General features: G+C 71.6%; 47 protein-coding genes and 1 other RNA gene (2 of these 48 only partly in view). 27 read left to right on the forward strand and 21 right to left on the reverse strand.

Going from position 1 to position 57,501, the window contains the following annotated elements:
* The 3 genes in view from ACY3FI_RS07250 to ACY3FI_RS07260 are tightly spaced (at most 59 nt apart) and all read left to right on the forward strand, a layout consistent with a single transcriptional unit that may run on beyond the window.
* On the forward strand, window positions 1-161 hold the final stretch of the coding sequence (locus ACY3FI_RS07250; RefSeq protein WP_462550112.1) for a hypothetical protein. The gene continues 970 nt to the left of window position 1, outside the view; the window shows 161 of its 1,131 coding nt (coding positions 971-1,131); its start codon lies off the left edge, out of view; it ends in the stop codon at window positions 159-161.
* A 59-nt stretch (window positions 162-220) separates the two neighbouring features.
* The gene (locus ACY3FI_RS07255) at window positions 221-1,072 is read left to right on the forward strand and encodes a Nif3-like dinuclear metal center hexameric protein (RefSeq protein WP_462550113.1); all 852 of its coding nucleotides are present in this window, start codon (window positions 221-223) and stop codon (window positions 1,070-1,072) included.
* Complete coding sequence (locus ACY3FI_RS07260) at window positions 1,069-1,803, forward strand: zinc ribbon domain-containing protein (RefSeq protein WP_462550114.1); 735 nt, start codon at window positions 1,069-1,071, stop codon at window positions 1,801-1,803. The genes ACY3FI_RS07255 and ACY3FI_RS07260 overlap by 4 nt, the downstream gene beginning before the upstream one ends.
* Before the next feature lie 234 nt (window positions 1,804-2,037).
* Here the strand turns inward: ACY3FI_RS07260 and rnpB are convergent.
* From rnpB to map, 3 genes are all read right to left on the reverse strand, one after another.
* An RNA gene (rnpB, locus tag ACY3FI_RS07265) (RNase P RNA component class A) lies at window positions 2,038-2,392 on the reverse strand.
* A 179-nt stretch (window positions 2,393-2,571) separates the two neighbouring features.
* On the reverse strand, window positions 2,572-3,321 hold the full coding sequence (ppgK, locus tag ACY3FI_RS07270) for a polyphosphate--glucose phosphotransferase (RefSeq protein WP_462550115.1): 750 nt from the start codon (window positions 3,319-3,321) through the stop codon (window positions 2,572-2,574).
* A 16-nt stretch (window positions 3,322-3,337) separates the two neighbouring features.
* Complete coding sequence (gene map, locus ACY3FI_RS07275; protein ID WP_462550116.1) at window positions 3,338-4,201, reverse strand: type I methionyl aminopeptidase; 864 nt, start codon at window positions 4,199-4,201, stop codon at window positions 3,338-3,340.
* A gap of 151 nt (window positions 4,202-4,352) precedes the next feature.
* Between map and ACY3FI_RS07280 the strand changes: the two genes are divergently transcribed.
* Entirely contained in the window at window positions 4,353-4,532 is a 180-nt protein-coding gene (locus ACY3FI_RS07280) for an SPOR domain-containing protein (RefSeq protein WP_462550117.1), read from the forward strand.
* Between the two features lie 9 nt (window positions 4,533-4,541).
* On the opposite strand, the gene ACY3FI_RS07285 is transcribed toward ACY3FI_RS07280, so the two are convergent.
* Together ACY3FI_RS07285 and ACY3FI_RS07290 are read right to left on the reverse strand one after the other, a co-directional pair.
* Window positions 4,542-4,829: a CDGSH iron-sulfur domain-containing protein gene (locus ACY3FI_RS07285; RefSeq protein WP_462550118.1), complete on the reverse strand. Its 288-nt coding sequence runs from the start codon at window positions 4,827-4,829 to the stop codon at window positions 4,542-4,544.
* Complete coding sequence (locus ACY3FI_RS07290; protein WP_462550119.1) at window positions 4,826-5,893, reverse strand: iron-containing redox enzyme family protein; 1,068 nt, start codon at window positions 5,891-5,893, stop codon at window positions 4,826-4,828. Before ACY3FI_RS07290 ends, ACY3FI_RS07285 begins: the two co-directional genes overlap by 4 nt.
* Window positions 5,894-6,096: 203 nt before the next feature.
* Between ACY3FI_RS07290 and glnA (ACY3FI_RS07295) the strand changes: the two genes are divergently transcribed.
* From glnA (ACY3FI_RS07295) to ACY3FI_RS07315, 5 genes are all read left to right on the forward strand, one after another.
* Window positions 6,097-7,434, forward strand: a complete 1,338-nt coding sequence (gene glnA, locus ACY3FI_RS07295; protein WP_462550120.1) for a type I glutamate--ammonia ligase — start codon at window positions 6,097-6,099, stop codon at window positions 7,432-7,434.
* Window positions 7,435-7,456: 22 nt separating this feature from the next.
* Complete coding sequence (locus ACY3FI_RS07300) at window positions 7,457-10,429, forward strand: bifunctional [glutamine synthetase] adenylyltransferase/[glutamine synthetase]-adenylyl-L-tyrosine phosphorylase (RefSeq protein WP_462550121.1); 2,973 nt, start codon at window positions 7,457-7,459, stop codon at window positions 10,427-10,429.
* Between the two features lie 548 nt (window positions 10,430-10,977).
* Complete coding sequence (locus ACY3FI_RS07305; protein ID WP_462550122.1) at window positions 10,978-12,591, forward strand: glycosyltransferase family 2 protein; 1,614 nt, start codon at window positions 10,978-10,980, stop codon at window positions 12,589-12,591.
* Entirely contained in the window at window positions 12,584-14,107 is a 1,524-nt protein-coding gene (locus ACY3FI_RS07310) for a glycoside hydrolase family 26 protein (RefSeq protein WP_462550123.1), read from the forward strand. Before ACY3FI_RS07305 ends, ACY3FI_RS07310 begins: the two co-directional genes overlap by 8 nt.
* Window positions 14,104-15,528: a UDP-glucose dehydrogenase family protein gene (locus ACY3FI_RS07315; RefSeq protein ID WP_462550124.1), complete on the forward strand. Its 1,425-nt coding sequence runs from the start codon at window positions 14,104-14,106 to the stop codon at window positions 15,526-15,528. Before ACY3FI_RS07310 ends, ACY3FI_RS07315 begins: the two co-directional genes overlap by 4 nt.
* Window positions 15,529-15,866: 338 nt before the next feature.
* Here ACY3FI_RS07315 and glnA (ACY3FI_RS07320) read toward each other — a convergent pair whose 3' ends face one another.
* Window positions 15,867-17,291, reverse strand: coding sequence for a type I glutamate--ammonia ligase (glnA, locus tag ACY3FI_RS07320; RefSeq protein WP_462550125.1), 1,425 nt, complete (start codon window positions 17,289-17,291; stop codon window positions 15,867-15,869).
* Window positions 17,292-17,436: 145 nt separating this feature from the next.
* Between glnA (ACY3FI_RS07320) and ACY3FI_RS07325 the strand changes: the two genes are divergently transcribed.
* On the forward strand, window positions 17,437-17,892 hold the full coding sequence (locus ACY3FI_RS07325) for an RDD family protein (protein ID WP_462550126.1): 456 nt from the start codon (window positions 17,437-17,439) through the stop codon (window positions 17,890-17,892).
* 290 nt (window positions 17,893-18,182) lie between these two features.
* On the opposite strand, the gene ACY3FI_RS07330 is transcribed toward ACY3FI_RS07325, so the two are convergent.
* Window positions 18,183-18,911: a DUF4191 family protein gene (locus tag ACY3FI_RS07330; protein ID WP_462550127.1), complete on the reverse strand. Its 729-nt coding sequence runs from the start codon at window positions 18,909-18,911 to the stop codon at window positions 18,183-18,185.
* A 127-nt stretch (window positions 18,912-19,038) separates the two neighbouring features.
* Between ACY3FI_RS07330 and ACY3FI_RS07335 the strand changes: the two genes are divergently transcribed.
* Complete coding sequence (locus tag ACY3FI_RS07335; RefSeq protein ID WP_462550128.1) at window positions 19,039-19,935, forward strand: hypothetical protein; 897 nt, start codon at window positions 19,039-19,041, stop codon at window positions 19,933-19,935.
* A gap of 86 nt (window positions 19,936-20,021) precedes the next feature.
* Here ACY3FI_RS07335 and sucB read toward each other — a convergent pair whose 3' ends face one another.
* From sucB to ACY3FI_RS07350, 3 genes are all read right to left on the reverse strand, one after another.
* Window positions 20,022-21,533, reverse strand: coding sequence for a 2-oxoglutarate dehydrogenase, E2 component, dihydrolipoamide succinyltransferase (gene sucB / locus ACY3FI_RS07340; RefSeq protein ID WP_462550129.1), 1,512 nt, complete (start codon window positions 21,531-21,533; stop codon window positions 20,022-20,024).
* A 64-nt stretch (window positions 21,534-21,597) separates the two neighbouring features.
* Complete coding sequence (gene lpdA / locus ACY3FI_RS07345) at window positions 21,598-22,971, reverse strand: dihydrolipoyl dehydrogenase (RefSeq protein WP_462550130.1); 1,374 nt, start codon at window positions 22,969-22,971, stop codon at window positions 21,598-21,600.
* 157 nt (window positions 22,972-23,128) lie between these two features.
* Window positions 23,129-24,610 (reverse strand): leucyl aminopeptidase, encoded by a 1,482-nt coding sequence (locus ACY3FI_RS07350; protein WP_462550131.1) that lies wholly within the window; start codon window positions 24,608-24,610, stop codon window positions 23,129-23,131.
* 76 nt (window positions 24,611-24,686) lie between these two features.
* On the opposite strand from ACY3FI_RS07350, the gene ACY3FI_RS07355 reads away from it, so the two are divergent.
* The 5 genes from ACY3FI_RS07355 (at window position 24,687) to ACY3FI_RS07375 (ending at window position 30,637) form a co-directional block, all read left to right on the forward strand.
* Window positions 24,687-25,616 carry a proteasome assembly chaperone family protein gene (locus tag ACY3FI_RS07355; RefSeq protein WP_462550132.1) on the forward strand — a complete coding sequence of 310 codons (930 nt, stop codon included), beginning with the start codon at window positions 24,687-24,689 and terminating at the stop codon, window positions 25,614-25,616.
* A gap of 164 nt (window positions 25,617-25,780) precedes the next feature.
* On the forward strand, window positions 25,781-27,106 hold the full coding sequence (locus tag ACY3FI_RS07360; RefSeq protein ID WP_462550133.1) for an MFS transporter: 1,326 nt from the start codon (window positions 25,781-25,783) through the stop codon (window positions 27,104-27,106).
* Between the two features lie 196 nt (window positions 27,107-27,302).
* Window positions 27,303-28,601, forward strand: coding sequence for an RNA polymerase sigma factor (locus tag ACY3FI_RS07365; protein WP_462550134.1), 1,299 nt, complete (start codon window positions 27,303-27,305; stop codon window positions 28,599-28,601).
* 6 nt (window positions 28,602-28,607) lie between these two features.
* On the forward strand, window positions 28,608-29,867 hold the full coding sequence (locus ACY3FI_RS07370) for a MurT ligase domain-containing protein (protein ID WP_462550135.1): 1,260 nt from the start codon (window positions 28,608-28,610) through the stop codon (window positions 29,865-29,867).
* Window positions 29,864-30,637: a type 1 glutamine amidotransferase gene (locus tag ACY3FI_RS07375; protein ID WP_462550136.1), complete on the forward strand. Its 774-nt coding sequence runs from the start codon at window positions 29,864-29,866 to the stop codon at window positions 30,635-30,637. Before ACY3FI_RS07370 ends, ACY3FI_RS07375 begins: the two co-directional genes overlap by 4 nt.
* A 72-nt stretch (window positions 30,638-30,709) precedes the next feature.
* On the opposite strand, the gene ACY3FI_RS07380 is transcribed toward ACY3FI_RS07375, so the two are convergent.
* On the reverse strand, window positions 30,710-30,934 hold the full coding sequence (locus ACY3FI_RS07380; protein ID WP_462550137.1) for a DUF7455 domain-containing protein: 225 nt from the start codon (window positions 30,932-30,934) through the stop codon (window positions 30,710-30,712).
* A gap of 178 nt (window positions 30,935-31,112) precedes the next feature.
* On the opposite strand from ACY3FI_RS07380, the gene ACY3FI_RS07385 reads away from it, so the two are divergent.
* On the forward strand, window positions 31,113-33,230 hold the full coding sequence (locus ACY3FI_RS07385) for a DNA gyrase/topoisomerase IV subunit B (RefSeq protein WP_462550138.1): 2,118 nt from the start codon (window positions 31,113-31,115) through the stop codon (window positions 33,228-33,230).
* 120 nt (window positions 33,231-33,350) lie between these two features.
* Here the strand turns inward: ACY3FI_RS07385 and ACY3FI_RS07390 are convergent, their stop codons facing one another.
* Window positions 33,351-35,837 (reverse strand): DNA gyrase/topoisomerase IV subunit A, encoded by a 2,487-nt coding sequence (locus ACY3FI_RS07390; RefSeq protein WP_462550139.1) that lies wholly within the window; start codon window positions 35,835-35,837, stop codon window positions 33,351-33,353.
* Between the two features lie 25 nt (window positions 35,838-35,862).
* On the opposite strand from ACY3FI_RS07390, the gene ACY3FI_RS07395 reads away from it, so the two are divergent.
* On the forward strand, window positions 35,863-37,014 hold the full coding sequence (locus ACY3FI_RS07395; protein ID WP_462550140.1) for an alkaline phosphatase family protein: 1,152 nt from the start codon (window positions 35,863-35,865) through the stop codon (window positions 37,012-37,014).
* 129 nt (window positions 37,015-37,143) lie between these two features.
* On the opposite strand, the gene sepH is transcribed toward ACY3FI_RS07395, so the two are convergent.
* Complete coding sequence (gene sepH, locus ACY3FI_RS07400) at window positions 37,144-38,157, reverse strand: septation protein SepH (protein WP_462550141.1); 1,014 nt, start codon at window positions 38,155-38,157, stop codon at window positions 37,144-37,146.
* A gap of 276 nt (window positions 38,158-38,433) precedes the next feature.
* Here sepH and ACY3FI_RS07405 point away from each other — a divergent pair, with 276 nt between their 5' ends.
* Window positions 38,434-38,727, forward strand: coding sequence for a DUF4193 domain-containing protein (locus ACY3FI_RS07405; RefSeq protein ID WP_462550142.1), 294 nt, complete (start codon window positions 38,434-38,436; stop codon window positions 38,725-38,727).
* A 129-nt stretch (window positions 38,728-38,856) separates the two neighbouring features.
* On the opposite strand, the gene ACY3FI_RS07410 is transcribed toward ACY3FI_RS07405, so the two are convergent.
* On the reverse strand, window positions 38,857-39,297 hold the full coding sequence (locus ACY3FI_RS07410) for a DUF3093 domain-containing protein (protein WP_462550143.1): 441 nt from the start codon (window positions 39,295-39,297) through the stop codon (window positions 38,857-38,859).
* A 58-nt stretch (window positions 39,298-39,355) separates the two neighbouring features.
* On the opposite strand from ACY3FI_RS07410, the gene dut reads away from it, so the two are divergent.
* From dut to dxs, 5 genes are all read left to right on the forward strand, one after another.
* Window positions 39,356-39,847, forward strand: a complete 492-nt coding sequence (dut, locus tag ACY3FI_RS07415; protein WP_462550144.1) for a dUTP diphosphatase — start codon at window positions 39,356-39,358, stop codon at window positions 39,845-39,847.
* Entirely contained in the window at window positions 39,844-40,566 is a 723-nt protein-coding gene (locus tag ACY3FI_RS07420; RefSeq protein WP_462550145.1) for a DUF3710 domain-containing protein, read from the forward strand. The genes dut and ACY3FI_RS07420 overlap by 4 nt, the downstream gene beginning before the upstream one ends.
* A 44-nt stretch (window positions 40,567-40,610) precedes the next feature.
* The gene (locus ACY3FI_RS07425; protein ID WP_462550146.1) at window positions 40,611-41,411 is read left to right on the forward strand and encodes a DUF3159 domain-containing protein; all 801 of its coding nucleotides are present in this window, start codon (window positions 40,611-40,613) and stop codon (window positions 41,409-41,411) included.
* Between the two features lie 128 nt (window positions 41,412-41,539).
* Complete coding sequence (locus ACY3FI_RS07430; protein ID WP_462550147.1) at window positions 41,540-44,377, forward strand: aconitate hydratase; 2,838 nt, start codon at window positions 41,540-41,542, stop codon at window positions 44,375-44,377.
* A 131-nt stretch (window positions 44,378-44,508) separates the two neighbouring features.
* Window positions 44,509-46,443 carry a 1-deoxy-D-xylulose-5-phosphate synthase gene (dxs, locus tag ACY3FI_RS07435; protein ID WP_462550148.1) on the forward strand — a complete coding sequence of 645 codons (1,935 nt, stop codon included), beginning with the start codon at window positions 44,509-44,511 and terminating at the stop codon, window positions 46,441-46,443.
* 127 nt (window positions 46,444-46,570) lie between these two features.
* Here dxs and ACY3FI_RS07440 read toward each other — a convergent pair whose 3' ends face one another.
* The 4 genes from ACY3FI_RS07440 to ACY3FI_RS07455 all read right to left on the reverse strand — a co-directional run bounded on the left by ACY3FI_RS07440 (window position 46,571) and on the right by ACY3FI_RS07455 (window position 51,872).
* Entirely contained in the window at window positions 46,571-48,709 is a 2,139-nt protein-coding gene (locus ACY3FI_RS07440) for a 3-hydroxyacyl-CoA dehydrogenase NAD-binding domain-containing protein (protein WP_462550149.1), read from the reverse strand.
* Between the two features lie 2 nt (window positions 48,710-48,711).
* Window positions 48,712-49,953 carry a thiolase family protein gene (locus ACY3FI_RS07445; RefSeq protein ID WP_462550150.1) on the reverse strand — a complete coding sequence of 414 codons (1,242 nt, stop codon included), beginning with the start codon at window positions 49,951-49,953 and terminating at the stop codon, window positions 48,712-48,714.
* Window positions 49,954-50,059: 106 nt separating this feature from the next.
* Window positions 50,060-51,295 (reverse strand): HRDC domain-containing protein, encoded by a 1,236-nt coding sequence (locus ACY3FI_RS07450; protein WP_462550151.1) that lies wholly within the window; start codon window positions 51,293-51,295, stop codon window positions 50,060-50,062.
* Complete coding sequence (locus ACY3FI_RS07455; protein ID WP_462550152.1) at window positions 51,288-51,872, reverse strand: DUF3000 family protein; 585 nt, start codon at window positions 51,870-51,872, stop codon at window positions 51,288-51,290. Before ACY3FI_RS07455 ends, ACY3FI_RS07450 begins: the two co-directional genes overlap by 8 nt.
* 23 nt (window positions 51,873-51,895) lie before the next feature.
* Between ACY3FI_RS07455 and ACY3FI_RS07460 the strand changes: the two genes are divergently transcribed.
* Window positions 51,896-53,119 carry an alpha/beta hydrolase family protein gene (locus ACY3FI_RS07460; protein ID WP_462550153.1) on the forward strand — a complete coding sequence of 408 codons (1,224 nt, stop codon included), beginning with the start codon at window positions 51,896-51,898 and terminating at the stop codon, window positions 53,117-53,119.
* A 72-nt stretch (window positions 53,120-53,191) separates the two neighbouring features.
* On the opposite strand, the gene ACY3FI_RS07465 is transcribed toward ACY3FI_RS07460, so the two are convergent.
* Together ACY3FI_RS07465 and ACY3FI_RS07470 are read right to left on the reverse strand one after the other, a co-directional pair.
* The gene (locus ACY3FI_RS07465; RefSeq protein ID WP_462550154.1) at window positions 53,192-53,644 is read right to left on the reverse strand and encodes a SufE family protein; all 453 of its coding nucleotides are present in this window, start codon (window positions 53,642-53,644) and stop codon (window positions 53,192-53,194) included.
* The gene (locus tag ACY3FI_RS07470; RefSeq protein WP_462550155.1) at window positions 53,641-54,552 is read right to left on the reverse strand and encodes a sulfurtransferase; all 912 of its coding nucleotides are present in this window, start codon (window positions 54,550-54,552) and stop codon (window positions 53,641-53,643) included. The genes ACY3FI_RS07465 and ACY3FI_RS07470 overlap by 4 nt, the downstream gene beginning before the upstream one ends.
* A 122-nt stretch (window positions 54,553-54,674) precedes the next feature.
* On the opposite strand from ACY3FI_RS07470, the gene zapE reads away from it, so the two are divergent.
* Together zapE and ACY3FI_RS07480 are read left to right on the forward strand one after the other, a co-directional pair.
* Window positions 54,675-55,688, forward strand: a complete 1,014-nt coding sequence (gene zapE / locus ACY3FI_RS07475) for a cell division protein ZapE (protein WP_462550325.1) — start codon at window positions 54,675-54,677, stop codon at window positions 55,686-55,688.
* 189 nt (window positions 55,689-55,877) lie between these two features.
* Window positions 55,878-57,152, forward strand: a complete 1,275-nt coding sequence (locus tag ACY3FI_RS07480) for an ammonium transporter (RefSeq protein WP_462550156.1) — start codon at window positions 55,878-55,880, stop codon at window positions 57,150-57,152.
* Between the two features lie 197 nt (window positions 57,153-57,349).
* Here ACY3FI_RS07480 and ACY3FI_RS07485 read toward each other — a convergent pair whose 3' ends face one another.
* Window positions 57,350-57,501: the final stretch of an aldo/keto reductase gene (locus ACY3FI_RS07485; RefSeq protein WP_462550157.1), read on the reverse strand. The gene runs 820 nt beyond the window's last position; only the last 152 of its 972 coding nucleotides appear in the window; the start codon falls outside the window, past its right edge; it ends in the stop codon at window positions 57,350-57,352.

Consider the following 57,501-nt stretch of genomic DNA (forward strand, 5'->3'; position numbering starts at 1 on the left):
CGCACCAGGGTGCGACCGCGAGCACGCCCGTCGTGCTCCCGGATGCGCTCTCGGTGCCCACGGCGGCCCCGGCGGTCGCATCCGCGACGGACACCCCTGCCCCGGCCGGCTGGTGGACGCGGTTCGTGGAGCGCGTCCTCCGTGCGCTCGGCCGTCGCTGAGCCTCCCCGGGTGCCTGCCGCGGCCCGTGCCGGGTCGGCCGGCTCGGTAGACTGACGGGATGCCGACGCTCCGCGAACTCCAGGCCGTGATCGAGGACCTGTGGCCCGCCGCAGGAGCCGAGTCGTGGGACGCCGTCGGCTTGGTCTCCGGTGACCCGGACGCCGCCGTCGAGCACGTCCACCTCGCCGTCGACGCCGTGCCCGCCACCGCGCGGGAGGCCGTCGACCTCGGCGCCGACCTGCTCCTCACACACCACCCGCTGCTGCTCCGCGGCGTGACGACCATCGCCGAGTCGACCTACAAGGGGAGCGTGCTCGCCACCCTCGTACGCGGCGGGACCGCCCTCGTCGCGGCACACACGAACGCCGACGTCGTCACGACCGGCACCTCCGCCGTGCTCGCGGACCGGCTCGGCCTCGCCGACCAGCGCCCGCTCGAAGCAGGTGCCGACGCGGAGACCGGGATCGGACGCGTCGGCACGCTCGCACGGCCGACGACCCTCGGTGCCCTCGCACGTACCCTCGTCGACCTGCTGCCGGGCACCGCCACCGGCGTCCGTGTATCCGGCGGCTTCGAGCAGCCCGTCCGCACGGTCGCCCTGTGCGCCGGTGCCGGCGACGCGTACCTCCGGAACCCCGAGGTCCTCGCGGCCGACGTGTACGTGACGAGCGACCTCCGCCACCACCCGGCATCCGAGTTCCGCGAGCAGGCCCTCGTCGCCGACGGGCCGGCCCTGATCGACACCTCGCACTGGGCCACCGAGTGGCTCTGGCTCGACGTCGCCGCCGAGCAGCTCCGCGCCGCTGCGGGCGTCCGCGTCACCGTGAGCGACCTCCGCACCGACCCGTGGGACTTCGCGGTCCTGCCGGCGGCCGAACCCACCCCCGCTACCGAAGGAGACCGACCGTGAAGGCAGCACCCGAGGACCAGGTCGTCCTCCTCGACGTCCAGCGACTCGACAACGACGTGACCCGCATCGCGCACCGCATCACGTCGTTGCAGAAGGGCGAGAAGCTCACGGCGCTCGGCTCGCAGGCGGCCGCGCTCCGTGCGCAGCTCGCCGCTGCCACCGGTGAGGTCGAGGACGCCGAGCGCGACCTCGCCCGCCTCGAGTCGGACACCGCGACGGCGCAAGCCCGGATCGAGCGGGACACGACGCTCCTGCAGCACGTCGCGAACGCGAAGGACGCCGCCGGGCTGCAGAGCGAGCTCGACTCGCTGCAGCGGCGGATCGGCGACCTGGAGACCGCCGAGCTCGAGGTCATGGAGCAGCTCGACGTCCGCCGCGCGGCGGTCGGGGACATCGAGGCGCAGCTCGTCGACATCGAGGCCTCGCGCACGTCCCTCGTCGCGGAGCGGGACACCGAGATCGCCCGGCTCGAGGCCGACCGTGTCTCGGCCGAGCAGAGCCGCGCCGACGTGGCAGCCAAGGTCCCGGCCGACCTGCTCGCGCTCTACGACCGGCAGCGTGCACGGTACGGCTTCGGTGCGTCGCTGCTGCAGGGCGGGGTCTCGACCGCGTCGGGGGTGACGCTCACCGCGTCGGATCTGCAGACCATCCGCGCGGCGGCGCCGGACGACGTGGTGCTGTGCCCGGACAGCGACGCGATCCTCATCCGTACCGCCGAGTCGGGGCTCTAGGCGCTGCACGGCGCGGGGCGGCCCGGCCACCCGTCGGACGGGAGGCGCGGTGCGGGCCCGCCCCGCGCCTCCAGACCGACGGGTGCGCGGCACCGCACCTCGGGCGCGAGTCTCGGGGCAGGCGACCGATCTCGGGCCGCCGGCCGCGAGGAGTGTCGCCGAGCGCGAGACCCGGGCGGGGCGGCAGCCGGGCCGGCGCCGGGGGCCGGCCGTGCGCTGCGGGGGAGTGTGGTGCGAATGGGCCGGCCGTACGCCGGGTTCTGTCCCGCTCTCGCGGTGACGGCCATCTCTCTCGGACCGACGTTGCCGTCGGCCTCCAGCGGTCTACCCGAGGACTCAGCGAGCAGCCTCGACGTCCTCTGTCTGACCTTGCTCCGGGCGAGGTTCACCGAGCGGATCCGGTCACCCGGACCCCTGGTGGTCTCTTACACCACCGTTTCACCCTTACCGACGTCACCGCCGGCGGTCTGCTTTCTGTGGCACTGTCTCGCGGATTGCTCCGGGTGGGTGTTACCCACCGCCCTGCTCTGTGGAGCCCGGACGTTCCTCGGCGCTCCCGGGGGAGCGACGCGACCGTCTCACCGACCCATTCGCACGCCCGAGTCTACCGGCACCGAGGCCGCCGTCCCGCGCGCCGAGCGTGCAACATCTGTCACGCTCGGCGCCGCCGGCCGACGGGGATTGCACTCGCGCCGGCATACCCGCGGCGTGTCGTGCCCGCTCGATGACGGTGGCCCAGCCCCGAGACCGCCGCCGGCGGCACGACCCCTACTTGCTGCGGGCCGCCAGGGTCGCCGCGCCGATGATGCCCGCGTTGTTGCGGAGGGTCGCCGGGATGATCTCCGCCTGCAGGTCGAGCAGCGGCAGGAACTCCTCGTGCTGCTTCGACACGCCGCCCCCGACGACGAAGAGCTCCGGGGAGAGCAGCGCCTCGAGCGTCGAGTAGTACTTCTGCAGCCGCTTCGCCCAGTGCTTCCAGGAGAGGTCGTCGCGCTCCTTCGCGGCGAACGACGCCTTCGACTCGGCGTCGTGCCCGTCGATCTCGAGGTGCCCGAGCTCCGAGTTCACGATGAGCACGCCGTCGTTGATGAGCGCCGAGCCGATGCCGGTGCCGAGCGTGGTGACGATGACCAGGCCGTCCTTGCCCTTCGCGGCGCCGAACTGCTGCTCGGCGAACCCGGCGGCGTCGGCGTCGTTGACGAAGTGGATGCTGCGGCCGAGCTCCTTCTCGAAGAGCGCCTCGGCCTCGAAGCCGATCCACTTCTTCGACACGTTCGCGGCGGACATCGTCTTGCCGTCGCGGACGATCGCCGGGAAGCACACGCCCACCGGGACGTCCGCGGCGGGGGCCAGTTCGTCGAGGATCGACTTCGCCACGGCGACGATGTCGTGCGGCTTGCCGCCCTCGGGGGTGGCCTTCTTGATCCGGTCGGTGGTGAGCTCGCCGGTGGCGACGTCGACGATCGCGCCCTTGATGCCCGTGCCGCCGATGTCGACGCCGACTGCGAGTGAGGTCATGGGAGCTGGTGCCCTTTCAGGAGACGGTGAGGAGTTCCGCGCCGCGTTCGGTGACGACGAGGGTGTGTTCGAACTGCGCGGTCCACGACTTGTCGCGGGTGCTGACGGTCCAGTCGTCGGACCAGATGTCGGCGTCGATGCCGCCGAGCGTCAGCATGGGCTCGATGGTGAACACCATGCCCGGCTCGATGACGTCGTCGAAGCGCGGTGCGTCGTAGTGGGGGATGATCAACCCCGAGTGGAAGGCCCGTCCGACGCCGTGCCCGGTGTAGTCACGGACGACGCCGTACCCGAAGCGCTTGGCGTACGCCTCGATGGCACGACCGATGACGTTCACCTGCCGGCCCGGAGCGACGGCCTTGATGCCGCGCCGCAGCGCCTCTTCCGTGCGGGTGACGAGGTCGCGGACCTCCTGCGTGCCCTCGCCGACGATGAACGTGCGGTTCGTGTCGCCGTGCATCCCGTCCTTGTAGGCGGTGATGTCGATGTTGACGAGGTCGCCCTCCTGCAGCACGGTGTCGTCCGGGATCCCGTGGCAGATGACCTCGTTGAGGCTCGAGCAGAGCGACTTCGGGTAGCCGCGGTAGCCGAGCGTCGAGGGGTACGCGCCGTGGCCGACGACGTACTCGTGTCCGATGCGGTCGAGCTCGTCCGTGGTGACACCCGGGCGGATCGCCTCACCGACGGCGTCGATCGCCCGCGAGGCGATGCGGCCGGCGGCACGGATCCGCTCGACCTCCTCCGGCGTGTACGTGTCGCCGAGGCCGTGCTCGCGCGGTTCGGCGCGACCGACGTACTCCGGACGCTCGATGTCCTTCGGGACGCTGCGCTGCGGGGAGATCCGGCCGGCGGTCAGGTGTCCGTGTTCGTCCCGGGGCATGCCGACCACTCTAGCCGCGGCCGGGCGCGCCGAGCGCGCCGAGCGCACCCGCGGGGCGGCGCCCCGCGCTCGCGCGACCGTCTGGAGGCGCGGTGCCGGTCCGGCGGACCGGCACCGCGCCTCCAGACGGTCCGGTGGGTACGGTGGCGGCATGAGCGACGAACGCATCGAGTCCCAGTGGTGGTTCAACGAGAAGGCGCACACGGTGGAGCAGGGTCCGCAGTCCCCGCAGCGCGACCGCATCGGCCCGTTCGAGACGCGCGAGGAAGCTGAGCACGCGCTCGAGCGCATCCGGTCGAACAACGAGCGCTGGGACGACGAGGACCGCTGAGCCGTCCGGTCAGTCGGCGGACGCGTCCCGCGGGTCCGTGCCCGGCACCTCGGGCTCGGTGCGGAACCCGATGATCTTGTGCGTGCCGTCGCAGTAGGGCTTCAGCATCGACTTGCCGCAGCGGCAGAGGGCGACGGTGCGCCGACGGCGGGGGAGTTCCTGGCCGTCCGGGCCGACGATGCGGACGTCGCCCCGCAGCAGGAACGGGCCGTCCGGGTAGGCGACGAGCTCGGGCTCGTCCGCGTGGTCGTCGCCGTGTCGGGTCCCGTGGTCGTCGGTGCCGCCACGGTGCGTCACGCCGTCGCCTCCGCGGCCAGCGGCTGACGGAGCGACGTGGTGCCCGCCTGCCACGCCGACAGCACGTGGCCGCCGACCATCCCCTCGACGACCAGGCACGCCGCGGCGCCGAACATGACGTCGTCGAGCAGCGTCGGGTCTGCCTCGACCAGCCCGCCCGCGAGGTCGCGGCCGGCGATCTGCTCGTGCACGGCGTCCGCCTCGACGTGCTCGTCGAAGTACCACGTGGCGTCCTCGTCGAACCCGGCGCGCCGGAACCCGTCGCCGTAGAGCTTGCTCGGGATCGACGAGGTCATCTCGAAGGCGGCGAGGTGCCCGACGATGGCGCCGCGGAGCCGTCGGTGCAGCCCGAAGAGGCTCATGGTGTTGAGCGCGGCGAGCGTGATCGCGGGCACGAGGTCGACGTAGGCGCCGTACGAGTCGTCGAGGCCGGCGGCGCGCAGGGTGCGCGCGAAGATCGCGGAGTGGATGCGCTTCGGCCGCCCGCCGCCGTACTCGTCCGACTGGATCTCGACGAGCGCGGACTTCGCCCGGCCGGAGAGCCTCGGGATCGCCCAGCTGTGCGGGTCGGCCTCCTTGAGCGTGTACGGCGTCTTCTGCACCAGGAACTCGCGGATCTGCTCGCGGTCCGCCTTCCGGGCCACCCAGCGGGACAGGCTCGGGCCGTCGTCCGCGCCGGTCAGCGCGAACAGGGCGGCGGACACGGCCTCGGCGGTCGGCTCGGGACGGTCCGGTTGCGGCACGGCGGCGCGCACCGCGGCCTCGTGCGCGGCCTCCAGCACGGCACGGGCAGCGAGCAGCCCGGTGTCCCACTCCAGGGCGTCGTCGACGTCCCGGACGCCGCCGTAGTGGAGCTCGTACAGCACGAAGAGCGCGAGCTGGACGTCCTCGTCGGTGAGGACGTCCTCCGCGCGGTCCACGGCGGCGACGGCCTCGGCGCGGAGGCCCGCGGTGTCGCGCACGCCCGTGAGTGCGCTGGCCACGGCCGCGCTGAGCGGCCCGCGGTGCGACGGCAGGGCCATCGGGGTCTGGGTGAGGACGTCGGCGGCGTCGAGGACGGCCATGAGGACTCCGTTCGCAAGAGGGTGTCGGCCGGCTGGCAGCAACGTCGACCGTCCACGAGCCTGGACGTGCCACCTGGACGGGCACTCGGGAACCGCCCCCGGAGCGCCGCTGCACCTCGTGCGGGCGTCGCGCGCCCACGGCCCGGACCAATAGGCTGTCCGGACGGGCCGTACCGGTCACGAGCACCACGGAGAGGGCGTGCATGGACAAGCAGACGGACTTCGTGCTCCGCACCATCGAAGAGCGCGGCATCAAGTTCATCCGACTCTGGTTCACGGACGTCATCGGGACGCTGAAGTCGGTGGCGATCGCCCCGGCCGAGGTCGAGGGCGCCTTCGCCGAGGGCATCGGCTTCGACGGCTCCGCGATCGAGGGGCTGACCCGCTCGTACGAGGCCGACGTGCTCGCGCACCCGGACCCGTCGACCTTCCAGATCCTGCCCTGGCGCGGTGAGATCGACCCGACCGCGCGCATGTTCTGCGACATCACGACGCCGGACGGGCAGCCCGCCGTGGCCGACCCCCGCAACGTGCTGAAGCGCACGCTCGCCAAGGCGAGCGACCGCGGGTTCACGTTCTACACGCACCCCGAGATCGAGTTCTACCTGCTCAAGAGCCGCGACTGGAAGGACGGCGGCCCGAAGCCCGTCGACCAGGCCGGCTACTTCGACAACGTCCCCGGCGGCAGCGCGCACGACTTCCGCCGCCGCTCGGTCCGGATGCTCGAGGACCTCGGCATCTCGGTGGAGTTCTCCCACCACGAGGCAGGCCCCGGGCAGAACGAGATCGACCTCCGGTACGCCGACGCACTGACGATGGCGGACAACATCATGACGTTCCGCACGGTGGTGAAGGAGGTGGCGATCGAGCAGGGCGTGTACGCGACCTTCATGCCGAAGCCGCTCTCCGGCCAGCCCGGCTCCGGCATGCACACGCACGTGTCGCTGTTCGAGGGTGACCAGAACGCCTTCTACGAGGCCGGCGGCCAGTACCAGCTCTCGCAGACCGCGAAGCACTTCATCGCGGGCGTGCTCAAGCACGCGCCGGAGATCACGGCGGTCACGAACCAGTTCGTCAACTCCTACAAGCGGCTCTGGGGCGGCGACGAGGCCCCGTCCTTCGTCACCTGGGGCCACAACAACCGGTCCGCGCTCGTCCGCGTACCGCTGTACAAGCCGAACAAGGGCCAGTCCGCGCGCGTCGAGTACCGCGGCATCGACTCGGCGGCGAACCCGTACCTGGCGTACTCCCTGCTGCTCGCGGCCGGGTTGAAGGGCATCGACGAGGGCTACGAGCTCCCGCCCGAGGCCGAGGACAACGTGTGGAGCCTGTCCGACTCCGAGCGTCGTGCCCTGGGCTACAAGCAGCTCCCGGCGAGCCTCGACCACGCACTGGGCCTCATGGAGGACTCCGAACTCGTCGCCGAGACGCTGGGCGAGCAGGTCTTCAACTTCGTGCTGCTGAACAAGCGGCAGGAGTGGAAGGCCTACCGCGACCAGGTGACGCCGTTCGAGCTCGACACGAACCTCGGCGCCCTGTAGCCCGACCGGAGCACCGCACCCGATGACCGGCCGCACGACGACGTCGCGTTCCGAGTTGGCCCGCCTGGGCTTCGCGGAGCTGTCCGACAGCCTGGCGCGCATCGCCGACCTCGAGGAACGGTTCGGCCCCGGCCTCCCGCTCCCGCTCGGCGGCGAGCCCGGACCGTGGGGCGCGGTGGCCGACCCCGACGGCGCGCTGCGGCTGTTCGAACGGCTGCTCGAGCGGGCTCGGGACGAACTCCGTCCCGTGCTCGCCGAACCGGACGCGACGGAACGGCTCGTGCGGCTGCTCGGGGCGTCGGTCGGTCTCGGCGAGTTCCTGCACCGTCGGCCCGCCGAGATCGCGGTGCTGCTCGACCCGGTCACGGAGCCCTGGCCGCAGGAGCGCTACACGGCGTCGCTCCTCGAGGCGGTCGACGGCGCCACGGGCGAGGACGCCCGGATGCGCCTGCGGGTGCGCTACCGGCGGCACCTCGCCCAGATCGCCCTCTTCGACGTGCTGCACCCGGCGCCGACCGAGGCGTTCCCAGCCGTCGCCGCCGGCCTGGCCGACCTCGCCGGTGCCGCACTCGAGGCCGCGGTGGACGTCGCGCGGCGTGAGGTCCCGTTCCCCGCCCGCGACGTCGCGGCCACCCCGCTCGCGGTGATCGCGATGGGCAAGGCGGGTGCCCGTGAGCTCAACTACGTCAGCGACGTCGACGTCATCTTCGTCACGGAGCCGACGCGCGACGACGACGCGGACACCGGAGTCGGCACCGACCGTGCCGTGCTCATCGCGACGCGCCTGGCGATCGCCGCGACGCACGCCATCACCGACCTGGCCGCCGAGCCAGCGCTGTGGGAGGTCGACGCGAACCTCCGACCCGAGGGCAAGGACGGCGCGCTCGTCCGGACGCTCGACTCACACGTCGCGTACTACGAGCGCTGGGCCAAGGAGTGGGAGTTCCAGGCCCTCCTCAAGGCCCGGCCCATCGCCGGGTCGGCAGGCCTCGGCCGGCGGTACGCCGATGCGGTCGCCCCGTTCGTGTGGTCGTCGGCCAAGCGCCCCGGGTTCGTCGAGTCCGTGCAGCGAATGCGGCAGCGGGTCACCGAGCACATCCCGGACGCCGAGGTCGACCGGCAGCTCAAGCTCGGTCCCGGCGGCCTCCGCGACGTCGAGTTCACCGTGCAGCTCCTGCAGCTGGTGCACGGCCGCGACGACGAGTCGGTGCGGGTCCGGTCGACGCTCGAGGCGATGGACGCACTCACGGCAGCCGGGTACGTGGGTCGCCCCGAGGCCGCGCGGTTCGGCCCGGACTACGCGCTGCTCCGGCTCCTCGAACACCGCATCCAACTCCGTCGGCTGCAGCGCACGCACCTGATGCCCTCCGACGAAGAGGAACTGCGCGTCCTCGCCCGCTCGACCGGCCTCGCCGCTTCCGCCGGGGCGCTCGAGACCCGGTGGCGGGGCGTGAAGCTCGAGGTCCGCGGGCTCCACGAGCGGTTGTTCTACCGTCCGCTGCTGTCCGCGGTGGCCGCGACCGACGGCGACATCGTGCTGACGAGCGACCAGGCGGTCGACCGCCTGGGCGCGATCGGCTTCGTCGACCCGTCCGGGGCGCTGCGTCACATCCGGGCGCTCACGCAGGGCACGAGCCGTCGTGCCGCGATCCAGCGGAACCTGCTGCCCGTCCTGCTGCGTTGGATGGCGGAGGGGCCCGCGCCGGACCGCGCCCTGCTCGCCTTCCGTCGGCTGAGCGACACGCTGGGGGAGTCGAGCTGGTTCCTCCGGATGCTCCGCGACTCGTCCGGGGCGGCACACTCCCTGACGACGGTGCTGTCCGAGTCGGCGTTCCTCGCCGGCCTGCTCGAACGGTTCCCCGAGGCCGTCGCGTGGCTCGACGAGCCGGACAGCCTGCTCCGTCCGCGTCCGCTGTCGTCGCTCCTCGCGGAGATCGGCGCCGTCACGGCTCGGCACGGCGACGACGTCGGGGGAGCGGCGGCCCTCATCCGCGGTGCTCGTCGGCGTGAGACCCTGCGGCTGGGCATGGCCGCGGTGCTCGGGTACCTCGACGTCGACGCGCTCGGTCCGGCGCTCAGCGACGTCACCGAGACGACCCTGACCGGCGCCCTGGCCCTGGCACGGCGGGACGCCCCGGCCGGCCTGGAGTTCGGCGTCATCGCGATGGGTCGGTACGGAGGCCGCGAGCTGGGCTTCGGGTCCGACGCCGACGTCCTCTACGTGTACCGTGCCGCCGCGGACCTCGACACCGAGCGGGCCTCACGCGCCGCGCAGACCATCGTCCGCGAGCTCTCGCGGCTGACCGACGACGCGATCCACCCGTTCGAGCTCGACATCGACCTGCGGCCGGAGGGGAAGAACGGTCCCGTCGTCCGGACCCTGGAGTCCTACGGGGCCTACTACGCCCGGTGGTCGCTGACGTGGGAGGCGCAGGCGCTCCTGCGCGCCCGGGGCGCGGTGGGTGACGAGCGCCTGCTGCGCGACTTCGAGCGACTGGCCGACCGGACCCGCTACCCGGAGCACATCGACGACCAGCAGGTGCGCGAGGTCCGGCGGATCAAGGCGCGCGTCGAGTCCGAGCGCCTGCCGCGCGGGGCCGACCCGTCCAGGCACCTGAAGCTCGGCCGCGGGTCGCTCAGCGACGTGGAGTGGTTCGTGCAGCTCCTCCAGCTGCAGCACGCCCTCACGGTGCCCGGACTCCGCACGACCTCGACGCTCGAGGCCCTCGACGCCGCGACGGCCGCCGGGCTGATCGGTGCGGAGGACGCCGAGCGACTCGGGGCTGCGTGGCGCTTCGCGTCGCGGACCCGCAGCGCCCTGGTGCTCTGGTCCGGCCGGACGACCGACGTGCTGCCGGTGGACCGGGTGCAACTCGAGGGGATCGCACGGCTGATGGAGTACCCGCCGGGTTCCGCGTCGCAGCTCGAGGACGACTACCTCGGCGTCACCCGGCGCGCCCGCCAGGTGTTCGAGCGCGAGTTCTACGGCGCCTGACGCGGCGCCGCGGGCGCGCGACGCGCCGGGTCCGACGCGGCCCCGCGGGCGCGCGACACGCCCGGGATGACGTCCCTGCGCGAACGTGACACGATGTCGCACGTGAACAGCGTGCGTCGCGAAACCGTCCCCCGGCTCGGAGTCGTGTACCCCGTTCTCACCGACCGGTCAGGGTCGTGACCGCGCCGTGACCAACGCTGCGGAACACCGCAACCCGCCTGTCGGAGCCGACCAGACGCAGTACCCGGAACCACGCGCTGACCGGGGGTTTGTCGCCGAGACGCCGCGTGCCTCCCGGTGGTCTGAACAGCCGTGCAGGGTCCGGGTTGCCCGCCTCGCGGTCGGTAGGAGTGCTGTCAGCACTGGTGCGGACAGGCCTCGTGGGACGAGAGGGGGACCAGGACGTACCCCGTAACGCACTCGAAACGCCCTCGCTCGGGGGACGTGTTGCGCGGGGCGTCACGGTTCTGCACGATGAACCCACCCGAACCGACCACTGGTTCCTCGATGAAGCGGAATCCCCACCTCGAACGTTGAAGCAGGGATCGATGTTCACCTTCATTCTGCAGATCCGGCAGATGGTCGAAGGGCACCCCGAGTTCTACCTGTTCGCCGTGTACTCCGCGGTGATCTGGTTGCTCTGGCTGCTCAAGGTCGTCCTGTCCGCACGCTACCGCCCCTACACCGGCACCTACACCGGCACCACGAGCGTCGTCGTCCCCGTCGTGGACGAACCGCTCGACCTCTTCCGCGACGTGATCGGCCGCATGGTCGAGCAGCGTCCGGGCGAGATCATCGTCGTCATCAACGGCGCCCGCAACGAAGCGCTCGAGGAGGTCTGCGAGGAGTTCGCCCCGCTCGTGCGCTGGACCCACACGCCGATCCCCGGCAAGCGCAACGCGGTCAAGGTCGGCACCGAGATGTCGAACGGCGACATCACGATCCTCGTCGACTCCGACACCGTCTGGACGCCGGGCACGCTCGACGAGCTCCTCAAGCCGTTCGCCGACGAGTCCGTCGGCGGCGTCACCACCCGCCAGCGCATCCTCGAGCCGACCCGCTCGTGGATCACCCGCTGGGCGGACTGGCTGGAGAACTCCCGCGCGCTCTACTCGATGCCCGCGCAGAGCGTCCTCGGCCAGATCGGCTGCCTGCCGGGCCGCACGATCGCCTTCCGCCGGAACATCCTCGTGCGCGTCATGGACGCCTTCATGCACGAGAAGTTCATGGGCGTCTTCCTCGAGGTGTCCGACGACCGGACGCTGACGAACCTGACGCTCAAGGAGGGGTACCGCACCGTCTACCAGTACACGTCGCTGGTGTACACGGATGCCCCGCTGCAGGTGAAGAAGCTGTTCAAGCAGCAGCTCCGCTGGGCCCGTGGGTCGCAGTACAACACCCTCCGGATGCTGCCCTGGATGCTCGGCCACGCGCCGATCCTGGCGGTGTTCTTCCTCACCGACATCATCCTGCCGTTCATGCTCTTCGGCGTGATCGCCGGCTGGATCTACCGCGCGCTGACCGGGCAGGGCGAGAACCTGTACGAGGGCATCCTGTCCCAGTACGGCTTCTCGACCGGGTTCGTCTACGTCGCCGGCGCGATGGTCGTGTCGAGCGTCCTGAGCATGGCCATCCGGCAGATGCGGCACCTCGCCGAGAAGCCGAGCGACTTCTTCCGCCTGCCGATGTTCATCATCGTGTCCACCTTCTTCCTGATGCCGATCCGCCTCATCGGCTTCTTCCGCCTGGCGCACGCGTCCGGCTGGGGCACCCGTGCCGGCGCGTACGCCGGTGGCCCGATGGAGGAGGACCCCGCGCAGCCGCAGGCCGCCGTCACACAGACGCCGGTGAGCCCGGTGGACGCACCCGGCTTCGGCCGTGCGACCACGGGCGACGAGCAGCTCGCCGCGGACCGCGCCTTCGAGGACCTGTTCGGCACGACGCAGGCAGCGCCCGGCCTCGACGTGACCACCAACTCCACCGCGACCGTCCTGGCCACCCGCCGCTCGACGGCTGCCGCTGCGGCCGCCTCGTCGGCCACCGCCGGTTCCGCTGCCGCGCCCGCCAAGCCAGCCCGCGTCCGTCGCTACAACCCGTACGCCGCGATCCCGTACTGCATCGGCTTCGCGATCTTCGCCCTGGAGGCGTTCCTCATTGTCTGACCTCATCCGTTCCTCGGGTGCATGGTGGGCGCAGTCGAGCAAGCACGCGCGCCTGACCGCCATCGGCACCACCGCCATCGTCCTCGTCCTCGGGCTCATCACCTACACGGTGTGGGTGTCGCCCTCCGGACCCGTCTCGACCGCGGTCCACCAGGCGCTCGGGGTCACCCCGCCGAAGAAGAAGGCCGTCTCCGCCGCCGAGCTCCAGACGAAGCTCACCGCGGCGCAGCAACAGATCTGGGCGCTCGAGGGCAAGCTCGAGTCGTCGTCGGCGCAGTCCGGCTCCCGGGCCGACCAGATCGGCGACCTCAAGGCGCAGATCGCGTCGCTCCAGTCCCAGCTGGGTGCGGCGAAGAGCCGGACGGGAGGCACGTCCTCCGCCGGCGGCTCGGGTCACGACGCGCAGGCGGCCGGCTCCGGCAACGGCGGGTCCGGTTCCGGCGGGTCCGGTTCGGGTGCCTCCCACTCCGGCGGCGTCACGAAGCCGAACACCGGTCCCTCGAAGGACCCGGTCGGCCCGACGCCGATCAGCACGCCGACGAAGGCCCAGATCCTCGGGCAGCAGTCCCGCTGGTACGGCCTGTACACGGCGCAGTCGCCCTTCAGCTGGTCCGAGTACGACCAGGTCTCCACCCAGGTGGGCACCGCCACGAACATGGTCGGCTTCTTCCAGGGCTTCGACCAGGACTTCAACGCGAGTGCGATCCAGCGCTCGTGGGCGAACGGCCGCCTGCCGATGATGACGTGGGAGTCCGTCCCCGCCGCCACCGGCAACGACCAGCCGTACGTGCCCGGGTACACGAACCAGGACATCCTCAGGGGCAAGTTCGACGCCTACCTGACGAAGTACGCCCAGGCCGTCACGGCGAACGGGATGCCCCTGGTGCTCCGCTTCGACCACGAGATGAACGGCCAGTGGTACAGCTGGTCCGAGTCGAGTGCCCAGAAGAACGCCGCCGGTTCGTACCAGCAGGTCTGGCAGCACGTCTGGAAGATCTTCCAGGCGAACGGCGCGAACCAGTACACGATCTGGAACTGGTCACCGACGCGCATCGACAACCTCGGCAACCCGAAGTACCAGACGCTCGACTACATGGCGAAGTACTGGCCCGGTGCGCAGTACGTCGACTGGGTCGGCATGAGCGGCTACTACCGCAAGGCCACCGAGCAGCCGACGTTCCAGAACACCTTCGGCGCCACGCTCGCCCAGATCCGGCAGATCGCCCCCGGCAAGCCGATCATCCTCAACGAGATCGGCGCGACCGAGACCGGTGGCACGGCCTCGGACAGCCAGAAGTCGAAGTGGATCACGTCCCTGTTCGACGCCCTGGCCGACCCCGCGAACGACGACATCCGCGGCTTCGCGTACTTCAGCGAGGTGGCCACCACACTCGTCGACGGGTCCCGCACCACGAACGACTGGCGCCTCAACTCCCGCGCGGACAGCCTCGCGACCTTCTCGAAGGCGATCAAGCGCACCGACATCGACTACGACCTGCAGGAGGTCACCCCATGACCGCTCAGAAGAAGACCGACGCCGCGGACCTCCGCCCGGCACCCGTCATCAGCGTCATCGGCACCGGCTACCTCGGTGCGACGCACGCCGCGGCGATGGCCGAGATGGGCTTCGAGACCATCGGCGTGGACGTCGACCCGGCCAAGCTCGCGGCGCTGTCCGCCGGCGAGGTCCCGTTCTACGAGCCCGGGCTGCCCGAGCTCATCACGAAGCACGTCGCGAGCGGGAAGCTCCGCTTCACCGCCGACATCGCGGAAGCGGTCGCGGCCGCCGACGTCCACTTCGTCTGCGTCGGCACCCCGCAGAAGGCCGGCTCGCACGCCGCGAACCTGACCTACGTCGAGAGCGCCACCCGCGGCGTCGCCGAGCACCTGACGCACCCGGGCCTCATCGTCGGCAAGTCGACGGTCCCGGTCGGCACCGCCGAGCGGCTCCGCGGCATCGTCCGCGAGTTCTCGCCGTCGGGCATCGACGCCGAGCTGATCTGGAACCCGGAGTTCCTCCGCGAGGGCAAGGCCGTCGAGGACACCCTGCACCCGGACCGTCTGGTCTGGGGTGGTGCATCGCCCGCGGCCGACGCCGTCATCCGCGAGGTCTACGCCGCACCGATCGCCGAGGGCACCCCGGTCATCACGACGGACCTCGCCACGGCCGAGCTGGTGAAGGTCAGCGCGAACGCGTTCCTCGCCACGAAGATCTCGTTCATCAACGCGATCTCCGAGATGTGCGCCATCACCGGAGCCGACGTCTCGACGCTCGCCGACGCCCTCGGGCACGACGTCCGCATCGGTCGGAAGTTCCTCAACGCCGGTCTGGGTTTCGGCGGCGGCTGCCTGCCGAAGGACATCCGGGCGCTCATGCACCGCGCGAACGAGATCGGTGCCGGTCGCGTCGTCGGCCTCATGCAGCAGGTCGACGAGATCAACATGGGGCAGCGCGAGCGGGTCATCGACATGACGATCGAGGCGCTCGGCGGCTCGGTCCTGAACCGTCGGGTCGCCGTGATCGGGGCGGCGTTCAAGCCCCTGACCGACGACGTCCGTGACTCGCCGGCGCTCAACGTCGCCGCGGCGCTGCACCTCCGCGGCGCCCAGGTCACGCTGTGGGACCCGGAGGCGATGGAGACCGCCCGTCGCTCGTTCCCGACGCTCACGTACGCCGACTCCATGACGGGTGCGATCGAGGGAGCCGACGTCGTGCTCGTCCTCACCGAGTGGGACGACATCGTGCAGGCGTCGCCCGTGGACCTCGCCGCCGTCGTCGGGCGTCGGACGGTCATCGACGCCCGCAACTGCCTCCCGGTCACCGACTGGGTCAAGGCGGGTTGGACCGTCCGTTCCCTGGGACGTCCGACTCCGGTCACGGGTGCACCCGTGAGCGTCGCCGCGGGGACGAACGACGCGGTGGCCACCGCGCGCTAGTCACCGTTCCGCGATGCGGGGTCCGTGCCGGGGCGGTGCGGACCCCGTTCGCGTGCGCGCGGGCTCGCCGCGCGGTGGGCGCTTTCGGGCGTACCTGGTCGTTCCGGGCGTACCTGGTCGGTTCTTCCGACCAGGTACGCCCGTTCTCTCTTTCCACCGCACCCGCTCCGGGAAGGAACGTGCGGCCCTGGACGCGACCGCCTGGAGGCGCGGGGCAGGCCCGCCGGACCGGCACCGTGCCTCCAGGCGGTCACCGCTCCTGCGGAGCCGCTCACCGCGACACGCAGAAGGGCCCCGCACCGATGCGGTGCGGGGCCCTCCTGGGTGCTCAGCGAGGATCAGACGCCGAAGTAGAGCTCGTACTCGAACGGGTGCGGGCGCTGGGCCAGCGGGAGGATCTCGTTCTCGCGCTTGTAGTCGATCCAGGTCTGGATGAGGTCCTCGGTGAAGACGTTGCCCTTCGTGAGGAACTCGTGGTCCGCCTCGAGCGCCTCGAGCGCCTCGTCGAGGGAGCCCGGCACCTGCGGGATGCCCTTGGCCTCCTCCGGGGGGAGCTCGTAGAGGTCCTTGTCGACCGGCTCGTGCGGCTCGATGCGGTTCTGGATGCCGTCGAGGCCCGCCATCAGCTGCGCGGCGAAGGCGAGGTACGGGTTGCCCGAGGCGTCCGGCGCGCGGAACTCGATGCGCTTGGCCTTGGGGTTCGTGCCCGTGATCGGGATGCGGATCGCGGCGGAGCGGTTGCCGGCCGAGTAGACCAGGTTGACCGGGGCCTCGAAGCCCTTCACCAGACGGTGGTACGAGTTGATCGACGGGTTGGTGAACGCGAGCAGCGCCGGAGCGTGCTTCAGCAGACCACCGATGTACCAGCGGGCGACGTCGGACAGGCCGCCGTAGCCGTTCTCGTCGTAGAACAGCGGCTTGCCGTCGTTCCAGAGCGACTGGTGGGTGTGCATGCCCGAGCCGTTGTCACCGAAGAGCGGCTTCGGCATGAACGTGGCGACCTTGCCCCACTGGTCAGCCGTGTTCTTGACGATGTACTTGAACTTGAGGATGTCGTCCGCCGCGTGGACCATCGTGTCGAAGCGGTAGTTGATCTCCTGCTGACCGCCGGTGCCCACCTCGTGGTGCGAGCGCTCCAGCACGAAGCCAGCCTCGATCAGCTTCAGGGTGATGTCGTCGCGGAGGTCCGCCGTCTTGTCGACGGGGGACACCGGGAAGTAGCCGCCCTTGTAGGGGGTCTTGTTGGCGAGGTTGCCGCCCTCTTCCTCGCGGCCGGTGTTCCAGGCGCCCTCCTCGGAGTCGACCGAGTAGAACGACTTGTTCTGCGTGACCGAGTAGCGGACGTCGTCGAAGATGTAGAACTCGGCCTCGGGAGCGAAGAACGCGGTGTCCGCGATGCCCGTCGACGCGAGGTACTTCTCCGCCTTCTTCGCCACCTGACGCGGGTCGCGGCCGTAGATCTCGCCGTTCCGCGGGTTGTAGATGTCGAAGATCATGATCAGCGTGCGCTCGGCGCGGAACTGGTCGATGTAGGCCGTCGTCACGTCGGGGATGAGCTGCATGTCCGACTCGTGGATCGACGCGAAGCCGCGGATCGAGGAGCCGTCGAAGAGCTGTCCGACCGAGAAGAAGTCCTCGTCGACCGTCGACGCCGGGATGTTGAAGTGCTGCTGGACACCGGGCAGGTCCGTGAAGCGGATGTCGAGGAACTTGACGTCCGTGTCCTTGATGAAGGCGAGCACCTCGGAGGAATCGCTGAACATGTGTGTCGATCTCCTGGGGGGTAGGTGATGTCGGAGGTGCCGCAGGTGCACCCTCCGACGAGGCTATTGACACCGGGTTTCCCGGACGTGACTGCATTGTTTCGGGCGTGTTACGCGACGGGCGTGGTCGCTTACGCTGGACGGCATGACCCGCAGCACCACTGAGTCGTCCTCGCCCGCTGAGCACCCGGACGGGTGGCCCGGCAAGGACCTCGGGCTGCCGGAGGAGGGCCCGCGCAGCGTCGGTCGCATCGGCCGCCGGGTGATCGCGCTGCTCATCGACGGCGCGCTGGCCGACCTCGTCGCCTACGTCACGGGCGTGTGGTCGCCGGTGAACGGGTCGGGGGACCTCGCGCACTCCTGGGTGCAGATCGCAATCTTCGCGGTGTTGCAGATCGTGTTCATCTGCCTGTTGTCCGGATCGTTCGGGCACGTGTGCGTCGGACTGCGCGTCGTGCCGATGCGCGGCGGGTACGTGGGGGTGTGGCGGCCGGTGGTCCGGACGGTGCTGCTGTGCCTCGTGGTGCCGGCGTTGATCATCGACCGGGACAGCCGCGGGGCGCACGACCGGATCGCCGGGACGGTGCTGGTCCGGCGCTGACGCGCTGCCGCTGGCGCGGGTGCGGGCGGGCGGCGCGGCGGCCCCGCTCGCCGCCCGCCCGCCGCCGGCCCGTTGCTCGCGCCCGCCCGCCGCTCGCGCCGGCCCGCTGGCCGGCGCCGAGACTCGGTCTGGGCGACACTTCTCGCGCCCCCGTCCGCGAGATCGGTTGCTCACCCCGAGTCTCGGGAGCGCCACCGCCACCACCACCACCGCCCCGCACACGACGACGCCCCCGACCTGGCACGGTCGGGGGCGTCGTCGGCGTCCGGGAGCGGACGGAGGAGGGTCGGTCAGCGCGGCCGTCCGGCACGCGCCCGCATCGGGTCCATGCCCTTCGGGATCGCGGAGGCCGGGCTCTGCGTGAGGGAGTCGAGACGGTTCGCGACCGCCAGGACCTCGTTGCGGTTGAGCGCCTTCTTGTGCTTGTTCATCGCACGGGGGAGCTTGTGGAGCGTCACGGCGCCGTCCGCGTGGTCGTCCTTGTTCGCCGCGACGTGCACGATGTGCACCGGCACGTTCGGCACGATGCGCTGGACCTTGCGGCGCTCCTCGTCGACCTGGCGCTTGAGGTTGCCACGCTGGCCCTCGGTGATGAGGATCACGCCGGGCGTGCCCACCGCGCGGTAGACGGCGGCCTGCGAGCGACCGTGCACGGCGACGGGCATCTCGCTCGAGCGCCACTGCCGACGCAACGAGTTCGAGAGCACGGCACCGACGGCACCGGGCTGCCCCTCGATCTGCGAGTACGCGGCACGCTCGGCGAGGCGGCCGAGGACGATGAGGAAGAGCAGCACGCCGAGCAGGACGCCGGCGACGATCCAGAGCACGACCGCGAGCCAGTTCTGCCCCGGCAGGAGCAGCGCGAGCAGGACGCCGACCACGACCGGCCCCACGAACGCCAGGGCGAACCACCACACGGAGGTCGGATCCGCCCGACGGGTCATCGAGAAGACCTGGTACATCTGCTTGAGACGACCCGGCTCCTTCGCCGTCGTACCTTCTGGAGTGCTGCGTGCCATGCGACCAGGATACGGCCTGTCCCACCCCGGCCGGACCGCCCGGAACAGGCTGTGGGCGAAAGCGCCGCCTCCACAGGTCAGGAGCCCCGACCTGGAGGCGCACCGCCCCTGCGCGAGCATGTCCGGCATGCAGCTGGTCACCGACACCGAACGCTGGTGCGCCCTCGGCGACGGCCGCGCGCTGGCGACGTGGCTCGCCGACCGCGCTGGCGCGGTCAGCCGACACCTCCCGCCGCTCCTCGCGGTCGGCCGGACGGGCGACGGGCACCTGGCGGTCGACGTCCTCCGCCCCGCCGGTCTGCCGCTCGCGGCGGCACTCGACGTCCTCGGCATGCCGACGGCGGGCGTCGCGGTGACGCTCACGGTGCCGTTGCTCGAACTCGCCCGTGCCGGTTCCTCCGGTGCGGTCGTGCTCGGGGACGCACGGCTCGACGACGTGCTGGTGGACGACGCCGGTGCCGTGGTGCTGTGCGACCGGCCGCCCGGTGCGGTCCTGCTCCCGGCGACGCCGATGCCGCCCGGCGTGGAGCCCCGGCCGGCCACGACACCGCCAGGCGCGGCGGTGCGTCCAGCGCGACCGGAGCCCGCTGCGGACCCCGTCCGCCCGGCACCCAGGGCTGCAGACCTCCACCCAGCAGCGCGGACCCTGCTCCTCGCGACCCGCCTGGTCTGGGAACGCGTCGACCCCCGGGAGCCCGTCCGGCCGGCGGTCGACCGAGCCCTCGCCGCAGCCCTCGCCGCAGGCGCCGACACCGCCACGGTCGACGCGGCGATCGACGCCGTGCGGACCGCCGCCGCCCCGCGCCCCGTCCGCTGGGACCCGCCGCCGACCGACGTGCTCGCGTTCGCACCACCGCCTCCGCCCGGTCGCTCCGGCGGATCGATCGACGCGGTCGTGCGGGACGTCGTCGAGCACGGTCTCCCGCTGGGGGCCCGTCGGCGGGTCCCGCTCCGGCAGGCCTTCGTCGGCCTGGTGGTGGCCGCGGGCCTCGTCACCACGGCACTGCTGACCCTGCACCGGTGATCACGACGCCGGAGCGAACGGGAACGGCCCCGGTCCCGCGAAGGGGACCGGGGCCGTGCGCGACTCCGACGAGCTGATCCTGCGGATCAGTACCCGAGGTTCGGGCCGAAGTTGCCCTCCTCGAGGCGGTTCTTCACCGCGACGAGGTAGCGCGAGGCGTCGGCACCGTCGATGATCCGGTGGTCGTACGACAGCGCGAGGTAGACGAACGAACGGATCGCGATCGCTTCCTGGCCGTCGACCTTCACGACCGCCGGGCGCTTCGTGACGATGCCCGTGCCGAGGATCGCCGACTGCGGGAGGAACACCACGGGGGTGTCGAACAGCGCGCCACGCGAACCGGTGTTGGTCAGCGTGAAGGTGCCGCCCGCGAGCTCGTCCGGCTTGAGCTGGTTGTTGCGCGTGCGCTCGGCCAGGTCGGCGATGGACTGCGCGAACTCGGCGAGCGACAGGCCCGCAGCGTCCTTGATGACCGGCGTGAGCAGGCCGCGCTCGGTGTCCACCGCGATCGAGACGTTCTCGTGGTCCGGGTAGACGATCTCGTCACCCTCGACCGTCGAGTTGATCTTCGGGTGGGCCTTCAGCGCCTCGGAGGCGGCGAGGGCGAAGAAGGGCATGAAGCTGAGCTTCGAGCCGGTCTTCTCCTGGAACTCGGCCTTGTTGGCGTCGCGGAACTGCGCGACCTTCGTGACGTCGACCTCGACGACGCTGGTGAGCTGCGCGGTCGAGGTCATCGACTGCACGGCACGCTCGGCGACGACCTTGCGGAGGCGCGTCATCTTCTCGCGCGTCCCACGGAGCGGCGAGGTCTCGGCGACGAACGGACCGGACGCGGCTGCCGGAGCGGCGGAGCCACCGGCGGCCGGCGCCTTCGCAGCGGCGGCGGCGAGGACGTCCTCCTTGCGGATGCGCCCGCCGACCCCGGTGCCGGAGACGGTCGAGAGGTCGACACCCTGCTCGTTCGCGAGCTTCCGCACGAGCGGGGTGACGTAGCCCGAAGCTGCGCCGTCCTGCGTCGGGTTCGGCACGGAGGCCGAGGAGCTCGGGCCCGACGCGGCGGGTGCCGGAGCGGCGGCCGGAGCCGGGGCAGCGGCGGGTGCCGGGGCGGGCACGGCGGCCGGCGGTGCTGCGGGCGGCGGCACCGGAGCGGCCTGCGGGACCGGCGGCGCGGACGGAGCCTGCGGGGCAGCGGGCTGCGTCTGGCCACCCGGGGCGGGCTCGGCCTGCTGCGGCTCGGGCGCCTTCTGCTCCTCGGGCTGCTCGGTGCTCGGAGCGGTCTCGGGCTCGGTCGCCTCGGCGGCTGCCTCGTCCTGGTCCTCCTGCTGACCGGCGTCGGAGCCGCCCTGGTCGCCGGAGCCCGAGCCGTCGCCGATCTTCACCAGCGCGGTGCCGACCTCGACGGTCTCGTCCTCCTGGACGAGGATCTCCTCGACCACGCCGGCGATCGGCGACGGGATCTCGGTGTCGACCTTGTCGGTCGAGACCTCGAGCAGCGGCTCGTCGACCTCGACCCGGTCACCGACGTTCTTCAGCCATCGGGTGACCGTGCCCTCGGTGACGCTCTCGCCGAGCGCCGGGAGGTTGACGGATTCGCTCATCGGGTGGACTCCTGTTCGCGGGGGATTGCAGTGGTGGTTGTCATGGACACGGCGTGTGCGCAGCTCACAGCGCGTGGAGCGGCTTGCCCGCGAGCTTCAGGAAGGCCTCGCCGAGGGCCTCGTTCTGCGTGGGGTGGGCGTGGACCAGGGGCGCGATGTCCTCCGGGTAGGCCTCCCAGTTGACGGCCAGCTGCGCTTCGCCGATGAGCTCGCCGACGCGCGCGCCGATCATGCTGACACCGACGACCGGGCCGTCGACGACGCGGACGACCTTGACGGCACCCGAGGTGCCGATGATGTGGCTGCGGCCGTTGCCGGCGAGGTTGTACTCGTACGTGTCGACCTTGTCGGCGCCGTACTGCTCCTCGGCCTTGGACTGCGAGAGCCCGACGGAGGCGACCTCGGGGTCGGAGTAGGTGACCTTGGGGATGTTCGTGTCCGAGATGACGACCGGGTTCAGGCCCGCGATCTCCTCGGCGACGAAGATGCCCTGCTGGAACCCGCGGTGCGCGAGCTGCAGTCCGGGGACGATGTCGCCGACGGCGTACACGTTCGGCAGGTTGGTCGCGAGGCGCTCGTCCGTGGTGACGAACCCGCGGTCCATCGCGACGCCGACCTCGTCGAAGCCCATGTTCTGCGTGAGCGGGCCACGGCCGACGGCCACGAGCAGCACGTCGCCGTCGAAGGTCTTGCCGTCCTCGAGCGTGACGACGACGCCGTTCTCGTGCTGGTCGACGTGGTCGAAGCGCACGCCGAGCGAGAACTCGATGCCGCGCTTGCGGAACGCGCGCTCGAGCTGCTTGGACATCGACTCGTCCTCGGCGGGGATGAGGTGGGGGAGGCCCTCGACGATGGTGACCTCGGCGCCGAAGGACTTCCAGACGCTCGCGAACTCGACGCCGATGACGCCGCCGCCGAGGATGACGACCTTGTTCGGCACGTAGTCCATCTGCAGCGCGGTCTCGGACGTGATGACGCGGCCGCCGATCTCGAGGCCCGGGAGGGACTTCGAGTACGAGCCGGTGGCCAGCACGACGTTCTTGCCGGTGACGGTCTGGTCGCCGACCTGCACGGTGTTCTGCGAGGTCAGGCGTCCCCAGCCGCTCACGACGGTGATGCCGCGGGCCTTGACGAGCCCCTGCAGGCCCTTGTACTTGGAGTTGATGACGCCCTGCTGGTACTCGATGACCTTGGGCACCTCGACGCCGGCGAACTCGGCGACGACGCCGTACTTCTCGGCTTCACGGGTGGCGTCGGCGACCTCGGCCGCGTGCAGCAGCGCCTTGGTCGGGATGCAGCCGCGGTGGAGGCACGTCCCCCCGAGCTTGTCGCCCTCGATGAGCGCGACGCTCATCCCGAGCTCGGCGGCCCGGAGCGCAGCGGCGTAGCCACCGCTGCCGCCACCGAGGACCACGACGTCGTAAGTCTGTTCCGTCACCTGGTGCAACTCCCTCGTGCGTGTCGGGGCCGATCGGGCCCGCGCCTGGACACCGCGCGAGCGGCGTCCGACGGTCGGACCGCATGGTTCCGGTCCCGTCCCGTCCGTTCCGGCGAGGCGCGCGCTGAGCACGGCCGCCCCGCCGGGACCCAACCTACTACTTGGACTGGAGCTCTTCTGCGAGCGCGATGAGTGTCCGGACCATGACGCCCGTGGCGCCCTTGCCGAGCCATCCGTAGCCGCCGCCCTTGTGCTCCGACGGACCCGCGATGTCGAGGTGCGCCCACGGGATGCCCTCGCCGACGAAGCGCTCCAGGAACTTGCCCGCGAGCAGCATGCCGCCGGCCGGGTTGCCGACCGTGGCGTTGACCATGTCCGCGACGTCGCTGGCGAGCCGGGCGTCGAGCTCCTCGGGGAGGGGCATCGGCCAGATCGGCTCCGCGACGGTCCCGGCGATGCGACGGACCTGCTCGACGAGGTCGTCGCTGCCCATCAGACCGGTGGTGCGGTCGCCGAGCGCGACGACCTGGGCGCCGGTGAGCGTGGCGACGTCGACGATGGCGTCGGGCTGCTCGAGCGACGCGGCGGCCATGCCGTCGCCGAGGACGAGGCGGCCCTCGGCGTCGGTGTTCGTCACCTCGACGGTCTTGCCGTTCTTGAGCGTGAGCACGTCGCCGGGGCGGGTGGCCGAGCCGGACGGCATGTTCTCGGCGAGGCACAGCCAGGCCGTGACCTTGGTGTCGAGGCCGAGACGCGCGGCGGCGATCGTCGCGGCGAGCACGGTGGCCGCACCGGTCATGTCGGTCTTCATGCCGAGCATCGACGCGGCGGGCTTGAGCGAGAGGCCGCCCGAGTCGAACGTGATGCCCTTGCCGACGAGGGCGAGGTGCTTGCTCGCCGACTCCGGCGCGTACCGCAGCACGACGAGGCGCGGGGGCCGCTCGGACCCACGGCCGACGCCGGCGATGCCGCCGAAGCCCTGCTCCTCGAGCGCGTGCTCGTCGAGGACCTCGACGCTGATCGGCAGCCCCTCGGCCTGCGCGGCGGCGACGTCGGCCACGTCCGCGGGGCCGAGGTCGCCCGCGGCGGTGTTGACGAGGTCGCGCACGAGCGCCGCGGCGTCGGCGACGATCGCCGGGCGCACGGTGGCGTCCGCGTCGAGGTCCGCACCGGCGACGACCGTGATGCGCTGGTCGCCGCGCGCCGGGCCGGTCGTGCCGGTGCCCTTGTGCCGGGTGAAGGCGTAGGAGCCGAGCGCCGCGCCCTCGAGCGCGGCGTCGACGAGCTCGGCGGAGTCGGTCGGCAGTGCGAGGGCGACCGAGGCGGCCTGGGGGAGCTGGCGGACGGCGCTGCCCGCGGCGGAACGGACGGCGGCGGCGTCGGTGCCGGAGCCGAGTCCGATCAGCGCGATGCCGGCGGCGGCCACGCCGGTGCCGGGGATGCGGACGAGCTGGTCCTTGGCGCCGGTCGCACCGACGGAGGCCAGGTCGAGGTCGGTCAGCGCGGACAGTGCGCCCGCGGCGGACGGCGCGACGGTCGCCGCGGCACCGTCGGCACCGGGCCGGACGCCGACGACCAGCACGTCGGCGTCGATGGTTTCGGGGGAGGAAGTCGTGGTGGAGAGCGTCGGTCGGACCATGCGCCAACCCTATCCAGCAGGTGTTCGCTGTCGGCGTGGCCACCGCGTACGGGGGACCGAGGGCGCCCCGCCTAGCATGGGGACGGTGAACCACCCCGAGGAGCTCTACACCTTCGCCGAGCAGGCCCCGGTCGTCCCGCCCGGTCTGCACCTCGTCGCCGGGCTCACCGGGTTCGCGGACGCCGGCTCCGCGGTGGCGCAGGTCACCACCCGGGTCCTCGAGGACCTCGACACCGAGCTGGTCGCCGAGTTCGACCCCGACGTGCTCCTCGACTGGCGTGCGCGCCGTCCGGTCATCACCTTCGAGCACGACCACATCACGGCGGTCGAGCCGCCCCGTCTCGCGCTGCACCTGGTGCGTGACGAGCTCGGCCAGCCGTTCCTCTTCCTCTCCGGGTACGAGCCGGACTTCCAGTGGAACCGCTTCGTGGACGCCGTCACGGGGCTCGCCGACCGGTTGCAGGTCGCGGACACGACCTGGGTGCAGTCGATCCCGATGCCCGTGCCGCACACCCGTCCGATCAGCCTCACGGTCTCCGGCACGCGCGCCGACCTCGTCGAGCAGCTGAGCGTCTGGAAGCCCGAGACCCAGGCACCGGCGAACGTCCTGCACCTCGTCGAGCACCGGCTCGCGGGCACCGGCCACCAGGTCACGGGCCTCGTGCTCCTGGTGCCCCACTACCTCTCGGACACCGAGTTCCCGGACGCCGCGGTCGCGGCGCTGTCCGGCATCTCCTCCGCGACCGGGCTCATCTTCCCCTCGGACGCCCTGCGTGCGGAGGGGCGCGAGTTCCGGAACCGCGTCGACGAGCAGGTCGCCGGCAACGCGGAGCTGCAGCGGCTGGTCGGCGTGCTCGAGGAACGGCACGACACGTACATGGAGGGCAACCCGGTCGGTTCGCCGCTCACCGGCGCCGACGGCGAGGTGCCGACCGCCGACGCGATCGCCGCGGAGCTGGAGCGCTTCCTGGCCCAGCGCCGTCCGGACGGCGACAGCGCGGACTGAGGCCGACGACCGTCCCAGCCGGCCGCGGGCACCCGCGGGGTGCGTTGCGGACGCGTGTCGCGCCTCCAGACCGTCGGCCGGGAGGCGCGACCTGCGTCCGCCACCCTTCCGGCGTTCTCCACAGCCCGGTCGGGCGGCGGGGCCGCCCCCGCTAGCCTGGTCGGGTGAACTCCAGGCGTGCCTTCCTCGTGTGGGGCGTCGCCGTGCTCGCGTACGTCCTCGCGGTCGTCCAGCGGTCCTCGCTCGGCGTCTCGGGGGTGGACGCGCAGGACCGCTTCGCCGTGTCGGCGGCGGTCCTGTCGACGCTCGCCGTCGTCCAGATCGCGGTCTACGCGGGGCTGCAGATCCCGGTGGGGATCGCGCTCGACCGGGTCGGCCCCCGGCGGCTCGTGCTGCTCGGGGCCGCGCTGCTCGTGGTCGGGCAGGCGATCGTCGCGGTGTCGCCCTCGATCGGTCCGGCCATCGCGGGGCGCGTGCTCGTCGGGGCGGGCGACGCGATGACCTTCATCTCGGTGATCCGACTCGTCCCGATGTGGTTCAGCGGTCGCATCCTGCCGCAGATCTCGCAGTGGACGGGCAACCTCGGGCAGGTCGGTCAGATCCTGTCGGCGTTCCCCTTCGCCGTCCTGCTGCACTCCGCGGGCTGGACCCCGGCGTTCGGCGTCGCGGCGGCCGCCAGTGCGGTCGGGCTCGTGCTCGCGGCGGTGTTCGTGCACGCCGGGCCGGTACCCGTGCGGACGGACACGATCCCGCTCCCGTTGCCGCACTCGTGGCGTGGGGCGTTCCACACGTTCGGGCACGCGCTCCGACGACCGGGGACCCAGCTCGGGTTCTGGTCGCACTACGTGACGCAGTCCTCCGGCACGGTGTTCTCGCTGCTCTGGGGCGTGCCGATGCTGCGCGGACTCGGCTACACCCCGTCCGAAGCAGCCGGCTTCCTCACCGTCGTCGTCGTGACGGGCTTCGTGGTCGGACCGGTGCTCGGTGTGCTCTGCGCCCGGTTCCCGCTCCGCCGGTCGAACCTCGTGCTCGGCATCGTCGCCGCGCTCGGCATCGTGTGGACCGCGGTGCTGCTCTGGCCGGGCCACCCGCCGACCTGGCTCCTCGTGCTCCTCGTCGTCGCGATGGGCGTCGGCGGTCCGGGGTCCCTCATCGGCTTCGACTTCGCGCGGAGCTTCAACCCGGTCGGCTCCCTCGGCTCGGCGAACGGCGTCGTGAACGTCGGCGGGTTCCTCGCCGCCTTCGTGATGATGTTCCTCGTCGGCACCCTGCTCGACCTCGTGTCCGGTGCCACCGGTCGCACCGTCTTCGCGTGGGACAACTTCCGGATCGCGTTCACGGTGCAGTACGTCGTCGTCGGCTTCGGGGTGGCGATGCTCCTGCACGCCCGCCGTCGGACACGCCGCGAGATGCACGCGCAGGACGGAATACGGGTGGCGCCCCTGTGGGTTGCACTGGTTGCACGCCTGCGGAAGAACGCCGTGCAATAATGAAGGACGGACCCGTTCGGGCCTCCCGTATCCAGCAGCGCTCGACGCGTCGCTGGAACAGGGGGACTTGACATGGGTCCTCGTGCTGCCCGGAACGGTAGGACTCGTCGGACGCGGGGGACTGCGGCGAGACGAGCCCTGGGTGGCGAGGGAGGCCACGACCCCACGAACGTGGCACGACGAGAGAGGTGATCGCATGGCTGCCCGGAGCACGACGATCGATCCCACGAAGGACACCGAGCCCGAGGGCACCGCGGCGGAGGACGCTGCGGCCACCGACGAGACGGCTGCGCCGAAGAAGCGCGCCGCATCGACCACCGCGAAGAAGACCACCGCCAAGAAGGCCGCTCCCAAGAAGCCGGCCACCAGGGCGAAGAAGAAGGCTGACGACGACGAGCCGGACGAGGACGAGGGCGTCGAGCCCACGGACGCGACCGACGACACGGCGGACGCCGACGAGACGACCGAGGAGACCGACGACAAGGCCGCCAAGCCGGACGCGGCCGCTGCGGTCGCCGCCGGAGCCCTCGTGATCTCGCAGTCCGACGACGACGAGGCGCCGGTCTACTCGACCACCATCACGGGTGCGACCGCCGACCCGGTGAAGGACTACCTCAAGCAGATCGGCAAGGTCGCGCTCCTCAACGCCGAGCAGGAGGTCGAGCTCGCGATGCGCATCGAGGCCGGCCTGTTCGCCGAGGACAAGCTGCAGCACTCGACCGGCCTGTCCAAGCCCGAGGAGCGTGAACTCCGCTGGGTGGCCCGTGACGGTCAGCGTGCCAAGTCGCACCTGCTCGGCGCGAACCTCCGCCTCGTCGTCTCGCTCGCGAAGCGCTACACGGGCCGCGGCATGCAGTTCCTGGACCTCATCCAGGAGGGCAACCTCGGTCTGATCCGCGCGGTCGAGAAGTTCGACTACACCAAGGGCTTCAAGTTCTCGACCTACGCGACGTGGTGGATCCGCCAGGCCATCACCCGCGCGATGGCGGACCAGGCGCGCACCATCCGCATCCCGGTCCACATGGTCGAGGTCATCAACAAGCTCGCTCGTGTGCAGCGCCAGATGCTCCAGGACCTCGGTCGCGAGCCCACCCCGGAAGAGCTCGCCCGCGAGCTCGACATGACCCCGGAGAAGGTCGTCGAGGTCCAGAAGTACGGCCGCGAGCCGATCTCGCTGCACACCCCGCTCGGCGAGGACGGCGACTCGGAGTTCGGTGACCTGATCGAGGACACCGAGGCGGTCGTTCCGGCCGACGCGGTGGGCTTCACGATGCTGCAGAAGCAGCTCGAGAGCCTGCTCGACTCCCTGTCCGAGCGCGAGGCGGGCGTCATCCGCATGCGCTTCGGCCTCGGTGACGGCCAGCCGAAGACCCTCGACCAGATCGGTGACACGTTCGGCGTCACGCGTGAGCGCATCCGCCAGATCGAGTCGAAGACGATGGCGAAGCTCCGCCACCCGTCGCGGTCGCAGTCGCTGCGCGACTACCTCGAGTAAGCCGGCATGCGTTTCGTCATCCCGATCCTGGTCGGGCGGATCCTCCGCGCCCTCGCTCGCGCGCGTGGCGGGGGATCCGCCTACCCCGGCTACATCGTCCTCAAGCTCGTCCCGGACTTCCTCCGGCACGTGACGAAGCAGTTCCCGAACGGCGTCGTCTTCGTGCTCGGCTCGAACGGCAAGTCGACGACGACGCACATGATCTCGGACATCGTCCGGGCGCACGGTCTCCGCGTCTTCACGAACCCGTCCGGTGCGAACCTGCCGCAGGGCATCGCTTCCGCGCTGCTCTCCGAGGTGTCGCTGACCGGTCGGCTGAAGGCGGACATCGGCATCCTCGAGGTCGACGAGGCCTTCGCCGTCGAGCTCGCCGGCATCCTGTCGCCGTCCACGGTGACGATGCTCAACGTGCAGGTCGACCAGCTCTACCGGTTCTTCGAGACCGAGCGCGTGGCGACGATGATGCTCGACACGGCGGCGCTGTCCACCGCGAACGTCATCACGAACCGCGACGACCAGTTCCTCGACGCCTACGCCGGTCGCCCCGGGCAGCACGTGCTCCGCTTCGGCGCGAGCACCGAGGTCGTGGCGGCTGCGCCGAACGGCCTGCAGAACGCCGACGACTTCGACCGCGCCGGTGGCGAGCCGAACGCCGCCGAGTCCGAGGTGGTCGTCAACACCGGTGACGGTGCGACGATCCGCTTCGAGGGCACGGACATCCCGGTCCGGCTGCCGGCGCGCGGCCTGCACTACGCGGTCGACGCGGCTGCGGCCACCGCGACCGCGAGTGCCGCGCTCGGAACGCAGTTCCGGCCCGAGGCCGTGACGAAGGCCTTCGGCACGATGAAGCCGGCCTACGGCCGCGGCGAACGGCTCCCCATCGCCGGTGAGTCCGCCGAGTTCACGATGTTCAAGAACGCCGCGAGCCTCCAGCTCAACCTCGACGCGCTGCCGTCGCACCCCGAACAGGTGCTCATGGCGATCGACGAGGGCACGCCGGACATCTCGTGGATCTACGACATCGACTTCTCGAAGCTCGACCACGTGGACGTCGTCTCCGGCGACAAGGCGTGGCAGATCGCGATCGCGCTCGAACACGCCGGTGTCCGCATCGGTCGTGTGGAGCCCGACGTCGAGGCGGCGATCCGGCACATGGAGCAGCTCGGCTCGACGACGTCGGGCACGAAGAACTTCATCGTCAACTACGAGATCATGATGATCGCGCGGAAGGCCCTCGGCCACCCCGACATGGAGAAGACCGCATGACGGCCGACCGGTTGACCATCCTGCACGTCTACCCCCGTCAGATGGGCGTCTCGGGCGACCGCGGCAACGTCGCGGCACTCGTCCGCCGCGCTGCCGCCGCGGACCTGGCGACCGAGGTCGTCGAGTACGCCCCGGGTGACGCGCTGCCCACCGCGGCCGACGTCGTCGTGGTCGGCAACGGCCCGTTCAGCGCGATGCGCTCCCTCGGCGCCGACGTCGCCCGAATCGGTGCGCCCCTCCGCGACCTCGCGGCCGCCGGTGTTCCGGTCGTCGCGGTCGGTGGCGGATTCGACCTCGCCACGAACGAGGTCGTGCCGACCGACGGCGCTCCCGTGGCGGGCTTCGGCGTGTTCGACGCGCGGGCCGTCCGTGGCGCCGAGCGCCGGGTGAACTACTTCGTGCTCGACACGCGCTACCCGCTGCTGGGCGGCGCGTCGAAGCGCCTCGCGGGCTTCGAGGACCACGCCACCCGCATCGAGCTCGGCGCCGGCGTCGAGCCCTTCGCGGACGTCGTCTCCGGCGGTGGCAACCAGGCCGGTGCTCCGGTCGAGGGCGCGATCGTGGGTGCGTCGTTCGGCACGCACACGCAGGGTCCGATCCTGCCGCTCAACCCGCAGCTCACCGACGGCGTGCTCGCCGCTGCGGCCGCGCGGCTCGGCCGTGCGTACGAACCGGACCCGGACCGCACGGCGTCCATCGACCGGTACGCGCGCGAAGCGCGCGCGACCGTCGACCGCTACGTCGACAAGGCGTTCAAGCGGATCGCCTGATCCGGACCGCAGACAGACGGGAGGCGCGGTGCCAGCTGGCACCGCGCCTCCCGTCTGTCCGTCTGGTGGAGACTACTTCGACTCGTAGAGCCGGCTGCTCTCGTCGTGCCACTCGATGGCGGTCGCCGCGAGCTTGTCCTTGAACTCCGCGCCGTGGTGGGCGCAGAAGTAGAGCTCGCCGCTGGCCATGGTGGCTCGGATGTAGGCCTGCGCTCCGCAGCTGTCGCAGCGGTCGGCAGCGGTGAGCTGGTTGCCGCCGAGTTCGTCGATGGAGAGGTCCTGCACGGTCTGGGTCATTGCTGTGCTCCTCACGGGATCGCAGGGGTGCGGGGTGGTCCACCTATTTCAACACGTGCTGCCTGTGAGTGATGCATTGTCGGACAGCCATTTCGCTGAGCGCGGAGCGCTCGACCCCAGTGCGGGGCACGCCGCCGCTCGAGACGGCCGTGTCGGGGCCCGCCGGTACGATCGGGAGGTGAGCTCCGACTACTCCGCACGCCATCTCTCCGTCCTCGAAGGGCTCGAGGCGGTCCGGAAGCGACCGGGCATGTACATCGGGTCGACGGACTCCCGTGGCCTCATGCACTGCCTGTGGGAGATCATCGACAACTCGGTGGACGAGGCCCTGGCCGGACACGGCGACGAGATCGGCGTCGTCCTGCACGAGGACGGCTCGGTCGAGGTCCGCGACACCGCGCGCGGCATCCCGGTCGACGTCGAGCCGAAGACCGGGCTGACCGGGGTCGAGGTCGTGTTCACGAAGCTGCACGCCGGCGGCAAGTTCGGCTCGGGGTCGTACGCGGCCTCGGGCGGTCTGCACGGCGTCGGTGCCTCGGTGGTCAACGCGCTGTCCGAGCGCCTCGACGTCGAGGTCGACCGGGGCGGCAAGACCTACGCGATGTCCTTCCACCGCGGGGAGCCCGGCACCTTCGCGGGCGACGGGCCGGACGCGCCGTTCACGCCGTTCACCTCGGGGAGCGAGCTCCGCGTGGTCGGCAAGGTGAAGAAGGGCGTGACCGGGTCGCGCATCCGCTACTGGGCGGACCGGCAGATCTTCACGTCGGACGCGAAGTTCAGCACGACGGACCTCGTCAGCCGTGCACGGCAGACGGCGTTCCTCGTCCCGGGGCTCGGCATCACGATCACCGACCGGCGTCCCGCGTCGATCGAGGCCGCAGCCGCCCGCGCCGAGGCCACCGGCACGACGGTCGAAGCCGGCCCGGTCATCGAGCGCTTCCGCTACGAGGGCGGCATCGGCGAGTTCGTCGAGCACCTCGCGGTCGACGGTGCGGTGACCGACGTCTGGCGCATCCAGGGCACGGGCACCTTCACCGAGACCGTCCCGATGCTCGACGACAAGGGCCACATGGTGTCCACCTCGGTGGAGCGCACCTGCGAGGTCGACCTCGCCCTCCGCTGGGGCAGCGGCTACGAGACCGTCTTCCGCAGCTTCGTGAACATCATCGCGACCCCGAAGGGCGGCACCCACCAGGCCGGGTTCGAGTCCGGTCTGGTGAAGGCCGTGCGCGCCCAGGTCGAGGCGAACGCCCGCAAGCTCAAGGTCGGCCAGGACAAGCTCGAGAAGGACGACGTGCTCGCCGGGCTCACCGCCGTGCTCACCGTCCGGCTGCCCGAGCCGCAGTTCGAGGGTCAGACGAAGGAGGTCCTCGGCACCCCCGCAGTCCGGAAGATCGTGGACCAGGTGGTGTCGAAGCGCCTCACCGAGATCCTCACCTCGACCCAGCGCACCGAGAAGGCCCAGGCCGCGACGCTGCTCGAGAAGGTCGTACAGGAGATGAAGACGCGCATCTCCGCCCGCGCGCACAAGGAGACCCAGCGCCGGAAGAACGCGCTCGAGAACTCCTCGCTGCCGACGAAGCTCGCCGACTGCCGCAAGCAGGACGCCGAGGGCACCGAACTCTTCATCGTCGAGGGCGACTCGGCGCTCGGTACCGCCAAGCTCGCACGGAACAGCGAGTACCAGGCGCTGCTGCCGATCCGGGGCAAGATCCTCAACGTCCAGAAGGCCTCGGTGTCCGACATGCTGTCGAACGCCGAGTGCGCCTCGATCATCCAAGTGATCGGTGCCGGTTCGGGTCGCACGTTCGAGATCGACCAGGCCCGCTACGGCAAGATCATCATCATGTCCGACGCCGACGTCGACGGCGCACACATCCGGACGCTGCTGCTGACGCTGTTCTTCCGGTACATGCGGCCGATGATCGAGCAGGGCCGGGTGTTCGCCGCCGTGCCGCCGCTGCACCGGGTCGTCGTGGTGAACCGCGGCAAGCCGAACGACACGCTGTACACTTACTCCGAGGCCGAGCTGCAGGCCGTCCTCAAGAAGCTCGCGAAGCAGGGCAAGAAGTACCAGGAGCCGATCCAGCGGTACAAGGGCCTGGGGGAGATGGACGCCGACCAACTCGCCGAGACCACGATGGACCGCACGCACCGGACGCTCCGTCGGGTGAACGTCACCGATGCCGAGGGTGCTGCGAAGGTCTTCGAGCTGCTCATGGGGAACGACGTGGCGCCGCGCAAGGAGTTCATCCTCGCGGGCGAGGGGCTCGACCGCGACCGCATCGACGCGTAGGCGCGCGGCTCTGCGACCTCACGCGCTGAGCGACACCTCACGGGCGTTGCTGGGCGTGAGGTGTCGCTGAGCGCGTGAAGTCGCTGGGCGCCGGAGCCCGCCCGGGCGCCGCGCCTACGCCTACGCCTCGCCCGCGGTCCCGTCCAGCGCCGCTGCGCTCCCGCCGATCGTCGCGATGACCGCCTCGAGCGGCGCACCCGATCCGTCGCGCTTCGACAGCCAGTCCGGCAGTGTCCGTGCGGCGCCGTCCGACCCGACGGCGTGCGGCGGTGCGATGCCCGCCCACGCCACGGTGAGGCCGTCCTCGCCCTTCAGGAACGCGTGCGCCCGGACACCCTGCGTCGCTCGGCCCTTCGCCGGGAACTCCGACAGGGCGGAGACCTTCGCGCGCCCGGTGTCCGTGCCCGGCAGCGCTTCCGAGGACGTCGACACCGTGGCGACGACGGCGTCCTCCGATCGGGCGACGGAGCCGAACCAGATCACCGACGCGCCGGCGGACAGGGACACGCCGGCGACGCCACCTGCCGGGAGCCCCTGCGGGCGGACGCCGGAGGCCGGGAACCGGAGCAACTGCGCGTTCGACGTGATGAACACGAGGTCGTCCGACTCGGGCGCCTGCGCGGCACCGACGACGGCGTCCTTCGGCTTGAGCCCGATCGCGACGAACTCGTCCTTGTCCGGCCAGGCGCCGGTGGCGACCCGCTTGACGATGCCCTGCTCGGTGCCGATCGCGAGTGAGTCCGCTGCGCCCGCGGACAGGTCGACGAGTGCGACGACCGTCTCGGTCCGGGCGATGCCGAGGTAGTCGGACACCCGGACCCCGGCGTCCAGGCGGACCGAGGCCGGCGGCACCGCGGGCACGTCGACGGGGGAGAACCGCAGGACCCGGCCGGTCGAGGTGAGCGCGCCGACCTGCCCGCGGACGGTCGACAGCACGGTCGACCGGACGGCGTCGTGCTTGGAGCGCTTGGGCACCCGGACGATCCCGAGGTCGGTGTCGGGGACGTCGACCCGGACGAGTCGCCCGGTCGTCGACAGCAGGATGCGGCACGGGGCGTCCGCGATCTGCAGCGACTCGGGGTCGACCGCGGCCTTGCGACCACCACGGACCGGCGCATCGGCCTCGGTCAGGAGCGTGCGTCGGGGCGTGGCGAACCGGTCGGACACCTCGGTCAGCTCGAGCGCGACCTGCGCGCGGAGACGGTCGTCCGAGGCGAGGAGCTCCTCGAGCGCGGCGATGTCGGCGAGCAGCTGGTCTCGCTCGCCCTCGAGTTCCATGCGCGAGAACCTGGTCAGACGCCGCAGCCGGAGTTCGAGGATGTACTCCGCCTGCACCTCGGACAGGTCGAAGACGTCGCGCAGCCGCGAGCGCGCGGCCTCGGAGTCGTCCGAGGTGCGGATCACCTGGATGACCTCGTCGATGTCGAGGATCGCGATGAGCAGGCCCTCGACGAGGTGCAGCCGCTCGCGCCGACGGGCGAGGCGGTACTCGGAACGCCGGGTGACGACGTCGAGCCGGTGCTGCACGTACACGTCGAGTAGTTCGCGCAGCCCGAGCGTGCGGGGCGACCCGTTCACGAGCGCGACGTTGTTGATGCCGAAGCCGTCCTCGAGCGGGGTGTGCTTGTAGAGCTGTTCGAGCACGGCGGTCGGGTTGAACCCGGACTTGATCCCGATGACGAGCCGGAGCCCGTGGTTGCGGTCGGTGAGGTCGTTGACGTCCGAGATGCCGACGAGCTTCTTCGACTGGACGCCGTCCTTGATCTTCTCGATCACGCGCTCTGGTCCGACGAGGTACGGCAGCTCGGTGACGACCAGACCGGCCTTGCGCGCGGTGAGGTTCTCGACGCTGACCTTCGCCCGGGTGCGGAACGAGCCGCGCCCGGTGGCGTACGCATCGCGCACGCCCGACAGCCCGACGATCGTGCCGCCGGAGGGGAGGTCCGGCCCCGGGACGAACTCCATCAGCTCGTCGAGCGAGGCGTCGGGGTGGAGCAGCAGGTGCTTCGCGGCCTCGACGACCTCGCCCAGGTTGTGCGGCGCCATGTTCGTGGCCATGCCGACCGCGATGCCCGAGGCCCCGTTCACGAGCAGGTTCGGGAACGCCGCGGGCAGCACACCGGGCTGCATGATCTGGTTGTCGTAGTTCGGGACGAAGTCGACGACGTCCTCGCCGAGGCCCTCGGTCATCGCCATCGACGGCTCGGCGAGCCGGGCCTCGGTGTAGCGCGCTGCGGCCGGACCGTCGTCGAGGGAGCCGAAGTTGCCGTGACCGTCGACGAGCGGCACGCGCATCGTGAAGGGCTGCGCCATGCGGACGAGGGCGTCGTAGATCGCGCCGTCGCCGTGCGGGTGCAGCTTGCCCATCACCTCGCCGGTGACGCGGGCGCTCTTCACGTGGCCGCGGTCGGGGCGCAGACCCATCTCCGCCATCTGGTAGAGGATGCGGCGCTGGACGGGCTTCAGCCCGTCGCGGGCGTCGGGCAGCGCGCGGGAGTAGATGACGGAGTACGCGTACTCGAGGAACGAGCCCTGCATCTCCTCGGAGACGTCGACGTCCTCGATGCGTTCACCGTCGGGCAGGCCGACTGCTTCCGTGCGTGCCATGACACCTTTCTGGGAGGATCGTCGCGTGCCCCCCAGCGTACCGAGCGCCCCCGACGCCACCGCGAACCTCGCCGACGTGCTCCCGAGTTGCCTCGTCGCGCTCGGCGCCGCGGACGACGCGTGGTTGCGGACCGCCGGTCTGGAGGCGCGCATCACCCTCCGTCCCGCCCGTTCCGCGGTCGTCGTCCTGGTCGACGGCCTCGGTGCGAACGCGCTGTCGGCCCGCGCCGGCCACGCGCGGTGGCTGGTCACCACGAAGAAGCGGCTGCGCAGCGGCTTCCCGACGACGACCGCCGCCGCCCTGAGCACGCTGACGACCGGTCGGTCGCCGGGCACCCACGGCGTCGTCGGGTACAGCGGGTGGGAGCCCGAGGGGGAACGGGTCGTCAACCTGCTCAGCGGCTGGGACGACGAGGTGCCGCCGGGGTGGCTCCTCACGCCGACGCTCTTCACCCGCGCCGCCGAGCTCGGCGTCGACCCCGTGGTCGTCGGCCCGACGCGTTACCGGTCCTCGGGCATGACCGCGAACGTGCTCGGCGGAGCCCGCTACGTCGCCGCCGACTCGATCCCGCAGCGTGTCGACGCCGCCCTCGCGGAGACGGCGTCCGGACGCTCGCTCGTGTACCTCTACGTCCCCGAGCTCGACTCGATCGGGCACAAGCGCGGCTGGGAGTCCGACCGGTGGACGGCGGCGCTCGAGCTGCTCGACGGCGAACTCGCCCGCCTCGAGGCACGCGGAGCACCCGACGTCGGCGTCCTCGTCACCGCCGACCACGGCGTGCTCGACGTCCCGGACGAGGCGAACATCGCGATCGACCCGGAGCTCCTCGCCGACGTGGTGGGCGTCGCCGGCGATCCGCGGTGCCGGCAGCTCACCGTCGCGCCGGGCACCGACGTGCCGGCCCTCGTCGAGGCCTGGCGTTCCCGCTACGGCAAGCGCGCGTACGTCGCCAGCCGTGCCGAGGCCGTGGCCGCGGGGTGGTTCGGTGCGGTGGACGACCGGGTGCTCCCGCGCATCGGCGACGTCGTCGTCGTCGCACGTGGCTCGTGGGCGTTCAACGACGACCGGGCGCTGGGACCGAAGGACGTACCAGGTCGGATGATCGGGCAGCACGGGGCCATGACGGACGACGAGACCCTCGTGCCGCTGCGCCTGGCCGGGGCGTTCGCGGGCTGAGTCCGCGGGGTGCGCTCGCGGGCCGGACCTGCGCGCACGACCGGCGCCGCGCCGGAGACGGGAGCAGCCCCGCGACGCGAGGAGCGTGGCGGGGCTGCACCGGGCCTCCAGACCGAGGCGCCGCGGCGATCAGGCCGGGTCCTCCGGGCGGGTGCCGAAGACGATCTCGTCCCAGCTCGGCATCGACCGGCGGTTCCGCTTCTTCCGCTCCGCGCGTTCCGGTTCGGGGGCGGACGCGGGACGCTGGGACGTCGGCTCGGCGGGCTGGTCGTCGAACCCCTGCAGCGGGATGTCGACGACGCTGATCGAGGTGCCGCGCGGCTCGTCCTGCTGCTCGCCGAAGCCGGCGGCCTCGCGCTCCCCGCGGCGACGGCGGAGCGCCTCGAGCAGGTCGGCGGTCTCGTTGCCCGGGGCACGCTCCTCGACGGCGGCGGCACCGATGCGGGGGAGCGGCGCCCGGAGCGGCGCGCGTTCGGGGACCTCGGGGTTCGTGACGTCCTCGTCCGGGGCGTCGACGCGGAAGGCCCCGGAGTCGAACCGCGTGCCGTCGGTGTCCTGGCGCTCCGGCTCGACCGCGCGCAGGCGGGGCGTGAGGCCCTCGTCGTCGACGTGCGAGAGGCGGTGTGCGTCCCCGTTGTCGGGCGACAGGGTCGAGGTCTTCGGGTCGAAGCGCCACTGGGCGTCGTGCTCGACCTCGTCCGCGGTGTAGCGGACCCGGACCTGCCACCCGCCCTCGGGGTGCTTCCATGATGCCCATGCCACGGACGAGGCGTGGCCGTCCTCGAGCTTGGTGTCGATCGCCTCGCCGAACGAGTCGGGGGCGTCGTCGTCGGCCGGGGCCACGTGCACGCGGCGGGCGGCGTCGAGGATGAACGCGCGCTCCGCGAGCACGGGTCCCTCGAACCGGCGGACGTACTCGACGTCGACGTCGAGCGCCGCGGCCACGTCTGCGGAGTCGGCACCGCCGCGGATGCGCGCCTGCACGTCCTTCGGCGACACGCGCTTGTGCGGCATCGACTCGGGGCTCGCCTGCCGGACCTGGCCGGGCAGGGACGAGGTGACCGGCAGCCGGAACTCGGTCCCGCCGTCGGTGGCGAGCAGGAGCGCGCCGGACTCGACCCCGATGACTCTCACGTCTTGCATGGTTCCGCCTCCCAGACGTCGGGACGGTCGTCCCTCGTACCCGGTGAGTATGCAGCCGCGCCGGACCGATCCCGGGGAGGCGCACGGGCGTGCCGTGGACTCCTGCGCGATCGTTCCCGACACGCGCGGGGGCCGGACGGGAATGGCCGGTACCCGCTGCGGGTTCAACGGGCAGAACGGACCGTACGACGCTCGGTTTGCGCCCGGACGAGTCCTGTTGCATACTGTCGCCGCCGATCACCGGCGACGATGTCTCGATACGAGAAATGGATGGGCATGGCCACCGATTACGACGCCCCCCGGAAGACCGATGACGACTCGGAGTCGATCGAGGCCCTCAAGGAGCGCGTTCCCGACAAGATGTCGGGGGTCGTCGACGATGATTCCGACAACCCCGGCAGCTTCGAGCTCGCCGGACAGGACCTCAGCGACGTCGACCTCGACGTCGTCGTGCTCCCGCCCCAGGTCGACGAGTTCACCTGTGTCGAGTGCTTCCTCGTGAAGCACCGCTCGCAGCTCGACCACGAGTCGAAGCTCGGCCCGGTCTGCGCGGAGTGCGCCGCGCTGTAACGCGACACGACACGAAGGGCCCCCGCTCCCCGGAGCGGCGGGCCCTTCTGCGTGCTCGGGGGCGCGGGCGCGCGGGGCGCCGGCGCGCGGGGGCCGGGCTCCGGCTGCCCCGCGCGCGCCGCGCCGCCGTCAGGACCGCAGCGCTGCGACGACCGCGTCCGGGTTCCGCACGCTCACGAGCCAGTACGGCGTCGGGTCGGCCGGGTCCTGCACCTCGACGCGCACGACCCCGCGCACGTACCCGCGGAAGAGCGTCCACGCACGGGCGTCGAGCGCCGGCCCGCGCTGCGTGGTGGCCTCGGGCCCGGTGAAGCCCGCGACCTCGCCGACGAGCGTCCGGGGGAGATGTGCCCTCCCGGCTCGGAACTCGGTGTCCGTGACCTCGATCGTCGGAGCGAGGGCCCAGAGCAGCACGACGACACCGAGGTACATGCCGATCGCCACGAGCACGCCCGCGAGGACGCTGATCGGCAGGAACACGAGCAGGCTGGCGGGGATGACGAGGGCGGTCGCCAGGTAGAGGGCGGGCGGGGCCCAGAGTCGTTCGCGGTACACGGTCACGGGGTCCATCCCACCACGACTCATCCGAGGTCACGGAACGATCACGGTCTGCACTACCCTCGTCCTCGTGACCGAACCAGTCGACGTGCTCTGGACCGGGGCGAACGCTCCCGGCCACGCCCATCCCGGCGACGCCGGAGCCGACCTCGTCTCGACCGAGGCCTTCGTGCTCCGTCCCGGCGAGCGACGTCTCGTGGGTACCGGACTCCGGATCGCGCTGCCCGAGGGCTACGCGGCCTTCGTGGTCCCGCGGAGCGGCCTCGCGGCGAAGCACGGCATCACGATCGTGAACGCGCCGGGCACGGTCGACGCCGGGTACCGCGGCGAGGTCAAGGTGGCGCTGCTCAACACCGACCAGACCGAGGCCCACGAGGTCCACGTGGGCGACCGCATCGCACAGATGATCGTGATGCCGGTCCCGCAGGTGTCGTTCACCCGGGTCGAGGAACTCCCCGAGAGCGTCCGCGGCCAGGGCGGTTTCGGATCGTCGGGCTACGGTGACCGGAGCGGTGCCCCGACGGGCGCCGCCGCAGACGTTCAGGAAGGGACGCACGCATGAAGTTCGGGCGACGCAAGCGTGACGAGGTCGAGGTGGCGGAGGCCGTCGCCGACGAGGTCGAGGTCGCGGACACGACCCCCGAGGTCGACATCGCGACCGACGCCGACGCCGACCTCGACGAGGTTGACGCGGTCGCACCGACCGACAAGTCCGCACCCGAGGACCGCGCCGAGAACGGCCCGCACGACGAGACCGAGGCGAACCTGGTGCGCCCCTACGTCGACCTCGGCGGCGTGAAGGTCCTCCCGCGCGAGGGGCTGCACCTCCGGCTCGAGGTCGAGGAGGGCTCGCAGCGCGTGGTCGCCGTGGGGCTCGACTACGACGAGTCGACGCTGCAGGTCCAGCCGTTCGCGGCGCCGCGCTCCACCGGCCTGTGGCACGAGATCCGCGGCCAGATTGCCGAGCAGATCGAGCGGCAGGGCGGCACCGTGACCGAGGTCGACGGCCCGTTCGGCCCGGAGCTCCGCGCGCTGGTGCCGGTCGTCTCGGACGGCAACGGTGGGACCGACGGCGCACGTCCGGCACGCTTCGTCGGCGTCGACGGCCCGCGCTGGTTCCTGCGCGGCGTGATCGCCGGCAAGGCCGCGGAGGACCCCGAGGCGGCCGGCGACATCGAGGAGCTGTTCCGCAGCGTCGTCGTGGTGCGCGGCACCACGCCGATGCCGCCGCGCGACCTCATCCCGCTGCACATGCCGAAGTCGGCCCAGTCCGCCGTCTGACGCCCGGCGGCCCACCGAACGACACGACACGGCCTGGAGGCACGGTGCCGGACCACGACGACATCCAGCGACCCACGGACGCTCCCGACCAGGGCGTCGCCCCGGTCGACGGGACCGGCTCGCGTCCGGCGGCGACCGACGCTGCGCCGTCCTTCTCGGCACAGTTCCGCGCCGCGGTGCAGAACGCCGGCATCGCCAGGGTCGCTCCCGGGGAGACCCCGTCCGGCCGCGCCCTGCTCGGGGCCGTCGGCGGCGTCCGGGGCCTCGCCGAGTCGGTGCTGCCCGGGTTCGCGTTCCTCGTCGTGTACGCGATCACGAAGGAGCTCGTCCCGAGCGTCGTGATCCCCGTCGTCGTCGGACTCGTGTTCGTCGTGCTCCGTCTCGCGCAGCGCCAGTCGCTCACGATGTCCTTCGCGGGCATCCTCGGCGTGGCCGTCTCGGCGGTCCTCGCGCTCGTGACGGGGCGCGCGGAGACGAACTTCATCCCCGGCATCGTCATCAACGCCGTCTGGCTCGTCGGGCTCCTCGTGACGCTGGCGGTCCGGTGGCCGCTCATCGGGGTCGTGGTGGGGTTCCTCCTGCCCGCGAACGAGGACGGCTCGCACGTCGACTGGCGCGCCGACCCGGCCAAGCGGCGCGTGCTGACCGTCGCCACGTGGATCTGGGTCGGGCTGTTCGCGCTCCGGCTCGCGGTCGAGGTGCCGCTCTACCTCACCGCCCAGGTCGAACTGCTCGCGGGCCTCAAGCTGATCCTCGGCGTGCCGCTCTACGCCGCCGTGCTCTGGGTCACCTGGCTGCTCGTCCGCACGGTGTTCGTGCGGCGCGAGGACCCCGCCGCGGTGTAGGGTTGTCTCGACATCAAGACACTTTCCCGAGGGCGCGGACGCGTCGCCGGGATTAGGTTTGCCTTGCTGGTGGGACGTTCCGCGGCCCGCCAAGATCGAGGCACACCGATCACCAGGGAGGCGGCACAGTGGCTGCAGTCAACAGCTTCGGCTCGAAGGACACGCTGTCGGTTGGGGGTGTCGACTACGCGATCCACCGGATCGACACGGTGCCCGGGCACGAGAAGCTCCCGTACAGCCTGAAGGTGCTGCTTGAGAACCTCCTCCGCACCGAGGACGGCGCCAACGTCACCGAGCAGCAGATCCGTGCGCTCGGCTCGTGGAAGCCCGAGGCCGACCCGGACACCGAGATCCAGTTCTCGCCGGCCCGCGTGGTCATGCAGGACTTCACCGGCGTGCCGTGCATCGTCGACCTCGCCACCATGCGCGAGGCGATGGCCGAGATCGGCGGCGACCCGAACAAGATCAACCCGCTGTCGCCGGCCGAGATGGTCATCGACCACTCCGTGATCGCCGACCTCTTCGGCCGCGAGGACGCGCTCCAGCGCAACACCGACCTCGAGTACGAGCGCAACGGGGAGCGCTACCAGTTCCTGCGCTGGGGGCAGACCGCGTTCGAGGACTTCAAGGTCGTCCCGCCGGGCACCGGCATCGTGCACCAGGTCAACATCGAGTACCTGGCGAAGGTGACGTACACGCGCGAGTTCGACGGTGAGCTCTACGCGTACCCCGACACCCTCGTCGGCACCGACTCGCACACCACGATGGTGAACGGCCTCGGCGTGCTCGGCTGGGGCGTCGGCGGCATCGAGGCCGAGGCCGCGATGCTCGGCCAGCCGGTGTCGATGCTCATCCCGAAGGTCGTCGGCTTCAAGCTGTCCGGCGCGATCCCGGCCGGCGTGACCGCGACCGACGTCGTGCTGACGATCACGCAGGAGCTCCGCAAGCACGGCGTCGTCGGCAAGTTCGTCGAGTTCTACGGCGAGGGCGTCTCGGCGGTCCCGCTCGCGAACCGCGCCACCATCGGCAACATGTCGCCGGAGTTCGGCTCGACCGCGGCGATCTTCCCGGTCGACGACGTCACGCTCGACTACCTCCGCCTGACCGGTCGCTCCGAGGAACAGATCGCCCTGGTCGAGGCGTACTCGAAGACCCAGGGCCTCTGGCACGACCCGGCCGTCGAGCCGTCGTACTCCGAGTACATGGAGCTCGACCTGTCCACGGTCGTCCCGTCGATCTCCGGCCCGAAGCGTCCCCAGGACCGCATCGAGCTGTCGAAGGCGAAGGACCAGTTCGAGGTCGACCTCGCCAACTACGCGAGCATCGACCACACCGAAGAGGACAAGGCCGTCGCCGACACCTTCCCGGCCTCCGACCCGGTCGCTGCCGCGCCTGGCGACGAGCACGCGGTCGACGACCTGCAGGACGCCCCGGCCTCCGAGGTCCCCGTGCACGCGTCGAGCGCGCCCGGCTCCGTGTCGAAGCCGACCTCGGTGTCCGTCGGCCAGGGTGACCCGTTCACCATCGACCACGGGGCCGTCGCGATCGCCGCGATCACCTCGTGCACGAACACGTCGAACCCGTCGGTGATGATGGCCGCCGGCATCCTCGCCCGGAACGCCGCGAAGAAGGGCCTCAAGGCCAAGCCGTGGGTCAAGACGACCCTCGCGCCGGGCTCGAAGGTCGTCACCGACTACTACGAGAAGGCCGGCCTGACCAGCTACCTCGAGGACCTCGGCTTCTACACGGTCGGCTACGGCTGCACCACCTGCATCGGCAACTCGGGCCCGCTGCCCGAGGAGATCTCGCAGGCCGTGCAGGACAACGACCTCGCCGTCACCGCGGTGCTCTCCGGCAACCGCAACTTCGAGGGCCGCATCAACCCCGACGTCAAGATGAACTACCTGGCGTCCCCGCCGCTGGTCATCGCCTACGCCCTCGCCGGGTCGATGCACTTCGACTTCGACACGGACGCCCTCGGCACCGACCAGGACGGCAACGACGTCTTCCTGCAGGACATCTGGCCCGACGCGGCCGAGGTGCAGGACGTCATCGACACGTCGATCGACACCGAGATGTTCACCCACGAGTACGGCTCCGTGTTCGAGGGCGACGACCGCTGGAAGAACCTGCCGACCCCGACGGGCGACACCTTCGAGTGGGACACCGAGTCGACCTACGTCCGGAAGCCCCCGTACTTCGAGGGCATGACGATGCAGCCCGACGCGGTCTCGGACATCTCCGGCGCCCGCGTGCTCGCGAAGCTCGGCGACTCGGTCACCACGGACCACATCTCGCCGGCCGGGTCGATCAAGGCCGACAGCCCCGCGGGCAAGTACCTCGCCGAGCACGGTGTCGACCGGAAGGACTTCAACTCCTACGGCTCGCGTCGCGGCAACCACGAGGTCATGATCCGCGGCACCTTCGCGAACATCCGGCTGCGCAACCAGCTGCTCGACGGCGTGGAGGGCGGCTACACCCGTGACTTCACGACGCCCGACGGCGAGCAGTCGTTCATCTACGACGCCTCGCAGCACTACCAGGAGCAGGGCATCCCGCTCGTCATCTTCGGCGGCAAGGAGTACGGCTCCGGCTCGTCGCGCGACTGGGCGGCGAAGGGCACGAACCTGCTCGGCGTCAAGGCGGTCATCACCGAGAGCTTCGAGCGCATCCACCGCTCGAACCTGATCGGCATGGGCGTCGTCCCGCTGCAGTTCCCGGCGGGCGAGACGGTCGAGTCCCTCGGGCTCGACGGCACCGAGGTCGTCTCGATTTCCGGGCTGACCGAGTTGAACGAGGGCCGCACCCCGAAGACCGTGCACGTCACCGCCGAGCCGAGCGAGCACTCGCCGGCGGGCAAGCAGACGGTCGAGTTCGACGCGGTCGTCCGCATCGACACCCCCGGTGAGGCCGACTACTACCGCAACGGCGGCATCCTGCAGTACGTGCTCCGTTCGCTCGTCTGACGGAGGCGAGCACGGGTCGCTGACGTGACCACGAGACGGACGGGAGGCGCGGTGCCAGCTGGCACCGCGCCTCCCGTCCGTTCTGCAGCAGCGCGGCTAGGGTGGTGGCCTGCCCCACGAAAGGAGCGCCCGTGAGCCTGCTCAGCAGCATCTCGTCGCCGCGCGACCTCAAGCGTCTGTCGGACGCGCAGATGACGGAGCTCGCCGCCGAGATCCGCCGCTTCCTCGTCGCAGAGGTCGCGAAGACCGGCGGGCACCTCGGGCCGAACCTCGGGGTCGTCGAGCTGACGCTCGCCATGCACCGCGTGTTCGACTCGCCGCACGACCCGTTCGTGTTCGACACCGGACACCAGTCGTACGTGCACAAGTTGGTGACGGGGCGGCAGGACTTCTCGCGGCTCCGGGAACGCGGCGGTCTCGCCGGGTACCCGCAGCGCAGCGAGTCGGAGCACGACATCGTCGAGTCCTCCCACGCCTCGTCGTCGCTGTCCTGGGCGGACGGCATCTCGCGTGCGTTCCAGCAGACGGGGCAGACGAACCGCACGGTCGTCGCCGTCGTCGGGGACGGTGCGCTCACCGGCGGCATGACCTGGGAGGCGCTCAACAACATCTCGGACGGCAACGACCGTCGGCTCGTCATCGTCGTCAACGACAACGGGCGCTCGTACGCACCGACGATCGGCGGCATGGCGCGCTTCCTCAGCTCTGTCCGGACCCGCCGCGAGTACCGCGCGCTGTTCGAGACGAGCCAGGCGGTCGCCTCGCGCTTCGGCGCACCCGGGCGGGCGATCTACCGGGGGATGCGCGGCGGCCTGCACGGGTTCCTGTCCCGCTTCGCGAACAACGAGGCGCTGTACTCGAACCTCGACATCAAGTACATCGGGCCGGTGAACGGGCACGACCAGCGCGCGATGGAGGCAGCCCTGCGCCAGGCGAAGGCCTACGGTGCGCCCACGATCGTGCACGCGATCACGGAGAAGGGCCACGGCTTCGAGCCGGCGCTCCGTGACCAGGCCGACCAGTTCCACGCCGTCGGGCACATCGACCCGGAGACGGGGGAGTCGCTCGACGTGTCGTCGGGTCCCTCGTGGACCTCGGTGTTCGCGTCCTCGCTCGCCGAGCTCGGCGCCGCCGATCCGAAGATCGTAGCGATCACGGCTGCGATGCTCCGGCCGACCGGACTCCACCTGTTCCAGGAGCAGCACCCGGACCGGGTGATCGACGTCGGCATCGCCGAGCAGCACGCGGTCACCTCGGCTGCCGGGCTCGCCTTCGGCGGCCTGCACCCCGTGGTGGCGCTCTACGCGACGTTCCTCAACCGGGCGTTCGACCAGGTGCTCATGGACGTCGCACTGCACCGCGCCGGCGTGACCTTCGTCCTCGACCGTGCGGGCATCACCGGCCCGGACGGCCCCTCGCACCACGGCATGTGGGACCTCGCCCTGCTGCAGGTCGTGCCGGGCATCCGCATCGCCGCGCCCCGCGACGCCCCGACCATGCGCGAGGAGCTCGCCGAGGCCGTCGCGGTCGACGACGCCCCGACGGTCCTGCGGTGGTCGAAGGGCTCGGTCGGCGCGGACATCCCTGCGGTCCGACGATTGTCCGACGGTGTCGACGTGCTCCGTGACCCCTCCGACGGGCAGGAACCCGACGTGCTGTTCGTGGCCGTCGGGTCGATGGTGCCGACGGCGCTCGAGGCCGCGGCGCTCCTCGAGGCCCAGGGCATCGGTGCGACCGTCGTCGACCCGCGCTGGGTGGTGCCGATCCCGTCGTCGCTGATCGAGCTGTCCCGGGAGCACCGCCTCGTGATCACGATCGAGGACGGCGTGCGGGTCGGCGGTGTCGGCACGCGGCTCCGGCAGGACCTCCGTGCGGCGGGGGTCGACACCGGGGTGAACGAGCTCGGACTGCCCGACGCGTTCATCGACCACGCCTCGCGCTCCGAGATCCTCGGCGACGTGGGTCTGACGGCGCAGGCGATCGCCCGAGACGTCATCGACCAGGTCGTCGGGACGAAGGTGCCCCAGGCGAAGCCGGCGCGGACGCGCGAGGGCGCCGAGCGCTGACGCGGCGGCCGCTCGTCGGCGGTGCAGGTCGAACCAGGGAAGCGACGTCGAACCAGCCGATGGGGCTGGATCGACGTCGCTTCCGTGGTTCGAGGCCGCGGAGCGGCGCCGGCGCTGTGCGGGCGGGTCAGCGCCCGGCGGGACCAACGATCGCGGGGTCGTGGAACGTCCCGCCGAAGACGCGCTCCGAGGCTCCGGAGCGGTCGAGGTACGGGCTGATCCCGCCGGCCTGGAACGGGTAGCCGGCGCCGAGGATCAGACCGAGGTCGATCTCCTCGACGTGCTGCACGACCCCGTCCTCGAGCATGCGGTGCACCTCGTCGGCGAGGGCGTCCTCGAACCGCCGCTGCATCTCGGCGGCGTCGACCGGCTTCGCGTCCTTCTTCGACGGTGCGACGAGCTTCACGGCAGCCGGGTCGTACCCGCTCGCGTTGCCCTTCTTGTCGCGCGTCAGGATCCGGCCGTGCTCGGCGAGACGCTTGAGCCCGTCGCCCGGGTAGAAGCGCTCCGGCCATGCGGCGTGGTGGGAGTCGAGCACGTGCGCGCCGACCGGCAGCCCGACGAGCTCGAGCAGCTCGAACGGCGACATCGGCAGCCCGAGCGGTGCGGCCCCCTCGGCCACGGTCTCGAAGGAGGTGCCCTCCTCGACGCCGCGCATCGCCTCGCCCAGCACCCGGGCGAGCACCCGGTTGACGACGAAGCCCGGCTGGTCGGCCGTGACGATCGCCGTCTTCTTGAGGGTCTTCGCGACCGCGAGCGCCGTGGCGACCGTCTCGTCGGACGTCTGCGCCGTGCGGACGACCTCGAGGAGGGGCATCACCGCGACCGGGTTGAAGAAGTGGAAGCCGACCAGCCGCGAGGGGTCGGACAAGACCGATCCCATCTCGGTCACCGAGAGCGAGGAGGTGTTCGTGGCCAGGACCGCGTCGGGCGAGACGACCTGTTCGATGCGGGCGAGGACGTCCTGCTTGACGCTCATCTCCTCGAACACGGCCTCGATCACCCAGTCGGCGTCCGCGAACGCGTCGTAGGACACCGAGCCGCTGACGAGGGCCTTGATGCGGTTGGCGTCGTCGGGGGAGACCCGCTGCTTGGCGAGCAGCTTGTCGACCTCGTCGGAGATGCGCGACACACCGGCGTCCACCCGTGCCTGGTCGACGTCGGTGATGACGACCGGGACACCGAGGCGGCGGGCGAACAGCAGCGCGAACTGCGACGCCATGAGCCCGGCGCCGAGCACGCCCACCTTCGTGATCTTCTTCGCCTCGACGCCCTCGGGAGCCCCGACGGGTCGCTTCGCCCGCTTCTGCACGAGGTCGAACGCGTACATCGATGCGGCGAACTGGTCGCCGGAGATGAGGTCGGCGAGGGCGTCGTCCTCGTCGGCGAAGCGTTCGTCGAGCGACCCGGACTTCGCGGCGGCGACGAGGTCGAGCGCGCGGAACGGCGACTTCGGCACGGTCCCGATCTTCGCCGCGACCTGGTTGCGGGCGACCTTGACGACGGTGCCCCACGCGGCCTTCTCGATCATGCCGGGCTCGTTCTTCCGGACGACCTTCGTGCGGCCGGTCAGCACGCCGTCGGCCCAGGCGATCGCGGACGGCAGGAACGTGACCGAGGGGATGAGCGCGTCGCCGATGCCGAGCTCGACCGCTGCCGGCCCGTCCAGCAGGCGGTTGTTCTTGAGCGGGTTCTCGACGATGACGCGGAGCGCGCGCTCCGGTCCGATGAGGCGGGGGAGCAGCGTGGCGCCGCCCCAGCCCGGGATGATGCCGAGGAAGACCTCGGGCAGCCCGATGCCCTGCGCGGCCGAGGAGAACACGCGGTACGTGCAGTGCAGCGCGACCTCGAGGCCGCCGCCGAGCGCCAGCATGTTCACGAAGGCGAACGAGGGCACACCGAGCTCGGAGAACTTCCGGAGCGTGGCGTGTCCGAGCGCCGCGAGGTCGTGCGCCACCTCACGCGACGGCACCGAGGCCGCCTGGGTCAGGTCGGCGCCGGCCGCGAAGCAGTACTCCTTGCCGGTGATCGCCACCGCGGCGATCGTGCCGGCCGCGGCCTCGGCGCGGAGGGTGTCGAGCACGCCGGACAGCTCGTCCAGCGTGCGCGGCCCGAGGGTGTTGGGGCGCTTGTGGTCCTTGCCGTTGTCCAGCGTGATGAGCGCGAGCGTCCCACCCGAGGGCAGGTCGACGTGCTTGACGTACGAGTGTGTGACGACCTCGTCCTCGCTGAGGGCGAGCAGGCGGTCGTTGGCGACGACGGTCATCGTCAGGCCCCCTTCCGAGCAGAGCGCTCCGCGGAGCGCGAGTGGTGCGGGTTCTCCCAGATCACGGTGCCGCCCTGGCCGAGCCCGATGCACATCGTCGTGATCCCGTACTTGACGTCGGGACGTTCGGCGAACTGCGCCGCGAGCTGGTTCATCAGGCGGACGCCGCTGGACGCGAGCGGGTGGCCGACGGCGATCGCGCCGCCCCACGCGTTCACGTCCTCGGAGTCCTGGGCGATGCCGTAGTTGTCGAGGAAGGCGAGCACCTGCACGGCGAAGGCCTCGTTGATCTCGAAGAGCCCGATGTCGTCGATGGTCAGTCCGGCCTTCGCGAGCGCCTTGTCGGTGGCCGGCACCGGGCCGATGCCCATGACCTCGGGGTCGACGCCGGCGAACGCGAAGGAGACCATCCGCATCTTCGTCGGCAGGCCGTGCTCCTTCGCGGCGTCGGCCGACGCGAGGAGGCTCATCGTCGCGCCGTCGTTCAACCCGGCGGCGTTGCCCGCGGTGATCCGGCCGTGCGGGCGGAACGGGGTCTTCAGTGCGGCGAGGGCCTCGAGCGTGGTGCCCGGACGGGGCGGCTCGTCCTTCGTGACGACGTCCCAGCCCTCGCCGGTGTCCACCTCGACCGGCACGACGTCGGGCTGGAGCTTGCCGGCCGCCCACGCGGCGGCGTAGCGCTGCTGCGACTGCACGGCGTAGGCGTCGGTGCGGTCCTTCGTGATCGCGGGGAAGCGGTCGTGCAGGCGCTCGGCGGTGCTGCCCATCACGAGCGCGTCGCTCGCGACCATGCGCTCCGCGATGAACCGCGGGTTGACGTCGGCGCCGAAGCCCATCGGGTGTCGGCCCATGTGCTCGACACCGCCGGCGATGGCCACGTCGGCGGCACCGAAGGCGATGGACCCGGCGAGGGTCGTGACGCTCGTCATGGCGCCGGCGCACATGCGGTCGATCGCGTAGCCGGGCACCGACTTCGGCAGACCGGCGAGCATGCCGACGGTGCGGCCGAGCGTCAGGCCCTGGTCGCCCTGCTGCGTGGTCGCGGCGACGGCGACGTCGTCGACTGCTGCGCCGTCGAGCGACGCGTTCCGGTCGAGGAGCCCGCGCATCGCGTGGACCGCGAGGTCGTCGGCACGGGTCCGCCAGAACACCCCCTTCTCTCCGGCTCGTCCGAACGGTGTCCGGACGCCGTCCACGAAGACGACTTCTGCTGCCTTTGGCAATCTGGGCCTCCAGATCCTCATCGATCGCGTCGGGGCACGTTCCGCCCCGACGGGCCGGGCCGAGCCCGGCGTACAGGGTCGACGCTATGCCCCGACGCTGTGCGGTCGCATGCCCGTTGGGGCGTTCCTACGAGCCGGTGTTGCTCTCGGCAGCAGGCTCCTGTGCAGCAGCGACAAAGGCGTGCGCGATGATCGACGCCGTCTCCTCCACCTGCCACGGCCGCGCGTCGTGCGAGGCGAGCGCGGCACCGACGGTCTCGGTCGCGATCGGCTGCGGCGGCTCCCACGACACCACGCGCAGGGTGTCCGGGGTGAGCAGGTTCTCGACGGGCAGGTCGAGCTCCTCGGCGCGGGTGAGCACGGCGGCGCGGGCCGCCTTGTAGCGGCGGTCGGCCTCGGGGTTGCGGTCGGCCCAGGCGCGGGGCGGCGGCAGGGTGGCCTCGCCGGTCGCGCGGAGCTTCGGCAGGTCGTCGGTCGTCCGGCCCTCCTCGACCGCGGCCCACCAGCGGTCGAGCTCGGACCGGCTGGCGCGGCCGGTGAAGGCCTTGACCGCGCTGAGCTCGCCCTTCGACGCCGGGTTCGCGGCCGCCGCGGCGACGATCGCGGAGTCCGGGATCGTGCGGCCCGGGGCGACGTCGACCTCGCGGGCGTACGCGTCGCGGGCCAGCCACAGGGAGCGGGCGATCGCCAGGGCCCGGGCACCGCGCAGTGCGTGCATGCCGGAGAGGCGGCGCCAGGGCTCGGCCTTCGGCGGCTTCGGCGCGCGGGTGAGGACGGCGGCGAACTCCTCGGCGGCGATCCGGCCCTTGCCGGCGGCGTCGAGCTGCGCGGCGAGGGCGTCCCGCAGGTCCGGGAGCAGCTCGACGTCGAGGGAGGCGTAGACGAGCCACGACTGGGGGAGCGGCCGCGTCGACCAGTCGGCGGCGGAGTGCGCCTTCGCGAGCGTGATCCCGAGGAGCTGCTCGACGACAGCGCCGAGACCGACCCGCGGGAAGCCGGCGATCCGGGCGCCGAGTTCGGTGTCGAAGATCCGGGTCGGGACGAGGCCGACCTCCTGCAGGCAGGGCAGGTCCTGCGAGGCAGCGTGGAAGAGCCACTCCTCGTCGACGATGGCGGCCTGCAGTTCGGCGAAGTCGCCGATGGCGATCGGGTCGAAGAGGAACGCGCCCGCGCCGCGGCGGAAGACCTGGATGAGGTAGGCCCGCTGCGAGTACCGGTAGCCGCTGGCCCGCTCGGCGTCGACGGCGACCGGACCGTGGCCGGCGGCGATCGCGGCGACGGCGTCGAGGTACTCCTCGCGCGTCTCGATGACGTCGACCGTCCCGTGCGACTCCTCGAAGGCAGGGGATGCGGGGTCAGTCACGGGTGAGCCTCCTCGGGGCCAGCAGGGACACGCCGTCCGACGCCGGGGGCAGACCCGCGAGCATCGCGACGATCTCCTCCCACGCCTCGACGTGCGCGGTGAGGTCGGCGTCGCGCGGCGTCCACGACGCGCGCAGCTCGAGCTGCGCCCCGTCGCCCTGCGCCGCGAGGTCGCCGTACCCCCGCGAGATGATCTTGGTCGCCGTCCCGGAGGCGCGGTCGTACGTCGCACCGTTCGCGGCGAGGGCGTCGACGAGCCAGCTCCACGTCACGTCGGCGACGAACTCGTCGACGCCGATCTCCGGTTCGAGCGGCGCCTGCGCGAACGTCACGATGCGGAACGCTCCGCCCCACCCCTCGGGTTCGGAGGGGTCGTACAGCGCGATGAACCGGCCGGTGCCGAGGTCCGAGTCGATGCCGTGCGCGGCCCCCGACACGTCGGCCGCGAGCGCCATCGAGAACGGTGCGATCCGCGACGGGGACGGGATCTCGGTGATCGTCGTCTCGGTGCGGGTGCCGCCCGACGACACGAACGCGCGGAGGCGCTCGAAGGCGTCGGGCTCACGGGATTCGGACACGCTTGCAGACTAGGCTCCGGACCATGTCCCGATCCGCGCGACCCGCCGAGGACGCCGTCCAGGAGACCGCACGATCGGCCGGGTTGGTCGCCCTCGGGGCGGGCGTCGCGACGGCGGCCGTGGCCACCGCCGTGGTCGGGGGCTTCGTCGCCGCCGTCGCCCGTGCCGTGGTCACGCCCGACCGCAAGCGCGCCGAGCGTGTCCCGATCCACGCCGTCGACCCGGTCAGCGGCACCGTCACGCTGGAGCGCACCGCCGACACCGAGCTCCAGGGGCGGTACAGCCTCTGGTTCGGCGCCGGCACCGGCCACATGCGCGTCGGCGAGGTGCTCGGCACGACGGCCACCACCGTCACGCGCCGGATCATCGCGATCGACGCCGGCGACCCCACCGCCGCCCGCCGCGGTCGTTGGGGTGGCTGGTTCTACCTCACCCCGCAGGAGCTCGACGTGCCGGTCGAGGACGTCGACGTGCCGACCCCGAACGGCCCAGCGCCCGCCTGGGTCGTGCGCGCCGACGACCCCGCCGCGCCGTGGGCGGTGCTCGTGCACGGACGCGGCGTCACGCGCGCCGAGACGATCCGCGCCGTCCCGGTGTTCCGCGCCGCGGGCTACTCCGTCGTCCTCGCGAGCTGGCGGAACGACGGGGTCGCCCCGCGCAGCGCTGACGGTCGCTACGGCCTCGGCAGCACCGAGTGGGAGGACGTCGACGCGGTGCTCCGCTGGCTCGACGGCGAGGGTGCCTCGAGCGTCGTGCTGATGGGGTGGTCGATGGGCGGCGCGGTCGTGTTGCAGACCCTGGTGCGCTCGCACCTCGCGCACCTCGTCGACGGCGTGGTGCTCGAGTCGCCCGTCGTCGACTGGCAGGCGGTCCTCGAGTCCCAGAGCCAGCTGCTCCGCCTGCCGCGGCCGGTCCGGGAGGTCGCCCAGCGCCTGCTCCGCACGCCCGTCCTGCACCGGCTCACCGGGCTCCGCCAGCCGGTCGACCTGCGTGAGCTCGACATGGTCGCGCGCGCCGACGAGCTGCACGTCCCGATCCTCGTGCTGCACAGCGACGACGACGGCTTCGTGCCGTCCTCGGCGTCGCACCGCCTCGCGGCGGCCCGGCCCGACATCGTCCGCCTCGAGGTGCAGACCACGGCCCGGCACACCAAGCTGTGGAACCACGACGCCGACTGGTTCGACGCGCGCATCCTGGCGTGGCTCACCGAGGTGGTCCAGCGGCACGACGCGACCAGCGCGCGGTAGACGCGCCGCGGTTCGTACAGGAGGCGCGGTGCCAGCTGGCACCGCGCGTCCAGTCCGTGGAGCGAGTGGCGCTCAGACCGCGACGGCCGCGCGCACCTGACGCTGCACCCGGCCGAGCATCCCGACCATGCCGCGGATCCGCAGCGGGCTGACCGCCTCGGCGAGGCCGAGCGTCAGCGGGTAGTCGGCCGGGACCGCGAGGACCTGCTCCGCGGTCAGGCCGGAGAGCCCCTGCGCCAGGATCGACGCGAAGCCCCGCGTCGTGGGCGCCTCGCGCGGTGCGGTCGCGTGCATCCGGACCACGTCGGGCGCGTCGCCGTCGGCACCGACCGTCACCGTGATGAACACGGGCGACTGGCACTCCTCGACGCGTTCGAGCTCGTCCTCGTGCCCCCGCAGCCGCTCGGGGAGTGCGGGGAGCTCGTCGGAGAACTCGAGGAGGAGCTGCAGGCGGTCCTGCTGGCTCAGCTCGAGGAAGTCGTCGCGGATCTCGGCGAGGGAGGTGGGGAGCGGTGCGTCCGTCATCGGGAAGGAACGGTACCCGGTTCGGTGCCGACGGCGATCGGCACGCGGACGGCGCTGCCCCACTCGGTCCACGATCCGTCGTAGTTGCGGACGTTCTCGTAGCCGAGCAGGTGCTGCAGGACGAACCAGGTGTGGCTCGACCGCTCACCGATGCGGCAGTACGCGATGACCTCGTCGGCGTCGCCGATGCCGGCCCCGTCGCGGTACACGGCGTCCAGTTCCTCGCGGCTCCTGAACGTGCCATCCGGTGCCGCCGCGGTGGCCCAGGGGATGTTCACGGCGGTGGGGACGTGGCCGGCGCGCAGCGCGCCCTCCTCCGGGTAGTCGGGCGCGGTGGTGCGCTCGCCCGAGTACTCCGGGGCGCTGCGGACGTCGATCAGGGGCTTGCCGAGGTGCGCGAGCACGTCGTCCTTGAACGCGCGGACCTGCTCGTCGCGGCGCTCCACGACCGGGTACTCGACGGCCGCGACCTCGGTGCGGTCCCGCGTCAGCGCACGGTCCTCGGCGATCCACTTCGCCCGGCCGCCGTCGAGCAGACGGACGTCCTCGTGGCCGAACAGGGTGAAGACCCAGAGGGCGTACGCGGCCCACCAGTTGTTCTTGTCGCCGTAGATCACGACGGTCGTGTCGCGGCCGATGCCCTTGCCGCCGACGAGCGCAGCGAAGGCCTCGCCGTCGATGTAGTCGCGCTGCACCGGGTCGTTGAGGTCGGTGTGCCAGTCGATCTTCACCGCGCCGGGGACGTGCCCCGTCTCGTAGAGCAGGACGTCCTCGTCGGACTCGACCACGACGAGGTCCGGCGATCCGGCCCCGGCGTCGAGCTGCTCCTGGAGCCACTCGGTCGTCACCAGACGCTCGGGGTGGGCGTAGGCGGCGAACTTGTCGGACGGGTCGACCGGTGCGGTCATCGGGGGTACCTCCAGGGTGCGGGACGAGCGGGGCGGGCGAGGCATAGGATCGGTCCTCGGTGCCCGCGAGCAACGGTACGCGCTGCGTACCGACCGCCAGCTGCAACGTGACACCGCACGACATGCTTCCCGGAGGGCCCCACTTGCCTGCACACCTCGTCGACCGCGACCCGCAGGTGACCCCGGCGCAGATGGCCGCTGCGCTCGTGCCGCCGCCGCAGTTCGCCGACGCGTCCTTCGCCAGCTACCGGCCGGACCCGGAGTACCCGTCGCAGGCCGGCGTCCGCGACGCGGTGGAGGCGTTCGTCGCCACGCGCCCCGAGCCGGCGAGACGCGGGCTGTTCGGGCGACGTCGCGAACCCGTGCAGGCGGCCCGCTCGGGCGTGTACCTCGACGGCGGGTTCGGCGTCGGCAAGACCCACCTGCTCGCGGCGGCCTACCACGCGGAGCCCTCGCGCAAGACCTTCGGCACGTTCATCGAGTACACCGCCCTCGTCGGCGCGCTCGGCTTCCAGGGCACCGTCGAGCTGCTCCGCGGCACGTCGCTCGTCTGCATCGACGAGTTCGAGCTGGACGACCCGGGCGACACCATGGTGATGACCCGCCTCATCAAGGAGCTGGCCGAGTCCGGCACCCGGTTCGCCGCGACGTCGAACACGCCGCCCGGCGCTCTCGGCGAGGGTCGGTTCGCCGCGCAGGACTTCCTGCGGGAGATCCAGGCGATGTCGGACCGCTTCGACACGATGCGGATCGACGGGCTCGACTACCGACGCCGTGCCGTCGACGAGCACGCCCGTACCGTCGACGACGTGCCGGCAGCCCTCCCCGCGGGGGAGACGACGCTCGACGACTTCCGGGCGGTCGTCGGGCACCTCGCGTCGGTGCACCCGTCGAAGTACGTCGCGCTCGTCGAGGGGCTCGACGCGGTCGGCCTCACCGACGTGCAGGCCTTCTCCGACCAGACCGACGCGCTGCGCTGGGTGGCGCTCGTCGACCGGCTGTACGACGCCCAGGTGCGGATCGTCGCCTCGGGCACGCCGCTCGACCAGGTCTACCCGCAGACGATGCTCGACGGCGGCTACCGCAAGAAGTACCTGCGCGCCGCATCGCGCGTGGTCGCACTCAGCCGCGCCTGACGGCGCGCGTCGCGCATCGCGACGCAGCATCCGGGCCGTGCCCGGCCCGCGGTAACACGACGTTCACACACGGCGCCGTCTCGTTACACCCGCGAAACACGGCGTGCTCCGCCGTGAAACGTCGCCTCGCCAGACTCTGAACACCCGAGGCGGACCGAGAGCCGCACAGCATTCGCGAGAGGTGAACAGATGCTCGATCAGGGCCAAACCGGCTTCATCATGATCATGGCTGCACTGGTGTTGTTCATGACACCCGGCCTTGCCTTCTTCTACGGCGGACTCGTCAAGGCGAAGTCCGTCATCAGCATGATGATGATGTCGTTCGGCGCGATCGCGCTCGTCGGCGTCCTCTGGGTGCTCTACGGCTACGCGATCGCCTTCGCGAACACCGGCGACCACACCGCGGTATCCGGCATCGTGGGCTTCTTCAGCATCGACTGGAACCAGATCGGTCTCGGCCAGGCGTTCGAGCAGTCGCAGGCGACGAAGCTCGCCGCGACCTACCCGGACCTCGCGTTCGTCGGGTTCCAGGCCACGTTCGCCATCATCACGGTCGCCCTGATCTCCGGCGCGATCGCCGACCGTGCGAAGTTCGGCGCGTGGATGATCTTCGCCGGCGTCTGGGTCACCGTCGTCTACTTCCCGGTCGCCTCGTGGGTCTTCAACCTCACCTCGGGCTGGGCCGCCACCTGGGGCGTCATCGACTTCGCCGGTGGCACCGCGGTGCACATCAACGCCGGTGCCGCGGGCCTCGCGCTCGCCCTGGTGCTCGGCAAGCGCGTCGGCTTCGCCAAGGGCGCGCACAAGCCGCACAACCCGCCCTTCGTCCTGCTCGGTGCCGCGATCCTCTGGTTCGGCTGGTTCGGCTTCAACGCCGGTTCGGCCGGTGCCGCGAACAGCACCGCCGCCCTCGCCTGGGTGAACACCCTCGCCGCCCCGGCAGCGGCGGTCCTCGGCTGGCTGCTCATCGAGAAGATCAAGGACGGCAAGGCCACCTCCGTCGGTGCCGCCTCGGGCGCCGTCGCCGGCCTCGTCGCGATCACCCCGGCGTGCGCGAACCTGACCCCGGGCTGGGGCATCCTGCTCGGCTTCCTCGCCGGCATCGTCTGCTGCTTCGCGATCGACTGGAAGTACCGTCTCGGCTTCGACGACTCGCTCGACGTCGTGGGCGTCCACCTGGTCGGCGGCATCTTCGGCACGCTCTACCTGGGCATCTTCGCCAACACCACCGGCCTGATCTACTCCGGATCGCTCGTGCAGCTCGGCAAGCAGGCCGCAGCCGCCGGCGCGGTCGGCGCGTACTCGTTCGTCCTCGCACTCGTGATCGGCTTCGCCATCGAGAAGACCATCGGCTTCCGCGTGAAGACCGAGGACGAGGTCGCCGGCATCGACACCGCGGTCCACGGTGAAGAGGGCTACGTCCTCTACGAGGAGTCGGACAAGACCCCGGTCTCGGTCCGCTAGCCTTCGGCAGCACCGCTCGACGACGGGCCCCGCGCAGACAGCGCGGGGCCCGTCGTCGTCGTCATGGGTCCGGTGCACCGGACCCGGCCACGTGTCGTGGACCTGGCGGTGCACGGGAGGCGCGGTGCGGGTCCGACCGGCACCGCGCCTCCCGGCCGTGCTCGCGCCTGCGGCGCGTGGTGCGCCGACGGCTCAGCTCACCAGGCGTAGTCCTCGGGGGAGGTCTGGTGCCCCGGGAAGATCTCGTCGAGGCGCGCCAGCGCCGTGTCGTCGAGGCGGATGTCGACCGCGCCCACCGCGGACTCCCACTGCTCCATCGTGCGGGGACCGGTGATCGGCGCGGTGACGC

The sequence above is a fragment of the Curtobacterium sp. RM9 genome, from assembly GCF_054956955.1.

Bases quoted from the DNA above. Each gene is read 5' to 3' on its own strand.
- glnA (WP_462550120.1), top strand. From the start codon at position 6,097: ATGGACAAGCAGACGGACTTCGTGCTCCGCACCATCGAAGAGCGCGGC.
- ACY3FI_RS07315 (WP_462550124.1), top strand. From the start codon at position 14,104: ATGACCGCTCAGAAGAAGACCGACGCCGCGGACCTCCGCCCGGCACCC.
- ACY3FI_RS07440 (WP_462550149.1), bottom strand. From the start codon at position 48,709: ATGACCGTCGTCGCCAACGACCGCCTGCTCGCCCTCAGCGAGGACGAG.
- ACY3FI_RS07465 (WP_462550154.1), bottom strand. From the start codon at position 53,644: ATGACGGACGCACCGCTCCCCACCTCCCTCGCCGAGATCCGCGACGAC.
- ACY3FI_RS07290 (WP_462550119.1), bottom strand. From the start codon at position 5,893: ATGGCCGTCCTCGACGCCGCCGACGTCCTCACCCAGACCCCGATGGCC.
- ACY3FI_RS07335 (WP_462550128.1), top strand. From the start codon at position 19,039: ATGCAGCTGGTCACCGACACCGAACGCTGGTGCGCCCTCGGCGACGGC.
- ACY3FI_RS07405 (WP_462550142.1), top strand. From the start codon at position 38,434: ATGGCCACCGATTACGACGCCCCCCGGAAGACCGATGACGACTCGGAG.
- map (WP_462550116.1), bottom strand. From the start codon at position 4,201: ATGCCCCGGGACGAACACGGACACCTGACCGCCGGCCGGATCTCCCCG.
- sucB (WP_462550129.1), bottom strand. From the start codon at position 21,533: ATGAGCGAATCCGTCAACCTCCCGGCGCTCGGCGAGAGCGTCACCGAG.
- ACY3FI_RS07300 (WP_462550121.1), top strand. From the start codon at position 7,457: ATGACCGGCCGCACGACGACGTCGCGTTCCGAGTTGGCCCGCCTGGGC.
- ACY3FI_RS07420 (WP_462550145.1), top strand. From the start codon at position 39,844: ATGAAGTTCGGGCGACGCAAGCGTGACGAGGTCGAGGTGGCGGAGGCC.
- zapE (WP_462550325.1), top strand. From the start codon at position 54,675: ATGCTTCCCGGAGGGCCCCACTTGCCTGCACACCTCGTCGACCGCGAC.
- ACY3FI_RS07305 (WP_462550122.1), top strand. From the start codon at position 10,978: ATGTTCACCTTCATTCTGCAGATCCGGCAGATGGTCGAAGGGCACCCC.
- ppgK (WP_462550115.1), bottom strand. From the start codon at position 3,321: ATGACCTCACTCGCAGTCGGCGTCGACATCGGCGGCACGGGCATCAAG.
- ACY3FI_RS07410 (WP_462550143.1), bottom strand. From the start codon at position 39,297: ATGGACCCCGTGACCGTGTACCGCGAACGACTCTGGGCCCCGCCCGCC.
- ACY3FI_RS07390 (WP_462550139.1), bottom strand. From the start codon at position 35,837: ATGGCACGCACGGAAGCAGTCGGCCTGCCCGACGGTGAACGCATCGAG.
- ACY3FI_RS07445 (WP_462550150.1), bottom strand. From the start codon at position 49,953: ATGAGGATCTGGAGGCCCAGATTGCCAAAGGCAGCAGAAGTCGTCTTC.
- ACY3FI_RS07280 (WP_462550117.1), top strand. From the start codon at position 4,353: ATGAGCGACGAACGCATCGAGTCCCAGTGGTGGTTCAACGAGAAGGCG.
- ACY3FI_RS07470 (WP_462550155.1), bottom strand. From the start codon at position 54,552: ATGACCGCACCGGTCGACCCGTCCGACAAGTTCGCCGCCTACGCCCAC.
- ACY3FI_RS07375 (WP_462550136.1), top strand. From the start codon at position 29,864: ATGACGGCCGACCGGTTGACCATCCTGCACGTCTACCCCCGTCAGATG.
- ACY3FI_RS07370 (WP_462550135.1), top strand. From the start codon at position 28,608: ATGCGTTTCGTCATCCCGATCCTGGTCGGGCGGATCCTCCGCGCCCTC.
- ACY3FI_RS07480 (WP_462550156.1), top strand. From the start codon at position 55,878: ATGCTCGATCAGGGCCAAACCGGCTTCATCATGATCATGGCTGCACTG.
- ACY3FI_RS07330 (WP_462550127.1), bottom strand. From the start codon at position 18,911: ATGGCACGCAGCACTCCAGAAGGTACGACGGCGAAGGAGCCGGGTCGT.
- ACY3FI_RS07255 (WP_462550113.1), top strand. From the start codon at position 221: ATGCCGACGCTCCGCGAACTCCAGGCCGTGATCGAGGACCTGTGGCCC.
- ACY3FI_RS07350 (WP_462550131.1), bottom strand. From the start codon at position 24,610: ATGGTCCGACCGACGCTCTCCACCACGACTTCCTCCCCCGAAACCATC.
- ACY3FI_RS07460 (WP_462550153.1), top strand. From the start codon at position 51,896: ATGTCCCGATCCGCGCGACCCGCCGAGGACGCCGTCCAGGAGACCGCA.
- ACY3FI_RS07325 (WP_462550126.1), top strand. From the start codon at position 17,437: ATGACCCGCAGCACCACTGAGTCGTCCTCGCCCGCTGAGCACCCGGAC.
- sepH (WP_462550141.1), bottom strand. From the start codon at position 38,157: ATGCAAGACGTGAGAGTCATCGGGGTCGAGTCCGGCGCGCTCCTGCTC.
- ACY3FI_RS07380 (WP_462550137.1), bottom strand. From the start codon at position 30,934: ATGACCCAGACCGTGCAGGACCTCTCCATCGACGAACTCGGCGGCAAC.
- ACY3FI_RS07355 (WP_462550132.1), top strand. From the start codon at position 24,687: ATGGGGACGGTGAACCACCCCGAGGAGCTCTACACCTTCGCCGAGCAG.
- ACY3FI_RS07365 (WP_462550134.1), top strand. From the start codon at position 27,303: ATGGCTGCCCGGAGCACGACGATCGATCCCACGAAGGACACCGAGCCC.
- glnA (WP_462550125.1), bottom strand. From the start codon at position 17,291: ATGTTCAGCGATTCCTCCGAGGTGCTCGCCTTCATCAAGGACACGGAC.